Consider the following 55,441-nt stretch of genomic DNA (forward strand, 5'->3'; position numbering starts at 1 on the left):
TGCACAGCAGGGAGGCCGTGGTGAAGACCACCAGACCGGTCTGGAAGGTACGGCGGCGGCCCACGCGGTCGGCGGTCGAGCCGGAGAACATCAGCAGGCTCGCCAGCACCAGCGTGTAGGCGTCCACGGTCCATTGCAGCCCGGACACCGAGGTGTGCAGGTCGCGCTGGACGGAGGGCAGGGCGACGTTGAGGACGGTGTTGTCGAGGCTGGCGATCAGCAGGCTCATGCAGCAGACGGCGAGGACGAGCCAGGACCTTCGGCGGTCGGCGGCCGACTCGGCGGGGATGACCGGTGGGACGGGCATGCGCGGACTCCGGGGTGGTGGTCACAGCGAACTGGTCGCAGGGAACTGGTTGCGTCAACTGGTTGCGTTCACACAATCATTGTAAACACACAATCGTTGTGTTGACGCAAGCAATTCGAGTGACCGGTCACCGGTCCCGCGCGCCCGCGCCCGCTCAGCGCCCGCGCCCCTCCACCACGTCCACCACCTCCACCATCGGCGCCACCCCGTCGAGCAGGGCCCGGAGGCCGAGTTCGAAGATCTTGTCGAGGTCGAGGTCGTAGCCGTGCTCACCCAGGGCCGCGACCGCCCCGGTGAAGACCGGGAAGCGGCCGGACGCCGTCAGATCGCGCAGGGCGGGGGCGCGGCTGTCCATCCACTGGTCCTCCGTCTGTCCCGTGGCGGCCTGGGCGTGCGCCTCCCACTCCAGGTGCACCGCCAGGCCCTGGACATGTCCGTACACGAGGACATGGAGGTCGAACAGCGTGCCGGGATCGAGGCCGTGGCCGTCGAGCGCGGCGAGCGCCCATTCGCCGTGGACCATCAGATTGGGCAGGAGCAGCGGGCGGGTGAGCGCACCGAGCTGGGCCAGCCAGGGGTGCCTGCGGTAGAGGGTCCACAGGGTCCGGGCGCCCAGTTCGAGGCGGGCCCGCCAGCCCTCGGGCGGCTCGGCGGGATAGGTCTCCTCGCCGAACGCGGCGTCGGCCATGAGCAGGACGAGCTCGTCCTTGCCGGGGACGTGGCGGTAGGGCGACATCGCGGCGACGCCGAGCCGGGCCGCGACCCCGCGCATGGAGAGCGCGGCCAGTCCTTCCGCGTCGGCGATGTCGACGGCGGCGCGGACGATGCGGTCGAGGGTCAGTTCCCGGTCGGGGCCCGCGGTGTCCGGCGCGGACGCGGGCCTGCGCGACGGCGCGGCGGCGCCCACCCCAGCACCGGCACCGGCACCGGCCACGACCGTGCCGGCCCGGGGCCGGGCCTCGACCAGGCCCTCCAGCCGCAGGGTGGTCAGGGCCTTGGCGGCGGTGGCCAGCGCGACCCCCCACTGTTCGGCGATCCGCCGGGTCGAGGGGACGCGCTCCCCGGGGGCGAGTTCGCCGTCCGCGATACGGCGGCGGATCTCGGCGGCGATCCGCAGATAGGGCGGCTCGCCCGCGGCCGCTGTGAGGTTCGTCACGTACTCCTGCCCTTCTCTCCTGTACTAGCTCAGACGGTAGCAGCGGGGATGCGGAGCTGCGACCGACTGTCCTAGTACAGGTACCCGCTTCGACCAGTTGGAATGAGGTGTGCGTACATCGTACGTTCAGATGCATACAGCGTACGCACCACAAGGAGTTCTCCATGCAGACCGTGCTCATCTCCGGCGGTGGGACCGCCGGGCCCGTCCTCGCCCACTGGCTGCGCCGCCGCGGCTTCGCGCCCACCGTCGTGGAACGCGCCCCCGGGCCCCGCCCCGGCGGCCAGGCCGTCGACATCCGCGGGGTCGCACTCGACGTGGTCGAGCGGATGGGACTGCTGGAGCAGGTGAGGGACGTCCGCACCCGGATGCGGGGCATGTCGGTCCTCGCGCCCGACGGCCGGGAGCTGCACCGCTCCACCGAGTCGACCTTCAGCAGCGGCCGGCTGGACAACGACGACGTCGAGCTGCTGCGCGAGGACCTGGTGCGGATCGTGTACGAACACACCCGCGCGGACGTCGAGTACGTCTTCGGCGACAGCGTCACCGCGCTCGACGAGCACGGGGAGGGGGTGCGCGCCGACTTCGCGCACGGGCCGTCGCGCAGCTTCGACCTGGTGATCGGGGCCGACGGTCTGCACTCGGCCGTGCGGCGGCTGGTCTTCGGCCCCGAGGAGCGGTTCGCGCACCCGCTCGGCAGCGGCCTCGCGGTGTTCGGCGCGGACAACTTCCTGGGCCTCAGGGACTGGCAGCTGTGGCTGCGGGACGGCGAGGAGGGCTTCGGCATCCTGCCCGTACGCGGCAACACCGAGCTGCGGATCGCCTTCGGCTTCCGCTCGGCGCCCCGGCCCCCGGGCCACCGCGGCGACGGCTCCCTCCAGCGGTACGTCGCCGGGCGGCTGGCGTCGATGCGGTGGGAGGGGGCGCGCCTGTCCGAGGCCGCCCGGCGGGCAACCGACTTCTACGGCGACGCCATGGCCCAGATCCGCATGGAGCACTGGTCGCGCGGCCGGGTGGCCCTGCTCGGGGACGCCGGATACTGCCCCTCCCCCCTCTCCGGCCAGGGCACCAGCCTCGCGCTCACGGGCGCCTACGTCCTGGCCGACTGCCTCGCCCGTACCCCGGGCGACCACCGCACCGCGTACGCCCGCTACGAACAGCGCATGCGCCCCTACGTCGCCCTCAACCAGTCCCTGGCCACCGAGAACCCCACCGGCCCCGCCTCCGAGGAGTCCGTGGCCCGCGCCAAGAACGCCCTCACCCTGGACGGCTGACGCCACCGCCCCGGCGGGTCCTCCGCATGAACCGAATGAACCGAATGAACAAGGAGGGAGAACGGGACAGAAGGGGAGTTCGCGGAACGGGGAGAAAAAACTTTCGCCGCGGATGTCGAGATGCCGTGGCCCGCTCCGTCCCCGGGGTGGAGGCGGCCACAATGGGGCGCACCAGGACCGAGGAGAGACACGATGGCCAAGTACCTGCTGCTCAAGCACTACCGCGGCGCACCGGCCTGTGCGAACGACGTGCCGATGGACCGGTGGACGCAGGAGGAGATCTCGGCGCACATGAAGTACATGCACGACTTCGCGGCCCGGCTGGAGCAGACGGGGGAGTTCGTGGACGCGCAGGCGCTCGCGCCCGAGGGCACCTGGGTGCGGTACGACGGTGAGGGGCGGCCGCCGGTCACCGACGGCCCGTTCGCCGAGACCAAGGACCTCATCGCCGGCTGGATGGTGATCGACGTCGACAGCCACGAACGCGCGCTCGAACTGGCCGGGGAGCTGTCGGCCGCCCCCGGCAAGGACGGCGAGCCGCTCCACGAGTGGCTGGAGCTGCGCCCGTTCCTGTCCGCCCCGCCCACCGTCACGGAGTGACCCGGACGTGACCGCGCCGATGGACGAGGCCCTGCTGCGCGGGCTCACTCCCCATGTGCTCGGGATCCTCGTCCGCCGCGGAGCCGGCTTCGCCGCGGCCGAGGACGCCGTGCAGGACGCGCTGCTGGAGGCCCTGCGCGTCTGGCCGGACGAGCCGCCCCGGGATCCCAGGGGCTGGCTGGTCACGGTGGCCTGGCGGCGCTTCCTCGACGCGCGGCGGGCCGACACCGCCCGCCGCGCGCGGGAGGACCGCGTCGAGGAGGAACCGGCGGCCGGGCCCGTGCCCGACGCGGACGACACGCTCCGCCTGTACTTCCTGTGCGCCCACCCGTCGCTGACCCCGTCGTCGGCGGTCGCGCTCACCCTGCGCGCCGTCGGCGGCCTGACCACCCGGCAGATCGCGCGGGCGTACCTGGTGCCCGAGGCGACCATGGCGCAGCGCATCAGCCGGGCCAAGCGCACCGTCTCGACGGTGAAGTTCGACCGGCCCGGCGATGTCGCCACCGTGCTGCGCGTCCTCTATCTGGTCTTCAACGAGGGCTACTCGGGCGATGTCGACCTCGCCGCGGAGGCCATCCGGCTCACCCGGCAGCTCGCGGCGGCGATCGACCACCCCGAGGTGGCGGGGCTGCTCGCCCTGATGCTGCTCCACCATGCCCGGCGCGCCGCCCGGACCGCGCCCGACGGCTCGCTCGTGCCGCTCGCCGAGCAGGACCGCGGCCGGTGGGACACCAGGGCGATCACCGAGGGCGTGGCGATCCTCCAGGGGGCGCTCGCCCGCGACCAGTTGGGCGAGTACCAGGCGCAGGCCGCCGTCGCCGCGCTGCACGCCGACGCGCCCACCGCCCAGGAGACCGACTGGGTGCAGATCGTCGAGTGGTACGACGAGCTGGTGCGGCTGACCGGGAGCCCGGTCGTCCGGCTCAACCGGGCGGTCGCGGTCGGGGAGGCGGACGGGCCGCGCGCCGGTCTCGCCGCGCTCGCCGCGCTGGACGACTCGCTCCCCCGGCACACGGCGGCGGCCGCGTACCTCCACGAGCGCGACGGCGACCCGGCGACGGCGGCACGGCTGTACGCGGAGGCCGCGGGCAAGGCGTCCAGCCTGGCCGAACGCGATCACCTGACCCGCCAGGCCGCCCGGCTCAACTCCCGCGGGTGACAGGGGCATCGGGTCGGTGCCGGAGGAGTCAGTGCCGGAGGAGTCCGTCCGTGTCGGCGTCGGCCGTGGCCAGCAGACCTTCGGCGCCGCCTTCCAGCATGCGGGCGATCTCGGCCGAGCGCGGCAGCATCGTCTCCTCGTAGCGGCGTACGGCGTCGTCGACGGTGGCCGAACCGGCGAGTGCGAGGGCCAGTTCGGCGGCGTCGAGCATGGCGAGGTTGACGCCGACGCCGAGCGGCGGCATGAGGTGGGCGGCGTCGCCCAGCAGCGTCACGCCGGGGGTGTGCTCCCAGGTGTGCGGCACCGGGAGGGCGTACAGCGGACGGTCGACGTAGGGGCCGTCGTTGTCGGTGATCAGCCGCAGGAGCTGCGGTGACCAGGACGCGTACGTGTCCAGCAGATGGGCGCGGATGCCCTCGGTGTCCCGCGGACGCAGTCCGTTCGCCGTGATCCAGTCCGCCGGGACCCGCTGCATGACGTAGACGCGCAGATGGCCGCCGCTGCCGCGCTGAGCGAACAGCCCGCGCTCGCCGTCGGCGGCATGGGCGCTGCCCAGGCCGACCAGCGCGGCGATCTCGGGGTGGGCGCGCTCCACGTCGTCGAACCACGCCTCCAGGAAGCTGACCCCGGTGTAGCGGGGTGTCGCGGGCGACAGGGCGGCGCGGACGCGGGAGCGGGCGCCGTCCGCGCCGATCACCAGGTCCGCCTCGCAGGTGGTGCCGTCCGTGAAGGTCAGGGTGCGCGGTCCGGCGGCCGGGCCGTCCACCGAGGCGAGGGTGCGGCCCCACCGGACGGTCCCGGGGGCCAGTGAGCGCAGCAGGAGACCGCGCAGTTGCCCGCGGTCGATCTCGGGTGTGGCCGTCTCACCCTCCTGCGGCAGATGGTGGGCGATGAGACGTCCCGAAGGGTCAAGACCGCGCATCTCCTGGCTCTCGAAGCGGGCGAGCGCGAAGAACTCCTCCAGCAGGCCCGCCTCGCGCAGGGCGAGCTGGCCGTCGTCCTCGTGCAGGTCGAGCGAGCCGCCCTGGTCACGGGAGTCCGCGTCCCGGTCCCGGTCGTGGACCGTCACCTCGATGCCGTGCCGTTGCAGGACGCGCGCGCAGGTGAGGCCGCCCGGACCAGCGCCTATGACGCTGATCCGCGCCTGTGCGGGTGTCGGGTTCATGGGGGTTCCTCTCGTCTTCATGGGGTTCCTCTCGTCGGCGGAGCGGCGGCGGCACCCGGCGGTGCGCTCCGTGAACCACCAAAGCAGAAGTGGGTCAGAAACTGCAACTGTTCAAGTTTTTGCTTCGCTTCACTTACTGTCTCACTTCACTCTCGATGTCGATCCGGAATCTGCCCTGTTCCAGGCTTCGGGTAGAGTGCGGGCATGACCGACTCCCCGACCGTCGGCCGCCGCGAGCGCAAGAAGGCCGCGACCCGGCAGGCCATCGCCGACGCCGCCCTGGAGCTCTTCACGGAGCACGGCTTCGACCAGGTGAGCGTCCGCGACGTCGCGGACCGCGCCGATGTGTCGACGACGACCCTCTTCGCGCACTTCCCGAGCAAGGAGGCGCTGGTCTTCGACCGCGACGCGGACAACGAGGCGCGGCTCGCCGCCGCCGTCCGCGACCGGCCCGCGGGCCAGGACGTGGTCGAGGCGCTGCGGGCGCACGCGCTGGAGTCCTGGGTGGCGGTCTCCGCGGATCCACGGCACGAGCGGTTCACGGCGCTGGTGGAACAGACCCCCGCGCTGCGCGAGTACGCGGAACGCATGTGGATGCGGCACGCCGGTACCCTCGGTGCCGCGATCGCCGGGGAACTCGGCCGGGAGCCGGACGATCTCGCCTGCTCGGCGCTGGCCCGGTTCGTCCTGGAGGTCCCGGCCCTGACCGCGGGCAGGCACGACGCGCGCGCCACCGTGGAGACGGTGTTCGACCTGCTGGTCCACGGCTGGCGCTCACGGTACGGCGACGGCACCGGCGACGGGCACGGAACCCGCCTGAGCCCACCGGCGCCGCCCGCGCCACCGGCCCCGCCCCAGCGACCGGCCCCGCCCGAGCCACCGCTTCCGCCCGCGCCGCCGGTTCCGCCGAAGCCCACCGGATCTCCCTGAGCCGCCCCGCCCGGGTGATCCGGGTGATCCGGTCGTTCACGGCGTGCGGGCCGGACCCTGTGGGCCGCACGGCAGGGTGGTTCTCGGTACACCCCCGTGGGGGTGCTGGACCGTTGGTGGGCCGAACGGGCCGTCCATAGCGTGGTGTTCATGACGGATGACACGAACGAGGAACGAAAAGGCGCCACCCGGCGGGCGGCACTGTGTGGACTGGGACTCGCGGTGGGAGGCACGGCGCTGGCCGCCGGGCTCGGAACCTCGCCGGCCGCGGCGGCCACGCGTCGCGGGCCCGTGACGTACGTGCTGGTGCACGGTACCCACAGCGCGGGCGCGTTCTGGATGCCGATCGCGCGGGAACTGGTGCTGCGCGGCCACCGCGTCGTCATGGTGGACCAGCCGCGGCACGGCGCGGAGGCTTTCGTGGCGGAGTCGTACCAGCGGCAGGACCTCGCGGCGATGGCGGTCGAGCCCTCCCCGCTGAAGGGCCTCGGGCTGGACGACTACGAGGCGCGCGTCACGGGCATCGTGCGGCGGGCCGCACGGAACGGCCCGGTGGTGCTGGTCGGGCACAGTCTGGGCGGTGTGTCGGTCAGCCGGGTCGGCGAAGCCGTCCCGCATCTGCTGCACCACATCTGCTACATGGCGGCCTTCTGTCCCAGCCGCGTCATGCCCACGGCGGACGCCTGCACGGCGGCACCGGAGAACGCGAACGCCGTCAGCCCGGTGGAGCTGACGGTGGGTGACCCGGACCGGCTCGGGGTGCTGCGGCTGAACTTCCGTACCGGTGTCAGCGGTGAGCTGGCCCTCCTGAAGGAGATGATCTGCGCGGACTACCCCGACGCCGACTTCCGCCGGATCCTGGCGGGCATGCAGACCGACGAGCCCGTCGCCGCCTACGCGGGCCGGGCGGTCGGCCGGCCCGGCACCTGGGGACGCATTCCCCGCACATACCTGCGTTTCGGCAAGGACCGTACGATCGCCACCGCGCTCCAGGACAGAATGATCGCGGAGGCCGACGCGTCCACACCCGGCAACAGGTTCCGCGTGCACGACTTCCCCGGCGCGTCACACGTCGGCCCGCTGGACCCCACCCCGGTCGCGGACGCCCTGGACACACTCGCGGGACCGAGGGGCTGAGGTGTTTCCACCACTCTCGTGTCCCCGGCCGGAAAGGCGGACGATCACCTGGTTCCTCCCGCTTCGCCGGGCTTCACATCGCGGGCGTCTTCGCCAAGACCGGCCGGACAGGTCCTAGGCCGTGTCCGATGGGTCGTGTGAGCTGATCAAGGACGTGGCCTACTGTTCGCTGGAACGAAGGGGGCCGCAGGGCGCGCGATACAGCCGAAGCAGAGGTGGGGATGAAGGGGATCACGTTTCCGGCCTGGCACGGAAAGCACTACGTGACCCTGGCTGAGCTGCTGGTTCGCCTCGGCAGCTTCGGCCTGGACTTGACGTGGCGCGTCGAATTCGACGAGATCGTCGATCCTCGCTGCGTCGAGATGGAGAGACGGTCCGCCGACGGCGGCATGGACACGTTGACGCTGTTGTCGCTGACGACCCCCTTCCTCCAGCTGATCGATGCCGAAGCACGTGGGTTCGCCGGAGACGAGCTGGTGCTCGTCCTGACCGAATTCGACAGCTCCTTGTGGGACGTCAGGGCTGTCGACGAGCGCGTACTCAGCGAACTTCGCCACCACTACCCGGGTGCCAAGGACCTCTGAGCCGGGGCCCTTCACTCCGGACGGAGCCATGGGCGGATCGCCGCCACGGTAACCGTCCCGTGGAAGACGTACGCGCGCTTGTCGAAGCGCGTCGCGACGGCGCGGAAGTTCTTGAGCCGGTTTATGGTCCGCTCGACTTCGTTGCGACGCCGGTAGATCGTCTTGTCGAACCCTGTGGGTCGGCCGCCTTGGCTGCCGCGGCGCCGGCGGTTGGCCCGCTGATCTCTCGGCTCGGGGATCGTGTGCTTGATCTGGCGTCTGCGCAGGTGACGCCGGTTGCGGCGTGACGAATAGGCCTTATCGCCTCCGACGTGGTCGGGCCGGGTGCGCGGTCGTCCACCAGCCTGCCGGGGCACGCGGATCTCTTCCAGGACAGGAATCATCTGCGGTGCGCCCCCCCTGGCCGGGCGTGATGACAAACCCGAGCGGGCGGCACCCGCCTTCCCCGGCAAGGTGGATCTTGCTTGTGAGTCCGCCTCGCGAGCGTCCCAACGCCTCATCGGGACGGTGACGCGCCGGGCTCCTGCGCCGACCCGGGATCTTCGGGGCACGGGTGGAGGCGCCAGCCGCGTGCTGATGAGCGCGGCAGGTCGTGGAATCGACGCTGACCATGCTCCAGTCGATCCGGCCCTCGGCATCGGCATCGGCCTGGACGGCCCGCAGGATTCTCTCCCACGTGCCGTCCGCCGACCACCTTCGATGACGGTCGTAAACCGTCTTCCAACTACCGAAGTAGGGAGGCAGGTCCCGCCAGGGGAGACCGGTCCGCTGCCGGAACAGAATCCCGTTGATCACCCGACGGTGGCATTGCCAGCGTCCACCCCGCCCGCGATTCACCGGCAGGTGCGGCTCCAGTCGAGCCTACTCCTCATCCGAAAGATCTCCCCGCCCCATGTCCCACGGAACGACTTCCCAGCGGGCTCGTCACTCGACCCGTCGGACACGGCCTAGTCCGGCCCCGCCGCCGTCCTGGCTCCGGGCACGCCGAGGACGGCGAGCATCGCGCGGGTGGCCGGGCCGGGGTTGAACCGGCTCCAGGCCAGGCACTCGATCCGGCGCGGCCCGTCGGCCACCGGGACCAGCGCGAGGGCCGGGTCGGCGGCGGCCACCGGGCGGATGTACGCCGAGGGCAGCAGGCCGACGCCGAGCCCGCGCGCGATCAGCCCGGTGATCAGTTCGACGGCCCCGGCCTCGTAGGCGACCTCGCGGACCAGTCCGGCGGCGGCGAACGCCTGGTCGGACTGGGCCCGGCCGGGCGTCCCGGCCGCGAAGTCCACGAACGTCTCCCCGGCGAGGTCGCGCAGGGCGACCCGGGCCGCGTCCGCCAGCCGGTGCCCGGCGGGAACCACCAGCACATGCTCGTCGTGGTCGAGGACGATGCTCTCCACACCGGACGGCTCCTGTCCCTCCGGCAGCCCCAGGAAGGCGATGTCCAGGTCGCCGTCGCGGATCGCGGCCACCAGTTCGTCGCTGCGCCCGGACCGCAGGACGACCTGGACGTCCGGGTGCCGGGCGCGATAGCGCTGGAGCAGTTCGGGTACGTCCACGGCGGCCGTCGTCACGATCACGCCGACCGCCAGCCGCCCGCGCACCGCTCCGGTCGCGGCGGCGGCGTCGGCCACCGCGCGGTCGGCGGCGGCCAGGCACTCGCGCGCGGCGGCCAGGAAGGCCGCACCGGCGCCGGTCAGCTCGACCCGGCGGCTGGAACGGGCGAACAGCCGTACGCCCAGCTCCCGTTCCAGCCCGGCGATGCGGTGGCTCAGGGACGACTGCACCACCGAGCAGCGCTCGGCGGCCCGGGTGAAGTTGCGCGTCTCGGCCACGGCGACGACGTACCGCATCTGCTGGAGATCCACCCATCCATCGTCCTTGTTCATGGCTGTGATGACAACCATGCTTTGGAATCATGGCGGGGGACGGCCGAGACTCCCTCCATGCATGCCTCGCACCTCTCGCCCTCCCCGGCCGGGCGGTCCCCCGGTCCGTCACCCGCCTCCTCCGCGCGGCGGACGGCGACGACCCTCGCGCTGACCGCGCTGGCCCCCGCGTCCTGGGGCACGACGTACGCCGTGACCACGGAGCTGCTGCCGCCCGGACATCCGCTGTTCGCCGGGCTGATGCGCGCCCTGCCCGCCGGGCTGCTCGCGCTGGCGCTCACCCGGGTGCTGCCGCGCGGCGCCTGGTGGGGGAAGGCCGCCGTGCTCGGCGTGCTCAACATCGGCGCCTTCTTCCCGCTGCTGTTCCTGGCCGCCGAGCGGCTGCCCGGCGGGGTCGCCGCCACGCTCGGCGCCGCGCAGCCGCTGCTGGTCGCCGCGCTGGCCGCCGCAGTGCTCCGCGACCGCCCCACCGCCTGGCGGCTGGCCTGGGGGGTGATCGGCGTGATCGGGATCGGCCTCGTCGTGCTCGGCCCGCAGGCCGGTCTGGACACGGTCGGGGTGGTGGCCGGGCTCGGCGGCACGGCCACCATGGCGGCCGGAGTCGTCCTCACCAAGCGCTGGGGCCGCCCGGAAGGGGTCGGCCCGCTGGCCCTGGCGGGCTGGCAGCTGACGGCCGGCGGTCTGCTGCTGCTCCCGCTCACCCTCACGGTCGAGGGCGTACCCCGGCACCTCGACGCCGCGGCGGCCGGAGGCTACCTGTGGCTCGGCAGCATGGGCGGGCTGATCGCGTACACGCTGTGGTTCCGCGGGATAGGCCGGCTCCCGGTCGGCGCGTCCGCGCCGCTGGTGCTGCTGTCCCCGCTGGTCGCGGCCGTCGTCGGGCTGGCGCTCGGCGAGTCGCTGAGCCTGCTCCAGGTCCTCGGCTTCCTCCTCGCGCTGGCCGCCCTGCTTGCCGCGCAGCTCCGGCCCCCGGCCCGGCTCACCCCGCTCCCCCGCACCCGGCCGGCCGCACCCCGGTCGCCGGAGACCGCTCCGATCCCAGGAGGACGGACACGATGAGCGCGAACCGATCCCCTGTGACGCATTCCCGTACGAGGACGATCGCCGTGCTCGGCGGCACCGGCATGGTCGGCAGCCGGGTGGTCGCCGAGGCCGCCGCCCGCGGGCACCGGGTGCTCGCCCTGGTTCGGAAGCCCCCGCGCGAGGTTCCCGGTTCCACTCCCGTCACCGTGGACGCCACCGACGCCGACGCGCTGCGTACGGCCCTGTCCGGGGCCGCCGCACCCGGCGGTGTGGACGCCGTCGTCCTGAGCGTACGGACCGAACCGGCCGACGAGGAGTTCCTGGTCGGTGTCACCCGTACGGTGCTGGACGCCGCCGTACCGCTCGGCGCGCGCGTCCTGGTGGTCGGCGGCGCCGGTGCGCTGCGCAGTCCCGGGGCCCCGGGACTGCGGGTCGCGGACGACCCCGCCCACGTGCCCGCTGCCTTCCGGCCGGTCGCCGCCGCCGGGGTCGCCCAACTGCGGGCCTGCCGGGCGCACACCGGCGCCGACTGGGTCTATCTGAGCCCGCCCGCGACGCTGGAGCCCGGTGCGCGCACCGGACGCTACCGGCGCGGCACCGACACCCTGCTCACCGACGCGGGCGGCCGCTCCTGGATCAGCGCCGAGGACCTGGCCGTCGCCGTGCTCGACGAACTGGAGCACCCGGGGCCCGACCGCCACATCACCGCGGTCCATCGCGACCCCGGCACATGACATCATCACCGGCCGGGCCTCAGGGGTCCGGCCGGTACGAGGACGGCGGTCGGCCTCGTGGACGTGATCAGCGTGGTCGGCGTGATGGACGAGGTCGACGTGATGGACGTGATGGACGTGGTGGACGAGGTCGACGTAGTGGACGGCTGGGAGTGGGACGACACGCTGTTCGCGGGGTGCGCTCCTCATTACACGCGCGGCCGACTGCCCTACGCCCCCGGGCTCGGCGACACGCTCGCCGGGGCGCTGGGGCTCGACGGGCGGGCGCGTCTGATCGACGTGGGCTGCGGTCCCGGTACCGTCGCCCTGGCGCTGGCCCCCTGGTGCGGTGAGATCGTCGGGGTGGATCCGGACCGTGGGATGATCACCGAGGCCGAACGGGTGTGCGCCGAGCGGGCGTTGGAAGCGAAGGCGCGCTGGATCCGGGCGCGGGCCGAGGAACTGCCCGCCGGGCTCGGCGCGTTCGATGTGGCCGTCTTCGCCCAGTCCTTCCACTGGACGGACCGCGAGCTGGTGGCGGCGACCGTCAAGGGCATGCTGCGGACCGGCGGTTCACTGGTGCATGTCTCGGACCTGAAGCCGGAGGGCGCCCGGGTGGCCGCCGTCGAGGGCCTGCCGCATCCGGCGGTGCCCCACGCGGCGATCGGGGAGCTGGTCCGGGAGCGCCTCGGACCGGTCCGCCGGGCCGGGCGGGGCGTCCTGGCGCGGGGAACTCCCGGCGGTGAGGCGGAGATCCTGGCCCGCGCGGGCTTCCGCGGTCCGCGACGGCTCGTCGTCCCGGGCGCTCCGCCACTGGTCCGCACGGCGGACGACGTCGTCGCGGGGGTGTTCTCCATGTCCTTCTCGGCCCCGCACCTCTTCGGCCCGCACCTGGCCGCCTTCGAGGCGGACCTGCGCCGCCTGCTGCACCGGGCCTCTCCCGCGGACCGCTTCAGTGAACTCCCGCCGGACACCGAAGTGTTCGTCTGGGGAGCCTGAGCCGGTCGGCGACGCGGTCACGGCGCACCGCACGCGCACCGCACGCGGACAACCCAAGGACCACCCACGGAACACCCGCGGACCACCCGCGGACCACCCCGCCCGGAGGGTCAGCCCGCCTCCGCCCAGCGCTCGTTCCAGCGCGGGCGGTCGGCTCCGGCGGTGGCCAGACGGGTGTGCTCCAGGCGGGCCGTCTCCAGCAGCAGCCGCCAGGACGTCACCGTGGGCCGACGGCGGAGCAGGGCCCGCCGTTCACGCTCCGTCATGCCGCCCCAGACACCGTGTTCGATCCGGTTGTCGAGCGCGTGCGCCAGGCACTCGGTGCGCACGGGGCAGCCGGTGCACACCATCTTCGCTCTGTTCTGGGCGGCTCCCTCAACGAACAGCTCGTCCGGATCCGCGGTCCGGCACGCCGCCCGCTCGCCCCACTCCTCGTTGTCCCCAACCACCCCGGCGCCGTCCTCTCCCCATATGGCCAGCGGTTTTCCGCCCGGTTTGCGGGCAGGCACGTGACAGTACGGCAGTTGGGCATATGCCGTCAGTGCCTGCCGCCTCCGTTCCACACCTTCGGGTGACCCGGATTGCGGGCGTGTAAAGCCTGGGGGTATAGGGAAGTTCGGGACGGCGAACGTCTCGCGGGCGGGCGCCGGGACGACTGATCCTGCGGTGCCGACGGCTGACCCCGTGGTGTCAGCGGGCCATCAGGTCCCGGAGCGCCCGCGCGATGTCACCGGGTGCCTCCTCGGCCATGAAGTGCCCGCAGGAGACGGTGGAGTGGTGCAGGTCCGCCGCCCAGGCACCCCACAGGGCGGCGGCCTCGTAGCCGAGCGCGGCGCCCCAGTCCTGCTGGAGCACCGAGACCGGCATCGTGAGCCGGTTGCCCCGGGCGCGGTCCGCCGTGTCGTGCTCCACGTCGATCCCGGCCGAGGCCCGGTAGTCGGCCACGATGGAGGGCACGGCCTCGCGGCAGGCGGCCAGGTAGGCGGCGCGGACGTCGGCGGGCAGGGCGGCGGGGTCGTTCGCCCACAGGTCGAGGAAGTGGGCGAAGAACGCGTCGGGGCTCGCGCCGATCAGCGTCTCGGGCAGTCCGGGCGGCTGGGCCATCAGATACAGGTGGAAGCCCACGGCGGCCGTCGTGCCGCGCAGCGCCTCCCACATGTCCAGGGTCGGCAGGACGTCCAGGCAGGCGAGGTGGGTGACGGCGTCCGGGTGGTCGAGTCCGGCCCGGAAGGCCACCAGGGCGCCGCGGTCGTGGCCCGCCAGGGCGAAGCGCTCGTGTCCCAGGGCGCGTGCGAGCCGTACGGTGTCGCGGGCCATGGTCCGCTTGGCGTAGGTGTCCGGGCCGTCCTCGCGCGGCTTGTCGCTGGCGCCGTAGCCGCGCAGGTCGGGGCAGATCACCGTATGGTCGGCCGCCAGGTCGGCGGCGACGTGCCGCCACATCAGATGGGTCTGCGGGAAGCCGTGCAGCAGGACGACCGGCGCCCCGCTGCCGCCGACGGCGACGTTCAGCTCGACGTCCTCGTCGACGCGGATCCGCCGGAGTCCGAATCCCGGGATGGTAGGTGCCATGGCGCTGCTCCTCGTGGTGTGCGATGGGGTGTCTCGTGGTGTGTGGTGCGGTGGGCGACGCGGCGTGTGTCGTGCGGTGACCAGGGTGCGGGCCGTGGATCAGCAACGGATGAACGCTTGTAGGTTGGTCGGACCGGCGGGTGCGAAGGGACGGATGTGGAGATCGGGGTGCTGGGGGCCGTGGCCGCCTGGGACGAGGACGGCGGTCCGGTGGCGCTCAAGGGGCCGAGGCACCGCGCGGTCCTGGCCCGGCTGGTCGTCGCCCACCGGCGGGTGGTGCCGGTGGCCCGACTGGTCGAGGACCTGTGGGACGAGCCGCCCGCGGGCGCGGTGGGCTCCGTCCGCACCTTCGTCGGTGATCTGCGCCGGGCCCTCGAACCGGACCGGCCGCCCAGGACCCCGCCCCGGCTGCTGGTCACCGAGGGCCCCGGCTACGCGCTGCGGGCCGCGCCGGACGACGTGGACGCGTGGCGGTTCACCCGGGCGGTGGAGGCCCTGGCCGACGCGGGACCCGAGCGGGTGGCGGGCAGGCTCGCCGAGGCACTGGGCTGGTGGCGCGGTCCCGCCTACGCGGACTTCGGCGACGCCCGCTGGGCGCGTACGGAACGCACCCGGCTCACCGAACTGCGCCTGCACGCCGTGGAGCGCCGCGCCGAGGCCCGTATCGCCCTCGGGGAGGGCGCCGCGGCCGTGGCGGACCTGGACGCGCATGTCACCGAACACCCGTGGCGCGAGGACGCCTGGCGGCTGCTGGCCCTGGCGCTGTACCGGTCGGGGCGCCAGGGGGACGCGCTGTCGGTGCTGCGGCGGGCGCGCGCCCTGCTGCGCGAACGGCTCGGTGTCGATCCGGGCCCGCGGCTGCGCCGGCTGGAGGAGGACGTCCTGCGGCAGGCCGCCCACCTGGAAGGACCCGGCCCCGGCCCTGGCACCGGGTCCCGCGTCGACGACGTGTGGCACGAGGCGACCGCCGCGTACGAGAGCGTGCTGGCCGCGCGGGCGCGGACCCGGCTGGAGTCCACGGCGGGACTGATGCGGGACCTGGCGGTGACCGGCGGCGGTGGCCTGGAGGCGGCCCGGCGGCACCGGGTGGCGGCGGTGGCCGCGGCGGAGGGCCTCGGCGATCCGGAGCTGACGGCGCGGGTGATCGGCGTGTTCGACGTACCGGCCGTCTGGACGCGTTCCGACGATCCGGAGCAGGCCCGGTGGCTGGTGGGCGCGGCCGAGCGGACGCTCGCCCGGCTGCCCGCCGAGGGGCAGGACGCGACGCGCTGCCGGCTGCTGGCGACCGTCGCCGTGGAGTCCCGGGGCGCGCTGCCCGCCGACCCGGCGGCCGGGGCGGCGGCGCGTCCGCTGCGGGCCGCCCGGCAGGCGGAGGAGATCGCCCGCCGTCTCGGCGACGCCGCCCTGCTGTGCTTCGCGCTGAACGGCACCTTCATGCAGACGTTCCGGCGGGCGGGGCTCGCCGCCCGCCGGGACGCGATCGGCGCGGAGGTGGTCGCGCTGGCGGCGCGGCACGGTCTGGCCCGGTACGAGGTGCTCGGCCGTCTCGTCCGGATGCAGGCGCGGTGCGCCGTGGCGGACCTGGCCGGTGCCGACCGGCACGCGGCCGCCGCCGACACGCTGGCCGAGCGGCACGACCTGCCGCTGGTGCCGGTGTTCACCACCTGGTACCGGGCGCTGCGCACCGCCATGACCGGCCCGCCGGACGCGGCCCTGGCCGCCTACGAGGCCGCCGGTGCCCGGCTGCGCGATGCGGGCATGCCCGGCCTGACGGAGGGTCTGCTGCCGCTGGCGCTGCTGAGCGTACGGCTGCGGCACGGACTGCCGTACGCGGGCCCGCCCGTCGAGGACTGGGGGCCCTACGCACCGTGGGTGCGCCCTCTGCTCCTGCTGGGCGAGGGCCGTCCCGAGGAGGCGGCACGGGCGCTGACCGGGGTGCCGTCGCCGCCGCGCGACCTGATGTACGAGGCCATGTGGTGCCTGGTGGCGCGGGCCGCGGCGGCGGTGGGCGACCCGGACACGGCAGCACGGGCCCGGACCGCACTGACACCCGCCGCCCCCGAACAGGCGGGCGCGGGCAGCGGGTTGATCACGCTGGGAACGGTGACCGAGCACCTGGACCTGCTGGCCGTCGTGCCACCGAGGCGCTGGTGAGCCCTCCCCCGCTCCGGGGCGCGGTCGCCGCCGTCGAGTCCCCGGCCGGCGGTGACCGGGCGAGTGAGCCCGGCACGAACGGGCGCCGTCCGCCCACCCGGCCGCCGCCGCGGTGCCACCCGTGCCCGGCCGCCACCGCTGACCACCCGCGCCTGCCGCCGCCCACCACCCCCGTGCACGCGCCCGGCCACCAGGGCTCACTTGCTTCCCGCCGCGTCCTTCCGCGCACGGCACCTGGCGCCGCCGCCCGGCACCGTGCCGCGGCGTCCACGGGTCACGCCTCCCTCGGGTCCGTCAGGGTCGCGAGGGTGCGGGCCACGTCGAGGAGGGTGCTGTGGGGGTGCCAGACGGGCAGGCGGACGTGGCCGCGGTGGCTGTGGTGCGGGGAGAAGGCCGGGCCCGGGGTGAGCCGCAGGCCGTGTTCCAGGGCGCGGCCGGACAGCGCGACGGCGTCCTCGCCGGTGTCGATCCACAGGCCGGAGCCGCCTGCCGGGGGCCACCACCGCCAGCCGGGCAGGACGGCGCGCAGCACCTGCTCGGTGTCCGCGTACTGCCGCAGCAGGAACGCGCGCCGCTCCGCCCGCTGCGCGGCGGCCCGGGGCAGCAGGAGCAGCGCGGCGAGCTGGTCGGCGACGGGGCTGCCGAGGTCCACCGCGCGGCGCACCTCCACCAGCCGTCCGACGATCTCGCGCGGCCCGCGGACCCAGCCCACCCGGATGCCGCCCCAGAACAGCTTGGACAGGGTGCCCACGGTCAGCAGCCGGGCCGGGTCGGCGAGCCGGTCCAGGCCGGGCAGCGGCTCGGAGCGGTGCCAGGCGAGGTCGGCCTGCGACTGGTCGTCGACCACCAGCAGGCCGTGGCGCGCGGCGATCGCGGCGAGTTCCCGGCGGTGGGGCGCGGGGGTGTGCACGCCGGTCGGATTGTGCAGGGCGGTCTGCGCGTACAGCAGTCCGGCAGCGCCGGCCGCCGCGGCGGCGCCGTCGAGCAGCCCGAGGTCCGTCCCGGTGGGGGTGAACCGTACGCCCTGGACCCGGCCGCCCGCCCCGGCGAACGCCTCCAGCGCGCCCCGGTAGCTGGGGTCCTCCACCAGGGTGCGGGTGCCGGGCCCGGTGAGGGCCGTCGCGATCAGCCAGACGGCCTGCTGCGACCCGGCGGTGATCACGATCTCGTCGGGGCCGGTCGGCAGCCCCCGGCCGGTGAAGCTCGCGGCGAGCGCCTGCCGCAGCTCGGGCAGCCCGGCCGGGTGGTACCCCGAGTCGGGCAGGTGGCGGCGCAGCAGCCGGCCCACCTCGGGCATCACCTCGGCGACCAGTTCGGAGCCGGGCAGCGCGCCGGACGACAGGTCCGTCACGGGCCGCCCGTCGTCGAACGAGGTCAGCCGCCCCTCGCCCGGCCGGCCGCCGCCGCGCGCGCCCCGGACGTAGGTGCCCGAGCCGTGCCGCGCGGCCAGCCGGCCGTCCGCCGTGAGGTCCGCGTACGCCCGCGCGACGGTGCCTCGGGCCACGCCGAGCGCCCCGGCCAGGTCCCGCTGTCCCGGCATGCGGCGGCCGGACGGCAGGTGCCCGCCGTCGATCAGTTCGGCCAGCGCGTCGCGCAGCGCGGCGGCGGCCGGTGCGCCCGTCCGCCACGCGCCGAGCAGGCGTGCCACCCGTTCCGCCTCGCCCCGTCCGCGCATGCGCCGCTCCTCACCGGCTTGGTCCACTTGGCTCCAAGTGGACCACGGCGCGTGCGGGCGGTGCGGCCAGGATGGGGGTGTCGGCTCGAAGAGGAGCGGAGGTACGGGACATGGCGACAGTGGCGCTGATCGGCACCCTGGACACGAAGGGTGCCGAGTACGCGTGGCTCGCGCGGCGGCTGGAGCGGCACGGGGTGGCGGTCGTGACGGTGGACGTGGGTCCGCTGTCGGACGCCGCGGCGGACGTCACGGCGGCCGAGGTGGCGCGGGCGGCGGGCACGGATCTGGCAGCGCTGCGGGCGGCGGGCGACCGCGGGGCGGCGATGGAGACGATGGCGGCGGGCGCGGCCTCGGTGGTGCGGGAGCTGCACGCCGCCGGGCGGCTCGACGGCGTCCTCGCGGTGGGCGGGTCCGGCGGCACGTCGGTGGCCTCGCGCGCGGTGCAGGCGCTGCCGGTGGGCGTGCCGAAGCTGCTGGTGTCCACGATGGCCGCCGGGGACGTCGGCCCGTACGTGGGCGCGGTGGACGTGACCCTGATGTACGCGGTGGTGGACGTCGCCGGGATCAACTCCCTCTCCGCGCAGGTCTTCGGCAACGCGACCGCGGCGGTGGCCGCGATGGCGCGGGAGTACGCGGCGCGCCGGGCGGAGCCCGCCGCCGACGGGCACCGTCCGCTGGTGGGGCTCTCGATGTTCGGCCTGACCACGCCCGCGGTCGACGAGGCGCGGGCGGAACTGGACCGGCTCGGCTACGAGGCGCTGGTCTTCCACGCCACCGGCGCGGGCGGGCGCACCCTGGAGAAGCTGGCCGCCGACGGCCGGCTCGTCGGGGTGCTCGACCTGACGACGACGGAGCTGGCCGACGATCTGGTCGGCGGGGTGCTCAGCGCCGGACCGCACCGGCTGGAGGCGGCCGGTGCCGCCGGGATCCCGCAGGTCGTCTCGCTCGGCGCGCTCGACATGGTCAACTTCGGGCCGCGCGCGAGCGTTCCGGCGGCGTTCGACGGCCGTACGTTCGTGGTGCACAACCCGACCGTCACACTGATGCGGACCACGCCCGCCGAGAACGCCGAGCTGGGGCGCCGGATCGGCGCGAAGCTGGCCGCCGCGCGGGGGCCGGTGACGGTCTTCGTGCCGCTGCGGGGCGTGAGCGGCATCGACCGGGAGGGCGGTCCGTTCCGGGACGAGGAGGCGGACGCGGCGCTGTTCGCCGCGCTGCGCGAGGCCGTGGCCGGTACGTCCGTCGAACTCGTCGAGGCCGACGCGCACCTGAACGACCCGGGCTTCGCCCGGCGCGCGGCGCTGCGGCTGCACGAACTCGTCACCGCGGCGCGCTGAGCGCCGTACAGACATACCTGTTCATCTGCTTTATCGACTTTATCGACTTCATCAACTTTCTCGGCTTCACCCGCACGGCCGCGGGCGAAGGAAGGAGCGGCACCATGGACCGGCAGACGGCTCTGCGGCGGCTGAGGGCGACGGTGGCGTCCGGCCGGCCGGTGATCGGCGGCGGCGCCGGTACCGGCATCTCCGCCAAGTCCGCCGAGGCGGGCGGCATCGACCTGCTGATCATCTACAACTCGGGGCGCTACCGCATGGCCGGCCGGGGCTCCCTCGCGGGCCTGCTGGCGTACGGCGACGCGAACGCGATCGTGCTGGAGATGGCCGACGAGGTGCTGCCGGTGGTGCGGGACACCCCGGTGCTCGCGGGGGTCAACGGGACCGACCCGTTCCGGGTGATGGGGCGCTTCCTGGACCGGCTGAAGGAGACCGGGTTCGCCGGGGTGCAGAACTTCCCGACGGTGGGTCTGATCGACGGTGTCTTCCGGCAGAACCTGGAGGAGACCGGCATGGGCTTCGGCCTGGAGGTCGAGATGATCGCCGCCGCGCACGAGCGGGACCTGCTGACGGCGCCGTACGTCTTCGACCCGGACCAGGCGGTCGCCATGGCCGAGGCCGGTGCGGACGTCCTGGTGCCGCATCTGGGCCTGACCACCAAGGGCAGCATCGGCGCGGCCACCGCGCTCACCCTGGACGAGTGCGTCGAGCGGATCCAGGCGATGCGGGACGCGGCGGTCGCGGTCAATCCGGACGTCATGGTCCTGTGCCACGGCGGGCCGATCGCCGAACCCGGGGACGCGCAGTACGTGCTGTCGCGCACGCGGGGCGTCGTCGGGTTCTTCGGCGCCAGCTCCATCGAGCGGCTGCCCACGGAGACGGGCATCCGGCGGCAGACCGAGGCGTTCAAGGCGGTCACCCTGCCGGACGGCTCGCCCGGCGCCTGAGCGACGGCGCGGGGCGGGAGTCCGCCGCGGGCAGTTCGCGGGCGGCCGTCTTCCGCGGGGACCGCCGGGTGGACCGCGCCCCGGAGGCATACGGGCGTGCCGTGCGCGGCACTTCGCCGATCCGGTGCCCGGTCCGCCGGTCGCGCACATCAGCCCGTGCGTCTTCTGGACGGCCTGGACGACTTGGCCGACCTGGACGACCTGGACGGCCTGGACGGCCTGGACGTCCGCGCCGCGCGAGCGGCCCACCGTCGTGCGCACCGCCGTCCCCGCGCCGGGCGTCGACGCCGCACGACGGCGAGGCCGGGGCGGTCAGCCGTGCAGGGCGAGGTAGGGGGCCAGGGCCAGCAGGGTGAGGACGAGGGCGGTCTTCAGGTGGCGGGCGGGGAGGGCGCGGGCGATCCGCCAGCCCAGCAGGACCCCGGCCAGCTCGGGGACGCCGACCAGGGCGGCCAGGGGCCAGTCGACGGCGCCGTGGGCGACGTAGCCGAAGGTGCCGACCGTGGCGATGACGACCGACTGGGCCTGGGCGGCGGCCAGTGCCTCCAGGACGGGGGCGCCGAGGGCGACCAGCAGCGGGACGGTGAGCATGGGGCCGCCGATCCCCACCAGGCCGCTCGCGGCGGAGATCCCGAGGCCGAGGCCGGTGACGACCGCCGTGGACGGGTGGGCCGGGCCCGTCTCCGGGGGGCGCCGCCGGTCGCGGACCCGCACCAGTACGGCGGCCGTCGCCACGAGGACGGCCAGCACCAGGCCGAACGCCCGTGCGGAGACAGCGGTGTTGAGCAGCACCCCGACCGGCGTGCCGACCACGGCGGTGGCCGCCAGGAGCTTCTGCGCCCGCACCGGACCCTGACGTCCCCGGGCAGCGGGCGCACGCTGCGGATCCACTCCCTCGACCGGGCCGCGTACGACGCGACGGACACGGCGGACGGAACGAACACGGCGAACGCGGCGACCACGGCGAACGCGGCGGACACGGCGGGCTGAGAACCGCCGCGAGAACCCCCGCGAGGAGAGGCGTGGGGAGCGGCGCCGGGAGCGGCCGGGTCCCCGGAGGTACGCCGACGAGGGCCCCGCGCACGCGTGGCGCGGGGCCCTCCGGTCGGCCGGTGCCGGTCAGGACGAGCGGCGGCGACGGCGGGTGAGGATGAGCAGGCCCGTGCCGATGGCCGCCGCGACGGCCGCGGCGATCAGGTACGGGGCGACCTGGGCGCCGGTGTGGGCGAGGGAGCCGTCACCGCCGCCGCCGGTCGTCGCCGGGGGCGCGTCGCTCGGGGTGGGCGCCGGGTGGGCGGAGTCCGAGCCGGACGGCGTCGGGCCGGGCTGCTCGGGCTGCGACGGCGTGGCGCTCGGCGTGGCGGGGGTGGAGGCCGGGGGCGCCGGCTGGGAGGGCGTGCCGGACGCCGGGGTGCTGGGGGCGGGCGGGACCGGCTGGTCCGGGGTGGGCTTGCAGGTGAAGACCGTGGAGCCGGTCCACGGGTAGTTGTGGCTCTCGTTGCCCGTGCCGTGCGTGTGGATGTCCTTGCCGATGTAGACCCGGCCGTTGGTGCTGGCGGTGAGGTCGGCCGAGGCATGCGGGGCGAGCAGGGAGCCCATGAAGTTGCCGCCGCCGCCCAGCGTGACGGAGGGCGTCTTCTCGAAGTTGTAGAGCACCCGCGCGGCCACGTCGCCGAACACCGGGGAGCCGTAGTCGTCGGCGCGCTTGCCGTCGAAGGCGACGCTCAGCGGCGAGACGGCCACCGTGTGGTCGCCGGTGACGTTGACCACCACCGAGGACTTCTCGGGGATCGCCTGGAACACGAAGGAGGACGCGCCGTCGAGGTCCGCGGCATCGATGTCGAAGACCTGGAGGGAGCCCTGCCCGGTGCCGGTGCTCTTGAAGGTGACGGTGTCGCCCGACCGCACCGCCGTGCCGGTGGTCTTGAGCGCGCCGAGCGAGGACGACTCGTGGGCAAGGGTCGCGTCGAAGGTGTCGTACGGCGTGAGGGCGGCCTCGGCACCCAGTCCGGCGGAGCGGGCACCGCCGTTCGTCTCCAGGGTGCCCTTCTCGTCGATGGTGCCGCCGACCCGGACGGCGCCGCCGTAGCCGGGGCCCGCCGTCAGGCCGTGGCCGACGTCGACCGTGGTGCCCTTGGCCACGGTGAGGTCGCCGCCGACGGCGAGCATCACGGAGCCGGACGGGGGCAGGATGCCGGAACCGGCGCCCACGCGGCCGACGTTGAAGACACCCCCGGCGCTCTTGGCGAAGGTCGCCCTCCCCTTGACGACGAGGAGTCCCTCCGCCTCGGCCGAGGAGCCGTCGACGGTGTAGTCGCCGCCGGCGAAGAGGGCGACGTTGCTGTCCGTGAAGAGCGGTTCGTGGCCGATGCCGGGCACCTCGCCGGGGTTCGGGCATGCGGCCGAGGGGCCGTTCGCGGGCGCGGCCTGGGCGAGGGCGGCGCCGTTCAGGCCGAGAAGGAGACTCAGGGACAGGGCGCCGGTCGCGCGCGTTCCGATTCTCGCGGCTCTCTTCATCGCTGTGGTCCTTTCACAGATGGTGCTGTTGTGCGGGTGGCGCTGTGCTGCACGGGTGTCGTGCCGCGCGGGTGAGGTGTCGCGTAGGTGAGGTGTCGCGTGGGTGAGGTGTCGCTGTGTGCCGTTCCGGGAATTCCCGGGTCATTCCGTCTCTGCCGTGAGGACGGCACGTGTCAACGGGCCGTAGGCGCCGTTTTCCTGAGGGATGTTCCGGGCCTTCTGATAGCGCAGCAGGGCCGTTTCGAGGGAGGTGTCGAAATAGCCGTCGGCCGATCCCAGATAGAGCCCGAGCCGCTGGAGCCGCTGCTGGAGGTCCGCGACCAGCGGCCCGCTGCTGCCGACGGCGACGGTGTCCGGGAAGTGGTTCCCCTCGTGGTGGGAGTGCGGCGAGTGCCGGGCGGCGGGCGGCGGCGCCTGGGGCGGGCGGTGCTCCCGCGCCGGGGTGCCGGAGGCGGTGGCGGGGCGGCCGGCGGCCGGACCGGTGGCCGCCGTCGAGGTCCTGGCCGCCGGGGGGTGCGCGGGCGCGGAGGCGCTGGACGCCGCCGTCGTCGGCGGTGCCGCCGTCGTGGACGGGTGCGGGGCGCCGGACGGTTCGGCGGGCGGCTCGCTGGCGGGGAGCACCGGGGGGACCGGCGGCCGGTCGGCGCGCGGTTCCCCGGTCCGGCCGCCGATCAGATAGACGGTCAGCGCGGCGCTGAGGCCGACCATCAGGGTCAGGGCGAGGGTCAGGCTGTGCGAGGGGTCCTTCGCCCTGGCGGCCCGCGTACGCGCGCCGCCCGCGGTGGCCGAGCGGTGCCGGGCGCGGCCGGCGGCGTGCGCGGCCGGGCGGTGGCCGGGCGCGGATATTCTCGGCAGCTTCACCGTGGAGTCGAAGAGTTCTATGTCCTGTTCTCTCGGTCCCTGCCAGGACGTCGCGGGCGCGGATACCTTTCCGAAGACACCGTTTCCGGAAGTGGATTCCACTGGTTATCGGACTCCTTAGACATGATGCTCCGCAGAGAAATACCGGAAGGAGGAGCGGCCCGGAAAGGAGGTGGGGGGTCCGCGACGGCAAAAGCTTGACCGACACTCAAACCGGGCGTCAACTGGGGCAGTTCACCAGATAACGCCCATGCTGTGATCTTGCCCCTTAAGGGCTCTTAATCTGTGACCCAAGTCACTGCCGGCGGCCGCATATCCGGCCTGCCGGGCGCCCCCGCGCGGCGGGCACCGGCGGTCAGGCGAGCGCGGCGCGGATCGTGTCGCGCAGCCAGCGCTGGGCCGGGTCGGCGTCGAGGCGGGCGTGCCAGAGCAGCCGCACCTCCAGTTCCGGCAGCGGCGCGGGGACGGGGAACCAGCGCAGGCCGAGCGCGGTGGCGTACCGCTCGGCCAGGCGCCGCGGGACGAGTCCGACGTGCTCGCCGGAGGCGACCAGGAGGGCGGCGACGGCGAAGGTGGGCACGACGGCGGCGACATGGCGCCGCAGACCGGCCGCTTCGAGGGCGTCGTCGAGCGGTCCGCGGGCGCGTCCGCGCCGGGAGGCCGACACATGCGGGTAGCGGCACAGCTCGGCCAGTGCCGGGCGCCGGTGCCGGGCCAGCGGGCTGTTCGCGCCGACGATGCCGACCAGCCGTTCCCGGTAGAGCGGGGCGGTGCGGATGTCGGGTGCGTCGAGGTCGCCGACGCCGATGTCCAGGTCGACGGAGCCGTCGCGCAGGGCCTCGACGCTCTCGCTGCCCTCGGCGACGAAGCGCAGGGTCACACCGGGGGCCGCGGCGGCGACGGCCTCGACCGCCGTGGTCGCCAGGGTCGCGGCGACGCCGTCGTTGATACGGACGGTGAAGGTGCGCCGCAGGTCGGCGACGCTGATCTCACGGTCGGCGCTGATCAGGGCGGACGCCTCCTCCAGCAGCGACCGCACCCGGGGCGCGGTGCGCAGCGCGAACGGGGTCGGCGCCATGCCCCGGCCCGCGCGCACCAGGATCGGGTCGCCCATCGCCCGCCGCAGCCGGCCCAGCGCCCGGCTGGTCGCCGGGACGGACAGGTGCAGGCGCTCGGCGGCGGCCGTGACGCTGCTGTCCTGGAGGAGCGCGTCGAACACGCGCAGCAGGTTGAGGTCGAGAGGACCGGGTACGGGCGCCGTCATCCTTGCATTGTACGCAAGGGTGCCTTGCCGAAGTTGCGTGGCGCGATGGTCCACAGGATTCCTACCGTCGAGGGCATGCGATTCAACGCCCTGCTCCCCGCCCGTGCTCCCGCCTCCGTCCCCCGGCCGCCGGACCCGGTCCCGCGGCGCGGTCTGACGGCGGTCGTCTGCGCCTGCGTCGTGCTCGTCGTCGGGATGGTCGCCGCGATCAACCTCGCCGTGCCGCTGCTGGCCGCGAGCGCGCTGCACCCCTCCGCGCCGGTCCTGGTCTGGATCGTCGACACCTATGTGATCTTCTTCGCCTGCCTGGTGATCCCCGGGGGCGCCGCGGGCGACCGGCTCGGCCGCAAGGGCGTCCTGCTGAGCGGCCTGCTGCTGTTCGCGGCGGGCGCCCTGCTGTCGGCGGCCGCGCCGGACGTGCCGGTGCTGCTCGCGGGCCGGGCCCTCACCGGTGTCGGCGCCGCCGCCGTGCTCCCCAACACCCTGGCGGTGCTGCTGCACGCCGTGCCCGCCGAACGCCGGGGCGCGACCATCGCGACCTGGGCGTCGATGACGGGCATCGGCGGGGTCGTCGGCAACGTCGGCGGCGGCGCCGTCCTGTCGGGCGGCTCCTGGCGGTGGCTGTTCGTCGCCGCCGTGCCGGTCTGCCTGGTGCTGGCCGCGCTGGTGGCCCGGATCGCGCCGGTGACACCGCGCCACGACCGCCGTCTCGACCTGCCCGGCACGGTGCTGCTCGTCGCGGCGTCCGTGGCGCTGCTGATCGGCATCGTGCAGGGCCCGGAGACGGGCTGGGGCAGCCCGCTCGTCGTCGGCGGCTTCGCCGGTTCGGCCGTGCTCTTCGCCGCCTGGACGCTCGTCGAACTGAAGACGGCCCACCCGCTGCTCGACCCGCGGCTGTTCCGGCTGCCGGGCCTGCGCGGCGCCTGCCTCGGCATGACGGCGATCTTCTTCGGCATGTTCGCGCTGTTCTACGTCAACGCCTCGTTCCTCCAGTACGGCAAGGGCTTCGGCGTGGTCCTGACCGGCCTCGGGATCATCCCGCTGACCCTTCCGCTCATGTTCGGCGCCCGGCACGCCGGGAAGCTGTCGGCGCGCATCGGCCTCGACACCACCACCGCGCTGGCCTTCGCCTTCACCGGCTGCGGGCTGCTCGGCCTGTCCCTGACCGGCTCCGGCACGCCGTACGCCGCCTACGCGGCCTGGCTGATGGTGACCGGCGTCGGGGTGGCGCTGGCGCTGCCCACCCTCTCCGGAGCCATAGCGGGCTCGCTCCCGCCGGCCCAGGCGGGCGTCGGCGCCGGGCTCCAGGCCACCACCCGCGAGTTCGGCAGCGCGCTGGGCGTCGCGGTCATCGGTACGGTGCTGACCTCCCGGTTCGCCGCCGCGCTGCCCGCCGACATCCGCGCCGCCGGTGATCCGCACACCGTGGCGCAGGCGCTCGCCGCCGCCCCGGCCGCCCGTGCGCCCGAGGTGGTCGCCGCGTTCGTGTCGGGGGCGCAGACCGGGCTGCGGGTGATCGGCGCGGCCGTGCTCGTCCTCGGCGTCCTGGTCGTCGGGCAGTCGCTGCTGTCGCGCCGGAGGTCCGCGTAATCGGTTGGCGCGGACGCCCGGCCGGACCGTAGCCTGCGCGCCATGGCAAAGGCACCCGTGCTCACTCCCCGGGCGGACGACTTCCCCCGCTGGTACCAGGACCTGGTCGGCAAGGCCGAGCTGGCGGACAACGGACCGGTGCGCGGCACCATGGTCGTCCGACCGTACGGGTACGGGCTGTGGGAGCGGATGCAGCAGGAGATGGACGCCCGCATCAAGGAGGCGGGCGCCGCCAACGCCTACTTCCCGCTCTTCATCCCCCAGTCGTACCTGACGAAGGAGGCCGAGCACGTCGAGGGCTTCGCGCCCGAGCTGGCCGTCGTCACGCACGCGGGCGGCAAGGAGCTGGAGGAGCCCGTCGTCGTCCGCCCCACCTCGGAGACGATCGTCAACGACTACTTCGCCAAGTGGGTGCAGAGCTACCGCGATCTGCCCCTGCTCATCAACCAGTGGGCGAACGTGGTGCGTTGGGAGCTGCGGCCGCGTGTGTTCCTGCGCACGACGGAGTTCCTGTGGCAGGAGGGGCACACCGCCCACGCCACCTACGAGGACGCCCGCGCCTATGCCGCGCGCATCCACCGCGAGGTGTACGTCGACTTCATGGAGAACGTCCTCGCCATGGACACCGTACCGGGGCGCAAGACGGCCCGGGAGCGGTTCGCCGGAGCGGTCAACACGCTGACCCTGGAAGGCATGATGGGCGACGGCAAGGCCCTCCAGCTGGCCACCAGCCATGAACTGGGCCAGAACTTCGCCAAGGCGTTCCACACCCGGTACCTGTCGAAGGACGGCACCCAGGAGTACGTCTGGCAGACGTCGTGGGGCTCCACGACCCGGATGGTCGGCGCGCTGGTGATGACGCACGGGGACGACGACGGGCTGCGCGTACCGCCCCGCCTCGCCCCGGTGCAGGCGGTGGTCCTCGCCGTCAAGGACGACGAGGCGGTGCTCGCCGAGGTGCGCGCCATCGGCGAACGGCTCCGGGCGGCCGGGGTGCGCGTGCACGTGGACGAGCGCGTGGACACCCCGTTCGGCCGCCGTGCCGTCGACTGGGAGCTGAAGGGGGTGCCGGTGCGCATCGAGGTCGGTCCGCGCGACCTGGCCCAGGGCAGTGCCGTACTGGTGCGGCGTATCGCGGGCGGCAAGGAGCCGGTCGCCATCGGGGCGCTGGCGGAACTGGTGCCCCGGGCGCTCACCGAGGACCAGGCGCTGCTGCTGGCCGAGTCCCGCGAGCGGCGGGCCCGGCGCACCGCCGAGGTGACGACGGTCGCGGAGGCCGTGGAGGCGGCGGCCACCGGCTGGGCGCGCATCCCCTGGGACGTGCTGGGTCCGGAGGGCGAGGCCCGGCTCGCCGAACAGGGCGTGACCGTGCGCTGCCTGGTCGGCGCGGACGGCTCGGTCCCCGAGCGCGACGACCAGCCGGGGAACGTGGCGGTCGTGGCACGCGCCTACTGACGGCCCGCCCGCGCCGTACGGCACCACCGCCGTACGGCGCGGCCCTGCCCCCGTGTGCCGTCCCTCCGGACGCCGAGTTAGCATCCCTGCTCGAACATCTGAACAACGCGGGGGAGTTCGGCATGCGACGTCGCTGGGTGAAAGTCCTGGTGATCACGGTGGTGGTGCTGGCCGGCCTGTTCACGGCCGCCGACCGGATCGCCGTGCACTACGCGGAGAAGGAGGTCGCGGACCTCGCGCGGAGCAAGTACGCCTACGGGAACAGCACCGACGCCCACCTGGACGTGTCGATCGGCGGGTTCCCGTTCCTCACCCAGGCGGCGGCCCGCGACTTCGGCCATGTCACCCTGGACGCCCGCGGGTTCACCGTGGACACCACCGACAACGCCCAGGGCGGCTATCTGTCCGTCGACCGGCTCCACCTCGACATGCGCCATGTCGAGTTCACCTCGCTGACCGCGCGCGGCGCCGAGGCGAACCTGGTCACCGGCACCCTCACCCTGTCGTACGAGCAGTTGTCCGCCGCGCTGAGCCGGCTGACCCGCGGGGGCGGGCAGCTGCGGCTCGCGCAGGCGCCGGGGTCGGACGGCCAGGCGGCCCGCGTCAAGGTCACCGGCACGGCCGGCGGGTCGCCCGTGGACACCACGGGGACCCTGCTGGCCCAGGGCACGGAGTTCAGCCTGAGCGTCCCCGGCACCCCGCGGGCCACCGCCTCCTGGCGCGTCGGGCTGCCCGAGAACGTCGGTTTCACCGCGGCGCGTTCCACCGCCGGCGGCGTGGAGATCAGCCTCGTCGGCCACCTGGTGAACCTGGGATCGTCGCGCTTCGGCCGGTGAGCCGGGGCGGCGCCGCCCTCAGCCAATGGTGACGACCCGCGCCCAGGGCGGCGGGGTGTCGGGTACGTAGTCGGGGTCCCGCTCGTTCACGGCGCGGCCGGAGCGGGGGAAGAGCCCGACGACGGTGCGGCAGGGCGGCTGCGCCGAGGGCCACGGCGTCTGACCGTCCGTCAGGGCGACGATCACGTCCGGGGACGGACGCGCGCGCAGCGCCCGCTCGAATCCGGAACGCAGGTCGGTGCCCCCGCCGCCGATCAGTTCCATGCTCTCGGCGCGGCACAGCGGGACGGCGATCCCGGCCGCCGCGTCGCAGGACACCACCGACACCAGGTCGCGCCGTCCGCCCACGGCCCGCGCGATGGCGGCCACCTCCAGTAGCGCGCCGCCCAGTTCGGCGTCGCTCACCGAACCGGAGGTGTCGATCACGACGCAGACCCGCGGCGGTGTGCGGCGCAGGCTCGGCAGCACCACGTCGGGCAGCCCCGCCGAACGCCGCGACGGGCGCCGGTAGCTGTGGTTCTCCCCCGCGCCCGGCGCGCCCGCCGCCGAGCGGACCGCCGCGCCCAGCAACTGCCGCCAGGGCTGCGGCGGATGGAACGCCTCGTCCGCCCACCGCTGCCAGCCCTCCGGGGCGTCACCCGGGCATCCCTTGATGCCCTCCGCGACCCGGAAGCGCACGGCGTCGCGCTGCTGCCTGCTCAGCCCGTGCGCCCCGTCCGGGCCCAGCTCCCACGGCCGTTCGTGCCCGTCGGCACCGCTGCCGCAGTCCAGCCAGGCCAGGTCGGCGCGGAGCCCGGACAGGGACGCCGACCGCAGATACTCCTCCATCAGCAGCCCGTCGGGCAGTTGGAGCAGGGACGGCACGGCCGCCCCGGCGGGCAGCGGCAGACCGTCGCCGTAGATGTCGTCGTTGATCTCGAAGTCGGCGGCGATGTTGCGGCGCAGCCGCTCGCCCGGCCCGAACTCCTCGTGCTCGCGCGCATGACGCTCACCCCGTCCGTGGTGGTCCCGGAGCAGATGGGACACCTCGTGCACCCAGACGCCCGCCAGCTCCTCGACGGGCATGAGCGCCACGAAGGCCGGGGAGACGTAGCAGCGCCAGTACGCGTCCACCGCCATGGTCGGCACGGCCGGGTCCGCCACCACATGCAGCGCGAAGAGCGCGGTGGCCAGATACGGCCGCGCCTTCACGGCGTGCAGCCGGGCGGCGAGCAACTTGTCCATGTCGAGGGGTGGTTGTCGGTCCTTGCTGGTGGGGGTGGGGGTGGGGACGGCGGTACGAGTGCGGGTGCGGGTGGAGGCGACGGTGGTTGCGGTGGTGCCCGTGGTGGTGTCCGGTGGGGCGGGCGTGGTGGCGCGCAACGGACGCGGCAGGGGGCGCGGAACCGGGCGGGAGGCCGGGTCCGGGTCCAGCGGACGCGGAGCAGGGCGCAGACCCGGGCGGGACACCTGGCCCGGCTGCGGGCGCAGGACCGGGCCCGGAACCGGCCTCGCCTGCGGGCCGGGCGCGGAACTCGCCTGTGAGCCCGGGGCCGGACGCGCATCCGGGGCCTGGCGCGGACCCAGGCGGGGAGCCGGGCCCGGCTGCGGGCGCGCGGACGAAGAGGGCGTCGGCCCTGGCTGCGGGCCCAGAGTTGGGATCGGAACCGGGCTCGACTGCGGGCCTGGCGCCGGGCTCGGCTGTGGGCCGGGCGCCGAGCTCGACTGCGGGCCGGGCGCCGAGTTCGGCTGCGGGCGCGGAGTCGGAGGCGGCGCCGGGGCGGGTGCCGGGCCCGGCTGCGGGGGTGGAGTCGCCGGACGCGAAGCCGGGCGCGGGGGCTCGCTCGGGTGTCCGGGTGCTGCGGGGCGCTGCGCGGGGGCCGTCATCGGGCCGCCCCCGCGATGTGTCCGGCGCCGGCCGCGGCCGCCCGCCGGACCGAGCGGTCGGCGCGGCGGGCGAGGCCGATCACCCCGGCCAGCCGGTCCACCGTGTCCGGCACCTCCCAGTCGTCGCGCCGCAGCGCGGCCAGCGCCGTCGCCGGGGCGACCAGCAGGTCGGGGGCCCCGGTCTCCAGCGCCCTGACCAGCACCGCCCAGGCCGCCTCCCAGCGCGCGCATTCCGGACGCGCTCCGACAGCGGCCACCACCGCCTCCAGTGTCGCCTGCCGCAGATCGCCCCGCTCGGGCAGTTGGGCGCGGGACGGATCGGCCAGCAGGGCCTCCGGATCGGGCAGGTCCATACGGTCGAGATGGGCGAGGAGTTCGAGCCCCGGACCGTCGCCGACCGCGCCCCGCACCAGCAGGGCCAGCACCTCGCGGGAGACATCGGCGGCCGTGCCGAAGGCGAGCAGCGTCAGCGCGGCCTCCCAGCTCCGGGGCGAGGGCCACGCACCGCCGCGCCGTGTCTCGGTGCTGGGCAGCCGGTGGATCAGCGTCGGCCGGGCCGCCAGGAACCCGCAGACCGCGCGCCGGGCGAAGCCCACCGCCTCCGGCAGCCGCCGCGGGTCGAGCCGGGGCAGCTCCGCCCGGGGCCAGACCCCGCCGAGGCCGCGCACCACCACGTCCCGGTCGTGCACCCAGTACAGATGCACGAACCGGTTGGCCAGCGGCGGGCTCAGCTCCCAGCCGTCCGCCGCCGAGGCACGCGGATTCGCGGCGGCCACGATCCTTACCCCGGGCGGCAGTTGGAGCGCGCCGACCCTGCGCTCCAGGACGACCCGCAGCAGCGCGGCCTGCACCGCCGGGGTGGCGGTGGAGAGTTCGTCCAGGAACAGCAGGCCCCGCCCGGCCCGTACCAGTTCGACGGCCCACTGGGGCGGGGCCATCGGCACGCCCTGGACCGCCGGGTCGTCGCCCACGATGGGCAGTCCGGAGAAGTCGGACGGCTCGTGCACGCTGGCGATCACCGTCGTCAGCGGCAGGCCGAGCGAGTCGGCGAGCTGGGTCAGGGCGGCCGTCTTGCCGATGCCCGGCTCACCCCACAGCAGTACGGGCAGATCGGCCGCGACCGCCAGGGTCAGCGCCTCCAACTGCTCGTCGGGACGCGGTTCGGTGGTGGTCGTGCGCAGGAGGGACAACAGGTCGGCGGCGACGGTGAGTCGGGACAGTTCGGACATGGGCATCACCTGAAGGGAAGGAGGAGGGAAGAGGGAAGAAGAGGGAAGCGGACCGGGGGCGGGCATGGCGCAGCCAGGTCCGGGCCGCGTGAAGGCCGAAGTGCGCCGGGCCGGTCAGGCGAACATGCCGGCCCGGGGCCTGTTCCGGCTGCCGCGCTTGCGGTGCAGTTCGGGTGGTGTGTGACGGTCGGCCCGCGGGCTGCGCGACGGCCTGGGGCGCGCCGTCTCCGGGCCGTCCCGGTCCGCCTCCGCGCGGACGGCGAGGTGCCGGGAGACCAGACCGGCCCGGAACAGGCCGTGGTCGACCCGGCGGGCCGCGGCCGACTCCAGCGCGTCCCGCAGCGGCCCGTCGCGCAGTACCGCGGCCGGACCGAGCAGCGCCTCGACCACCGCCAGCGCCCCGGCCACGTCCCCGTGCCCGAGCCGCTCCCGTACGGCGGGCAGCGCCTCCGGGTCGCGGTGCACCGCGTCGATCGCCCGCAGACACGGCAGCCCCGGCCCGCCGAGCGCCATCAGCAGGTTTTCGCGGCGCAGTTGCTCCGGATCGTGGTCGACCGCGGTCAGCACACCGTCCCGCAGCGCGATCCGGTGCACCTGCCCGCGACACTCCACCCGGTGCGGGTCACCGGTCCCGGCGAGGGCACCGGACCCAGCACCGGACACATGGGCCGGTGGCGGTGGCGGGGCGAGGCAGCCGGGTGCCCGTGCCAGGGCCGCCGCGACCAGCGGGTGCAGCCGGTCGGGCGTGATCAGTCCGGCCCGCAGCAGCTCAAGGTCGGGTAGGACCCGGGCCGCCGCCTCCGGCAGTACCGGAAGCGCGGCGGCCTCCTGCGGCGGCAAGGTCTCCCGCAGCGGCCGGAACACCGGGGCGTGGCTGTCGTCGGGGGCGACGAGTTCGAGGACGGCACGGCGGTGCGCTCCGAGCCGTACGGCGAAGCTCCCGCGCGGGCGACGCTCGGCCCGCAGCAGCAGCTCCGCCTCGGCGGCCCAGCGCGCCACCGCCCACGGGGAGCCGGGCCCGGCGGCGCTGCCGGGCAGGACCGCGGGGGGTGGCGGGTACGGCGGCCGGCCGGCACCGCTCCGCCGGGCCAGCTCACCGCTGTGTGCCGCGTCCCAGAGGTGCCGGTGCAGATCGAGCCGGAACCGCCGGTCCGGGTGCGGATGCGGGTGCGGATGCCGGAGCAGGTACGGGTCGCCGGTCGCCGAACCCTCCCACAGCGCGAGGGAGACACGCTGTCCGGCGTCCGCGCGGGCAGGCGGGGTCCGCACCACCAACTGCGGTGGCGCGGCGCCGGGACCGGAGCCGGAGCCGGGGTAGCGGGCCAGGGCGAGGGTGAGGCCGGGCCGCAGACGTCCGTCCGGGGCGATCCGGGGCAGGTGCCAGCGCAGCAGGTCCGGCGCCAGGCGCCGCAGGTCGGCCCGGAGGCGGGTGGCGGTTTCGGTGCCGTGGCGGTGGCGCACGGCGCGCAGATCGAGGTCGACGTCGATCCGGGCGGCGGCACAGGCCCCCGCCCAGTCGCCCGCCGCACGGCGTGCGGTCGCGGTCTCGATCATGGACGGTGGCACGGCGTACTCGCGTACGCGCCGCCACATCGACAGGTGGGGAGGAATCCCGTCCGTGAGGTGGAGTGCCATCAGCACTCACCTTGCACGAACGATTCCCCCAATCCGTACGAGGAGAAGTTCATCATCATCGGCATCCTAACCACGCCGGTGACAACCTGTCACTCCCGATCGCCGACCGGTCCACCCGGTCCGCCATCCTTCCGCCAGGACGGTCCGCCGCCCGCCCGCAGCGCTACGGCTGCGCGGCCACCGCCCTCAGCTCGGCCAGCGCCTCGCGCAGCAGCGGCGGCATCGCGCGCTCCTCGCCGGGGCCGATCCAGCGTTCGAAGCCGACCTTGAAGACGGCGACGCCCGCCTCGGCGGCCAGGCTCGCGGCGGGCTCCGGGACACCGCGCCCGCGCAGGGTGCGGGCGAGCGCGGCCGCGATGGCGGCGAGCTTGACCAGCTCGCGCTCGCGCAGCTCCGCGTTGGCCATGATCACGGCCTGGCGGGCGCGCGCGAAGTCGCGCCGTCCGGCGAAGGACGCGCCGACCGCTTCGAGCCCCGCACCCACCGCGTCGAGCGGCGCGGCGGACTCCGGGGCACCGGCGACCGCCCGCGCGAACAGGTCCTCCAGCTCGCCGGAACCGGCGAACAGCACCTCGCGCTTGTCGCCGTAGTGCCGGAAGAAGGTCCGCTCGGTCAGCCCGGCCCGTCCGGCGATCTCCGCCACGGTGGTCTGCTCGTACCCGCGCTCGCCGTACAGCTCCAGCGCCGCCTCGGCCAGGCGCTCCCGCGTGTTCGGCTCCCATCTGCCCATGCCCCGGATCCTACGCGATGGCAGTCACTGACATCAGGTGCTACCGTCGATGACAGTCACTGACATCAACAACCGACACCGACATCGACAGGGTCTGAGGTCTTTCCCATGCGCATCTTCGTCACCGGCGCCTCCGGCTGGATCGGTTCCGCCGTCGTCCCCGAACTCCTCGACGCGGGCCACCGGGTGACCGGGCTCGCGCGCTCCGACGCGTCCGCCGCCGCGCTCACCGCGGCCGGTGCGGAGGTCGTCCGCGGCACCGTCGACGACCTCGGCGTATTGCGGGACGCGGCGGCCGCGGCGGACGGCGTGATCCATCTCGCCTTCAAGCACGACATCGCCTTCTCCGGCGACTTCAAGGGCGCCGCCGAGGCCGACCGGCGCGCCGTGGACGTGTTCGGCGAGGTGCTCGCCGGGACCGGCCGCCCCTTCGTCCTCGCCTCCGGTCTGGCCGGTCTCTCGCTCGGCCGGACGGCGACCGAGCGGGACCGGCCCGTCACCGACGGCTCGCCGCTCTCGATGCGGGCGGTCACCGCCGAGGCGGTCCTCGCCCTGGCCGACCGAGGGGTGCGCGCGTCCGTGGTGCGGCTCTCGCCGACCTGCCACGGCGCCGGGGACCACGGGTTCGTCGCGGCCCTGACGGCGACCGCCCGCACCCGGGGCGTGTCCGGCTACGTCGGCGACGGCGGCAACCGCTGGCCGGCCGTGCACCGGCTGGACGCCGCCCGGCTGTTCCGGCTGGCCGTCGAAGGGGCCCCCGCCGGTTCGGTGCTGCACGGCGCCGCCGAGGAGGGCGTCGCGCTCCGCGACGTCGCCGAGGTGATCGGCCGCCATCTCGGCGTGCCGGTGGCCTCCGTGGCGCCCGAGGACGCGGGCGGGCACTTCGGCTGGCTGGCCGGGATGCTGGCCCAGGACATCCCGGCCTCCAGCGGGCTGACCCGCGAGCTGCTGGGCTGGGAGCCGGTACGGCCGGGCCTGCTCGCCGACCTGGAGGAGGGCCACTACTTCACCGCCCGGGCCACCCCGGTCACATCGGTCTGAGCACACGCGAAGGGCGCCCCGCGCGAGGTGGTGACCCACCCCCGCGCGAGGCGCCCCGGGCGTCGGGGACGGCTCAGCCGCGCCGTCCCTGTGAGTCCTCCGCGGCCCGGTCCGGCTCGTGGCCGGGCCCGGAACCCGTACCGCCACCGCCGGTCCCGGCCGCGTGCGGGCCCGGGAGCGGGGAACCGCCGGCCGGGGCCACCGCCCGGTCGCCGTGGCCCGGCCACCACGCCGCGTGGCCGATCAGCGCGGTGAGGCTCGGGGTGAAGAACATCGCCATGACGAAGGCGGCGATCACGATGCCGAAGGAGACGGCGAAGCCCATCTCCGTGAGCAGGGAGTTGCCCGCGAGCATCATGGTGGCGAAGGTCGCCGCCAGGATGAATCCGGCCGCCGCCACGGTCGGCCCGGCGTACCGCAGGGCCATCCCGGCCGCCTCGCGCGGGTCGCGGCCTTCCCGGGCCTCCTCGCGGAGCCGGGCGATCATGAGGATGTTGTAGTCGGTGCCGATGGCGACCACGAACAGATACATGATCACCGGGAGCATGAACATCAGCCCCGGATGGCCCTGCCCGCCCTGGAAGATCCAGACGGTGGCGCCGAGGGTGGCGCCGAAGCCGAGCCCCACCGAGGCCATCAGGTACCAGGGCGCGACCAGGCTGCGCAGCAGCAGGCCCAGGATGATCATGATCAGTACGGCGGCCACCGGGAAGACCGTGCGGTAGTCGTGGTTCACCGCGGTGTTGATGTCCTTGAAGATCGAGGACATGCCGCCGACGAGTGCCTCGGTGCCGTCCGGGGCGTCCGCGTGCGCGACGTCGCGGACCTCGCCCACGGCGTCGATCGCCTGCTCCGTGGACGCCTCGTACTTCAGGGTGACGGTGAAGTCGGCGGTGGTGCCGTCCTTGCTCACCTGGTTCAGCCGGGCCTCGGCGACACCGTCCACGGCCCCGAGCTGCTTCGCGTACGCGCCGAAGGCGGCCTTGTCCAGGGGCTCGCCGCGGGTGCTGGAGAGGTAGACGTCGGTGGGCGCGGCGGCGCCCGCCGAGTACGCCTTCTGCAACTCGTCCTGGACGACCATGGACTCCTTGGTCTTGGGCATCGAGCCCGACGCCAGGTCGAAGGTGGCCTTGAAGCCGAGCGCGCCCAGCGACAGCGCGACCAGGACGAGGCCGGAGACGGCGGCGGTCAGGGCCGGACGGCGCCGCACACCTCGGCCGAGGGCGGCGAAGCGCGCGTTGTCCGGCTCGCGCTGCCAGGACTTGGACGGCCAGAACACCTTCGGGCCGATGAGCGAGACCACCGCGGGTATCAGGGTGAGGCCCGCGACCAGGGTGACGGCGACCGCGATGGCCAGCGCCGGGCCCATCTGCTTGAGGAAGCCCAGCGTGGACAGCACCAGGGCGAGGAAGGCGATGATGACCGCCCCGGCGGCCGAGGCGATGGCCTCGCCGACCCGGTCGACCGCGTTGATCATGGCCTGTTTGGGTTCGTCACCGGCGCGCAGGCGTTCGCGGTAGCGGAACATCAGGAACAGGAAGTAGTCCGTGCCCACGCCGAAGAGCACGACGATCAGGATCGACGAGATGGAGCTGTTGGCCTGGAGGCCGAACAGCTTGGTGGCGTAGGCGATCAGGCCGTTGGCGATGGCGGACACCAGGCCGATGAGGACAAGGGGCAGGACGGCCAGGATCGGTGCCCGGAAGATGATCAGCAAGGTCACCAGGATGATCGCGAAGGTGCCTATGCCGATCAGCGCCTGCCCGCGTTTGGACGAGTCCTCCTGGTCGAGCGCCTGTGCGGCGGAGCCGCCGAGTTTGGCGTCCAGGTGGGTGCCCCGGGTCAGTTGTTTGACCTTCTCGCGCAACTTCTTGGCGGCGGCGGTCTGTTCGGGCTGACCGGCCTTCTTGCTGTCCATCTGGACCAGCGTCATGGTGTACTTGCCGTCCTTGGAGGGCGAGCCGGGCACCACCTTCTGCACCTGGTCGATGTGCTGCTTGCCCAGTTCGGACGTGATCCGGTCGACGTCCTTGCGGTCGGCGGCGGTCAGCGTGCCGCCGTCGGAGCGCTGGTACAGCGCGATGGCGGACGGGGTGAAGGCGCTGGGGAACGCCCTCTCCTGGAGGTCCGCCGCCTTGATCGACTCATAACTCTTGGGCAGAAAGCTGCTCTCGTCACTGTTCGAGGGCAGGCCGGGAGCGGTGGCGACGATGGCCACCGCGGCGAACAGCCACGCCACGATCGTCCAGACGGGATGTCGGACGACCATGTTCCCAATGCGTCGGAACATGCGGGAGGTCCTCCTGGGTAGGAAGATCACCGCAGCCCGGGGAGCGGTCCCTGGCATCGGCGACCCCGACCGGCACTCGCCGTGGCGCTCCGGTCGAACTGTTGTCTTGAGCCCGATGGTAGTGACCGCCCGTCGAAGCCGCCGAAGCAGGCCCGTTTGGGACAGGACCGCGTCAACTCCGATCACGGAAGCAGCCGTTGTCGCGGTCCGGTCGTCAGTGTCGATCGATTTCCCTCGCGGGGCCGGTCAGGCGGCCGTCAGGCTCCGGCGTCGTACGCCGAGGTGACGACGTGGGCGGGTTCGCCGGGGAAGGGCCGTTCACCGGTGAGGTAGGGCTGCCGGTCGGTGCGGCCGCGCATATACCGTTCGAAGAAGGCGGTGACCCGGTCGGCCGCGATCCGCCGCTGCCGCTCCTCCGCCAGGCGCGGCTGGTCGCGCTGCGGCTGCGCCGGGTCGTCGTACTGGGACAGGCAGGTGCCCGGAGCGCTGCCCGGCAGCGCGTCGTCCCGGGACGCCACCTGGCCGCTGCTCGGCGACCACTGCCGGTTGTAGAAGGCGTGATTGCCGCCGGTGAGCGTGTACTTGTAGATCGGCGCCCGGTTGGCGGCGCTGTTCTGCTCGAAGAAGGAACCGGTGTTGACCTGGTCGCAGGTGCCCCACATCACGGCGAAGGGCGTACGGGTCACCGGGTCGCCGTCCCAGGTGGCGGTGGGCGCCAGGGTGAACGCCGCCTTGACGGTGACACCGGACGGCCAGTGCGCGCGGGAGGAGTCGGCGATCTCCTGCATGACCCCGCCGCCGCCCATCGAGTGCCCGAGCAGACCGACGTCGCCGAGGTCGACCCGGCCGCGGAAGTCGGCCGTCACCGGGGCCTCGGTGCGCGGGTCGGTCAGCGCGCCGCGCAGCGGGCCGTCGCCCGAGCGGGCCAGCCGCTGCCACATCAGCAGATGCCGCTCGATGAGCGCGGCGCGTGCCTGGTAGACGGTGTCGGCCTGCCCGGCGGCCGTGGCGTTGATGCCGTTGGCGCCGACCGACACGACCACGAAGCCGCGCGCGGCCAGCGCCCGCGCCAGGTAGTCGTATCCGCCGCTGCTGAGGATGGGGGCGGTGCCCGGTGCGCAGGGCCAGGCCCACAGCCGGGCCGACGCCCGGTCCACGATGGCCTGCTGGCGGGCGGCCTCGGCGGTGTCGCCCGCCTGCTCGGCCCGGTCGCGGGCCTGCTGCGCCGCGCTGGACTCGGCCTGCGCGCCCGCGTCGGCGCAGGTCTCCCAGGAGCCGTGCTGCATGAGGACCAGCGGATGCCGTCCGGTGCCCAGGTGCGCCGGGTAGTAGACGTCGGCCGCGAGTTCGGCGCGGCCCTGGTAGCCGAGCGCGGCGGGGGGCGTGAAGGCTTGGTCGCCGAGGTCGTAGCGGGCCTGGAGGACGGCGGGTGCCCCGGCGGACGGCGGGTGCGCGGCCGCGGCGGAGGCGGTGGCCGCGGGCACGGTGAGCGCGCCGACGGAGAGGGTGGAGAGGGCGGAGACGACAAGGGCGCGAGTGGTGCGGGAACGGGCGCGGGCGCGGGACATCGGGGTACGGGCGGGTCGCTTCATGGTGCCTTCTTCGGTACGGGGTTCAGCGGGGGCTGGGGGCCGCGACGTCCGGCGAACGGGGGACGGCGGAGGGGGCCGCGGGCGGCGGGGCGGGAGGCCGCGGGCCGGTGACGGAAGGGGGCCCGGCGGGCGGGGCGGGCGTGGTCTGGTGGCGGTGGTCCAGCCAGAGCACGGCACCCGCCACCGCCGCGGCGAGGGCGACCAGGACCGCGGCCCCGCGCCGGAGCCGCAGCCGTGCGGCGGCCGGGGCCGCGGGCGGTGCCGGGGGCCGCAGCCTGCCCGGCCCGACCAGGCGGGCCCGCGCGTCCAGGGCGGCCCGCAGGCGTTCTTCGGTGCGGCCGTGCCGGGCGGCGGCGGTCATCGGGGCCCCTCCAGGTTCCTGCTCAGCGCGTCCAGGGCGCGGCTGGCGGTGGACTTGACCGTGCCCCGGGACAGGCCGAGGGTCTCGGCGATCTGCGCCTCGGTGAGGTGGGACCAGTAGCGCAGCACCAGGACCTCGCGCTGACGGCCGGTCAGCCGCGTCAGGGCGCGCAGCACCTCGCGGTGCTCCTCGTGCAGCAGGACGTACTCCTCGGGCGGCGGGGCGGGGCGCTCCCGTTCGAGGACGGCGCGGCGGACGGTCCGGCGCCGCCGGAGCACCGAGCGGGCGGCGTTGACCACGCATGTCCTCAGATACGCCTCCGGGTCGTCCAGCCGCTCCAGACGGGGCCCGTGGCGGCGCAGCAGCGCCGTGAACGCGTCCTGCACCACGTCCTCGGCGGTGGGCAGGTCGTCGACCAGCAGTACGGCCAGACGCACCAGCGCGAGCCGGCGGTGGTGGTAGAGCCGGTCGAAGTCGGCGGCCCGGTCCGGTTCGCCGCCCCGGTCGGTGCCGCTGCCCGCGGCGGACGCCGTGGTGGGCGCGGCGGGGGGTGCCGCGGCGCGTGGCGGGACGGGTGCCGGGGCGGCCACGGGCCGTTCGGGGGCGGACCGTTCGGGAGCGCGCCGGAACAACCGTCCCCAGGTACGCCGGAGTGCGCCGGCGGACGCGACCGGCGAACCCGTGGCCGTCACCGCTCCCCCGAAGCCGCCGCCCCTGCCTTCCCCGCCTCCCCGGCCTTCTCCGCCTCCCGCGCCTCGCGCGACACCGGCCGTCCTCGCCGGTGGGGGCGCGTACGCGGGCCCGCGCGGGGCGGCATGACATGCGGACATGACGATCCTTCACTCGGGGAACGGAGCCGGGGAGTCCGGGCCTCCATGGGCTTCAGACGTGCGGCGGGGGCCGGGGTTGCGGGTGGGGCGGGACGAACCGCGCGCATTTCCGGTGATGTGGATCACAGCCGGACGGGCAGGGCCGGGGGAAACCGGCGTGCGGAGGCGCAGGCCGGTGCGTTACCGTGCGGCGCATGTCGAGCCCCGAGTCAGCCGAGGTGGGGGCCGCCGGTCACGCCGTCGGCCCCCTGCACCCCTGACGCAGCACCCCTGAAGCACCGGACCACCGGACCACCGGGCAACTGGCCGACCGGGCCACCTGCCGACCGGTCCACCGCTTCACGGCCCCGGACCGCACCGGTCCGCCGTCAGCCGTGCCCCCGGGGGCCGACCGCGGTGACGAGACGTCGTCCTCTCGTACCTCTCCTCACCTCGGGGTCACTCGATGCCTCTCGCCCTGTATCCGCTCGCCCTGGCGGTCTTCGCCATGGGCACCTCCGAATTCATGCTCGCCGGGCTGCTGCCCGGCATCGCCGCCGGCCTCGATGTGGGGACCGGCACCGCGGGCGCGCTCACGTCGGCCTTCGCGGCCGGGATGGCCGTGGGCGCCCCGCTGATGGCCGCCCTCGCCCGCAACCGGCCGGGACGGTCCGGACTGCTCGTGTTCGTGCTGGTGTTCGCGGCGGCTCATGTCGTGGGCGCCCTCACCCCGAGCTTCGCGGTCCTGTGCGCCACCCGGGTCGTCGCGGCGTTCGCGAACGCCGGGTTCCTCGCCGTGGCGGTGACGACGGCGGCCGCGCTGGCCGGGCCCGACCGCAGGGGCCGCGCGCTGGCGGTGCTGCTGTCCGGGACGACGGTGGCCACGGTCGCCGGGGTCCCCGGCGGGGCGCTGCTGGGCACGCTGCTCGGCTGGCGGGCCGTCTTCTGGGCGGTCGCGGCCCTCTGCCTGCCCGCGGCCCTGGGCATCCTCAAGGGGGTGCCCGCCGGGGCCGGGGCGGACGCGGGCGGCGGGCCCGGCCTGCGCGCGGAGCTGGCGCGGCTGCGCGACCCGCGCCTGCTCGCGACGCTGCTCCCGGCCGCACTGGTGAACGCGGCGACGTTCGCGAGCTTCACCTTCCTCGCGCCCGTCGTCACCGGCACCGCCGGGCTCGGTGCGCGGTGGGTCCCGGTGGTGCTGGTGCTCTTCGGCGCCGGGTCCTTCGCGGGGGTCACCGCCGCCGGGCGGCTGTCCGACCGGCGGCCCGGTCCGGTCCTCGCGGTGGGCGGCCCGGCCCTGGCCTTCGGCTGGCCGGTGCTCGCCCTGTCGGCGGGCGAGCCGGCCGCCCTGCTCGTCCTCGTCCCCGCCCTGGGCGCGCTGTCGTTCGCGGTGGGCAGCACGCTGATCACCCGGGTCCTCTACGCGGCCTCGGGGGCGCCCACCATGGCCGGGGCGTACGCGACGGCGGCGCTCAACACCGGCGCCGCCACCGGCCCCCTCCTCGCCGCCCCCGCCCTCACCGGCCCGGCCGCCGATCTCGGACCGCTCTGGACGAGCGGCCTCCTCATGGCGGCCGCCCTGCTCGTCGCCTACCCGCTGCGCAGGAGCATCGTGGGCACCCGGCCCGGAGGCACGGACCGGTCGTGCTGAGCCAGCCGGATCGGCCGACTCAGCAGGGCTTCATGGAGCTGCCCTTGTCATTGATCCAGGAAGGCAGGCTCGCCCAGTGCTCCCTGGGGCCCATCTGCATCACAGCGCCGCCGTAGCCCTCCTTCTCGTAGAGGCAGTAGTTCCGGTCGGTGTTGTTGACGAAGGACAAGATCTTGTTGTCCATGACGGGGAATCCTTCCTTCAGGATGTCCGGCACGCTGAAGCTGGGGCCCACCAGGGCGACGCCGTACCCCTTGTAGTTGTTGTCCACCCAGAAACACACATTGGCGGCGATCTTCTTGCTGCACGAGCCGTCCCCTTCACCGACCCACTGGTACTGGACGTCCGCGAACGACGATCCCGCGAGCCCGAAACCCAGGGCCGCCGCGGCGGCTCCGACGACTCCGATGCGTGCGATGCCTCGGGAAAACTTGGCCATGTCAACCTCCATACGCCGATGCGATACGCACACCCGCCGCCGTGCGGTACCGATCGGGAACCGCACCGGCCTCCGACCGCCCGCGGCGGGTGAACCTTACGACTCTCCAACGGCGTTGAGGATGACGAAGGTTCAGCGGTCCGTGCCCGTGCCCGGGTCCGTGCGGCTGAGGAGGCGTTCGTGGCGCTGGCGGGCGGCCTGGGGGGTGGCCAGGCCGAGGCCGAAGGCGATCTCCGGCCAGGTCATGCCGCGTCCGCGGGCCATCGTGAGGAGTCCGGCCTCCAGTTCGTCCATCTCGGCGCGGGCGAGCGGCACGAGGCTCAGCGCGGCGGTGATGTCGGCGCGGTCGACCTCCGCCTCCCCGTCCTCGGGCAGCGCCGCGCCGCTGAGCAGGAACGACACCAGCCGGATCGCCTCGTGCGGGGCGAGCACCTGAGGGTGGGTCTGCCGGCGGCGCTGCCCGTCCGTGGCGGCATGGCGTTCGGCGATACGGAAGAGGGAGGCGTACGTGCGACGGGCCCGCGCCTCCTCCGCGCTCGGGGGCTCGAAGGCGTCGGCGGGCTCGGTGGGCGCGTCGGGGCGCTGCGGGGTCGCGGGCATGTCGCCCATCATGGCGAGCAAACAGATTGTTGTCAATGATGTGTTGTCAACCGTGGGTGGGTGCGGGCTGGGGCACCCATGGCGTGCGCGGGGCGCCGCCCCTACCGTGTGCGGATGGCCTTCCCGTCCTCCGAGACCGAGCGCGCCGCCTTCGCCGAGCGCATCCGTGGCGCGCTGGAGGGGTGCTGCCCGGACTCCCGGGCGGAGCTCGCCGGTTCGCTGGGGGCGGGCACGGCGGACGCCTTCAGCGACCTCGACATCCTCTGGGTGGCGCCGGACGGGCGGTTCCCGGACTGCCTGGAGCAGGCGGTGGCGGCGCTGGCGGCCGTGCAGCCGGTCGGGAGCGTACGCCACGACCCCGACTTCCACCGCTCCGACCGGCGGCGGCTGCTGTTCGTCCGCTTCACCGGGGTGCCGTTGTTCTGGCGGCTCGACCTGGACGTCCGTACGGCCTCGGTGGCCGGTGACCCGTCCTACGACACCGGCAACCCGGCGGCGCGCGCCCGGGAGGGCGAGTGGTCACGGCCCGCCAGCGCGCTCGCCAACGCCCTCGGCGCGGTCAAAGCCGTCGCGCGCGGCCGGGACGAGGCGGCCCGCGGGCTGCTGGACCGCGGGTTCGCGCGGATCGGCGAGCCGGACCGGGCCACCGGCGCGTGGGTGGCGGACGTGGACCGGCTGGCGCGGGCCGCCGTACGGCACGAGCCGGACCTGGCGGACCTGGCCGCGCAGATCACCGCGCTGGCGGCCCGGCAGCTCGGCGGTGCCTGACCGGAGGCGCGCCGGTCAGCCGGACAACGGGGCGAGCGGGGCGCACAGCGCCGCCGGGAAGGCGGGCTCCACGCGGTGCACGGCCGCGCAGCCCCCGGCCCTGCCGTGGGCGACCGGCTGCCAGCCGGACTCCTGGGCCCGGAAGAACCAGCGGTCGCCCAGGTGGGCGTCGCAGCCCGGTTCGGAGGAGCCCGCGCACGCCGGTCCCGTACGCCAGGTGAAGTCCAGGACCAGCCATCTGCCGTCGCAGTGCTCCGCGTTCCGGTACGTGTGCCGGGGCGCGTCCGCCGCGCGCAGCGCCTGTTCGTAGGAGGCGGCGGTGCAGCCGGTGGCCGGGGGGCGGCAGCCCGCTTCCCCGCAGAGCCGCAGCGCGGGCGGCCCGGCGCCGTCGGCGGTGAACTGCACACCGTTGTCGACGACCAGGGTCCGGCGGCCCAGCGGTTCGGGCAGCCGGACCCTGGTGGTGGCCGGGCTCTCCTCGGTGCAGCCGGAGGCCCGGTCCATGGACGGCGAGGAGAAGGTGATCTGCACCCGGACGGTGCGCGGCGCCGACTCGGTGACCTTCGCCTCCAGGTCGCGCACGCACGCCCGTCCGCCGCCGCTGGGCACGCGGGTGTCGAGGACCAGGGTGCGGCCGTCGTCGGTGAGGCGGGCGCCGGTGACACCGGACGGCTGCATGGTGCCCCAGCCGAGGGACGCGGTGGCCGCCGCCCCGGGTCCCTGGGACGCCTGTGCCGCCGTCCGTGTCGCCGTCTCGGTTCCGCACGCGCCGAGCAGCAGCACGGCGGCGGCGCACCACCGGAGCGCGAGCGCGGCCGTCCGCCGTGGCCCCGGGCGCGGCGGAGCCGGGGAAGCGGGAGGTGCTGGTGACAGTGAGCGCAAGAGTCCCCGACTCCCCCCTTACGACGACGACTTCACGTCCGGCCGGGTCCCTTCCGCCCGTCTCCGGGTCCGGCCGCCGGGGTCAGTCAACACCGTGCGGCGGCCGGGCGCTCAGGTGGGGTCGAGCGGGGTGACGCCGGTGGCCGCGTACAGGGCGGGGTCCAGGGACAGCAGGGTCACGGGCTCGCCCGCCCGGACCGCCTGCCGGACGACGGCCGCGGCGTGGGCCACCGGCTCGGCCACGTCCGGCCAGTCCATCGCGTCGGTGGCGTGCGCGACGCCGAAAGGCACCTGCTCGGCGAACCGGAGCGAGGCGGCGTGCCGTCCGGCGCCCGGGGTGCGGCGCTCGGCGGCGAGGACCGCGAGGGAGGGGACGAGGACACGGCCGGTGCCGCGCGACGCCTCGATGTACAGGCCGGTGAGGAACGGGTCGGCCCGGTACAGCGCGGCCAGGGCCGTGTGGTCCAGCACGGCTGTCAGGTTCACGCGGCGGTGCCGGAGCCGCCCTGGTGGGCGCGGATCCTGGCCCAGGCGTCCTGCCCGGCCCGCTCCACCTGCTCGGTGTACTCGACGCCCAGCTCACGGGCCGCCTCCAGCGCGCGCCGGCGCCGCTCGGCCTCCGTCAGCTCGCGGGCCGCGAGGTCTTCGAGCAGTTCGGTGATGGTGGTGCCGCGCTCCTCGGCGAGGGTGCGCAGCCGGTCGCGCACCTTCTCGCTGGTCTTGATGCTTGTCGGCTTGCTCGTACGGCTCATACGGGGATTCTACCGCCGGTAGAACCGCCCGGACCAGGGATGGCCGAACATGATCGAACACTTGCGCGGCACGCCCACGGGACGGTGAGCGGGGCGTTCGCGGGCCCGGTGAGGACCTAGGATCGCCGCCATGCGGATCATCGTGATCGGGGCCACGGGAACCATCGGAGCGGCTGTCGCGGACGAGCTGTCGGCGCGGCACGACGTCGTACGCGCGGCGCGGCGCGGTGACGTACGGGTGGACATGGACGATCCCGCGTCGCTCGACGCGCTCTTCGACCGGGTGCCGGACGTGGACGCCGTCGTCTGCTGCGCGGCGAGCGGCCGGCTGACGCCGCTGGGCGACCCGTCCGAGGCGGAGTTCCTGCACGGTCTCCAGGGCAAGCTGCTGGGCCAGGTGCGGCTGGTGCGGGCCGCGCTGGGGCGGCTGCGCGAGCGCGGTTCGATCACGCTCACCAGCGGGTCCTTCCGGGTGTCCGGGCCCGGTATGGCGTTCGGGGCGCTGATCAACGCCGGGCTGGCGGGCTTCGTCGGCGCCGCCGCGCTGGAGACGCCGCGCGGGATCCGGCTGAACGGCGTGAGCCCGGGATGGGTCGCGGAGACCCTGGAGAAGATGGGCGCGGACGGCACGGGCGGTGTCCGGGTCGCCGAGCTGGCCCGCATCTACGCGGACCTCGTCGAGGGCGACGCGCACGGGCTGGTGGTCGAGCCCGACGGCAGGCCCGCGCTGTAGGCCCCGGTGGGCACCGGCCCGCGGCGCGGCCGGGGCGGGACACGCGTTCCGGGCGGGGCGGAGGGCACGGGGGGAGGCGGTCCCCCGCACACCGCCCGGAACGCGGGCACGGTGGGGCGGCGGGCCGTCAGCCGGTGACGCCCGCCACCCGGGCCGACCACTTGTCGAGCACCGCCTGGGAGTCGGCGTGGGTCGCGCCCTCGGCCCAGATGCGGGTGACGGCCTGCGCGGCGTCGGGCACGACGAGCGCCCAGCTGCCGTCGGGCTCGACGATGCGCAGCCCGTCGAGCGTGGTGTCCAGGACGTGGTCGCCCTTGCTCTCGGCCATGGTGCGCATGACGGCGCCCTTCACCGACCAGGGTGTGGCGATCTCCCGTTGCAGGACGTGGTCCTGCGGTATTTCCGCGTCCAGTTCGCTGAGCCGGTGCGGCGACCGCGCGAGGTGGGCGACGAGGTGCACGAAGGCGGCCGGGGCGTCCAGCGGCGCGGCGCCGCCGGGCACGATGTAGCCGCCGTGCCCGTCCCCGGCCAGGATCGTGTCGGGGGCGGCGGCCGCCTCGGCCAGCGCGGCCGGTGAGGTGCCCACCCGGTGGACGCGGGCGCCGTGGCGCGCGGCCAGCGTCTCGGCCGTACGGGAGACCGTGACGGGCAGCACGATCCGGCCTCTTCCGTGGTGCCGGGCCGCCAGGGAGGCGTGGATGAGGACGGCGCGGCCGTCGTCGACCGGCTCGCCCAGGTCGTCGACGAGGACGAGGCGTTCGCCGACCGGGTCGAGGCGCACCCCGAGGTCGGCGCCCGCGGCGCGCACCGTCGCGCCGAGCCGGGCCAGCGCGTCCGCGCGTTCGCCGTCGGTCTCGGTGGGCCGCGTCTCGTCCGGTCCGGCGTCGGTGAGCAGCGCGTCCAGGGAGAGCCGTCCGATGAGTTCGGTCAGGACGCGGCCGGTGGTGCCGTGCGCGGCGTCCACGACGACCCGCAGCCCCGAGGCGGCGATACGCCGCCGGTCCAGATGCTCGGTGAGCGAGTCGGCGTAGGTGTCGAGCACCCCGGCGGGGTGGGTGACGGTGCCGATCTCGCCGGGGAAGGCCCGGCGGTACTCCTGGCGCGCGTAGACGCGGTCGAGCCTGCGTTTGGCGGCCTCGGTGAGGTCGGCGCCGTGCTGGTCGAGGAAGAGGATCTCGACCGAGTCGGGTTCGCCGGGCACGGTGCGCACGTAGATGCCGCCGACCGCCGCGAGCCGGGTCTGCTGGCGCAGTACGGGCAGGGGCGCGGTCTCCAGGTCGCGTACGTGGACGGCGGCGGCCTGGAGCGCGGCGGCCACACCGTGGGCCAGGGCGCGGGCCCCGCGGGAGTGGTCGGCGGCCAGGGCGACGACGTCGCCCTTCTTGATGGTGGTGGCGTACGCGGCGGCGAGGCGCACCGCGAGTTCCGGGGTGATGTCGACGTTGAGGATGCCCTCGACGCCGCGGCGGCCGAACAGCTGGGCCTGGCCGCGGGTCTCCCGGACGACGGAGGTGTTGACGCAGGCGGCGTCCTCGACGGTCTTGGACGGATAGATCCGGACACCGGAGGCGATGATCGCGTGCTCCCCGATGGTGCAGTCGTCGCCGACGACCACGCCGGGTTCGAGGCGGGCGCCGCGCATGATGTCGCTGCCCCGGCCGACGACGGCGGCGTGCAGGGCGGCGCCGGGGCCGACGTAGACGTTGTCGTGGAGCACGGCCGCGTCCAGGAGGCTGTGGGCGCCGACGACCGCGCCGCGGCCGACGACCGAGTGGCCGCGGATCTCGGCCTTCTCGCCGATACGGGCGTAGGCGCCGATGTGCAGGGGCGGGGTGAGGACGGCGTCCGGGTGGATCTCGGCGCCCTCGCCCACCCGGATGCCGGGGGCGAGTTCGAAGCCGGCCGGGTCGGTGCGCACGGTGCCGTCCAGGACGTCGGTCTGCGCCTTGAGGTAGCTGTCGTGGCTGCCGATGTCCTCCCAGTAGCCGTCGGCGACGTACCCGTACAGCGGCAGGCCCTCGGCGAGCAGGCGGGGGAAGACGTCGCCGGACCAGTCGACGGCGGTGTCCGGGGCGACGTGGTCGAGGATGTCGGGCCGCATGATGTAGATGCCGGTGTTGACGGTGTCCGTGAACACCTGGCCCCAGGTGGGCTTCTCCAGGAACCGTTCGACGCGCCCCTGTTCGTCCAGGACGGTGATGCCGAACTCCAGCGGGTCGGGGACGCGGGTGAGGACGACGGTGACCAGCGCGTCGTTGTCCTGGTGGCTGCGGATGGCGGCGCCGAGGTCGATGTCGGTCAGGGCGTCGCCGGAGATGACGACGAAGGGCTCGCCCGCCAGCGCGTCGGCGGCGTTCCTGACGCTGCCGGCCGTGCCGAGCGGCTGGTCCTCGTGGGCGTAGGTGATCCGCATGCCGAGGTCGGTGCCGTCGCCGAAGTGGTTCTCGACGAGGGTGGCGAGGAACTGGACGGTGACGACGACATCGTCGATGCCGTGCCGGCCGAGCAGGCGCAGGACGTGTTCCATGACGGGGCGGTCGGCCACGGGCAGGAGGGGTTTCGGCAGGCTGGAGGTGAGGGGACGCAGGCGAGTGCCTTCACCTCCGGCCATCACGACGGCTTTCACGGCGCTGGCTCCTTCTTCAGCGTGTTCCGCGGCGAGGGGCGGAGGGACGACGGTCGGGCTCGGGGGGGGCGGGCTGTGGGGCGGGTGGCGCCACGGCTCCGCGCGGCGGGCGCGGAGCCGTGGCGGGCCGCGGTCTCAGCGGGGCTCGGGACCGATGACCCAGTTCTCGCGGACCGGGACGGTGTGCAGGTACTGCTCGTTGACGAAGTTCTTGTAGTCGGCCTCGACATCGGCCTGTTCGGCGGAGAGCAGCGCGTCGGCCATGGCCTCGGCGCTGTCGAACCAGATGTGGTAGGCGGCGTCGAAGGGCGGCTCGCTGATGCCGTACCAGGAGTCGCGGGTGAAGGACTGGTGGTAGCGGGTCACACCCGGGACGCGGGTGACCAGCGGGGCGTGGGTCTCGCGGCTGTGGCGGCGGAACGCGTCGCGGCCCAGGCCCTCGCGGCGCTTGGCCAGCAGCAGCAGCTTCACGCCCGGCTGGACGGAGGCGGCGCCGGTGCCCGGGACGACGACCTCGGTGTCGGTGTCGAGCACGACGGTGCGCCAGAACGCGGCCCAGCGGGGCTCGTCCAGCCGGGCGCCCTCCAGGAACTCGGGGGTCTGGAGGGAGGCCAGCTGCTCCTCCTCGTTCTCCAGCCAGATCTCGGCGACGCCGTCCCACAGCGGCGGCCGTCCGCCGGGGTGCGGCACGGTGGTGTCCACCGCGTACTTCCTGATCTGCGGGATCTTCGCGGCGTACCGTACGGCGTGCTCCTGCACCCAGTAGCGGTGGAACTCCTCGGTGCTCATGCCGGGCCGGGGGGCGGCGAAGATCAGTTGGTGGATCACGGCTGTTCCTCTCGTGTCGGGGGACCGCGGGGCGGCGGCGCCCGCGGGCGGGTCAGACCTTGTAGCGGGACTTCACATCGTCGGCGAACCCGAGGTAGTCCCGCAGCGGCCACACCTGCTCGAACTCCAGGTACTCGCGCATGGGGAGCCGGCCCAGGGCGGTGCGGTCGAGTTCCTCGGCGTCGGGCGAGTCGATGATGGCGATCACCCGTTTCTGGGCCGCCACCTTCCAGATGCCGACGCAGAAGCCGGAGTCGACGGTCTCCTGGGCGTGTTCGGCCTCCTCCTGCTCGATCTCCCAGAGTTCGTCGAGGGTGATGCGGCCTTCGTGCTTCCACTTCATCTGGACGTAGAAGAGCATGTTTCTCCTCCGGTTCCGCGGCGCGTGCTCAGGCGCGGGCGGCCAGTTCGCCGGTGAGGGCGTGGCCGGCGCCGAACACGTCGGTGGCGATGTCGAGGGGTGTCTTGCCGTCGTGGCCGGTCAGGTCGGTGCGGGCACCGGCGGCGAGCAGTACGCGCGCGCACTCCTCGTAGCCGTGCCACAGGGCGTCGTGCAGGGGGGTGTAGCCGTTGGTGGCGCCCTGGAAGTCCAGGTCGGTGCCGGGGGTGCCGACGAGGACGCGGGTGATGTCGGCGTGGCCGTTGTAGACGGCCTTGTGCAGGGGCACGGCGCCGAAGGTGGGCTCGACGGCGTTGACGTCGGCACCGGCGTCCAGCAGGGCCCGGACGATCTCGGTGTGCCCGTCGCGGGCGGCCACCAGGAGGGCCGTGTGGGCGTCGTTGAAGCCGTTGACGACCGGGTAGCGCTGCTCGGTGTCGGCGCCCTCGTCGAGCAGGGCCCGGACCGCGACCGTGTCGCCCTCGGTGGTGGCCGCGATCAGCCGGTGCGCCGCCCTGCCGTCCTCGTCGTCCTTGAGGCGCTCCTTGATGAGCCGGTCGGCGGCGAGCATCTTGTCCTTGCCGCGCGTGTTGACGTTCAGCTCGTACTCGAAGTGCTCGCGCAGCGAGAACCCGTAGTGCGTGGAGAGGTTGAGCCCGGCGTTGTGCTCCAGCAGGTAGCGCACGACGTCCGGCCACTTGTACCAGAGGGCGTCCATCAGCGGGGTGTGGCCGGTCGTCGGGGCGACGGCGTCGACGAAGGCACCGGCCTCGACGAGGGTGCGCACGGTGGCGAGGTCGCCGTTCTGGACGGCCTTGTGCAGGGCGGTGCCGCCGGCCCGGCTGTCGGCGGAGTACACGTCGCCGCCCGCCTCCAGCAGCACGGCGACGGTCTTCGCGTCGCCGAGCCCGGCCGCCGTCTGAAGTACCGTCAGACCGCTCTCGGCGTCGCGGTGGTTGGCGTCGGCGCCGTCCCGCAGCAGGGTGCGGACCGCGTCGGTCTCCCGGCCGCGGACGGCGGCCAGCAGCCGGTCGCCGATGTCGGAGCGGAACATGGCCACTTCGGCGGAGGCGTCGAAGAACGCCTTCCAGTGGTGGACGAGTCCGTCGTCGCCGACGGTGAGCAGCATGGAGAACTCGAAGGACACCTCGAATTCCGTGGCCCGGTGCCGGATGCGCTGGAAGTTGACGACGAACGCCCGGTCGTCCTCCACGAGGATCTCGCGGTTCTCGAACTCGGTGACGTCGGCGAAGGCACCGCGCAGCCGGAACGCCTCGGCGACCTCGTCCTTGCCGCGCCACACCCCGAGGTTGGGGATGGCCGAGGTGAACTCGTTGGCGGGCAGGTCGAAGACGATGTCGGGTGCGATGGCGTCCATCACCCCCTGGACGTTGCCGCTCGCGACATCGGCGAACAGGCGGGTGACGACGGCACGTGTGCGTGCGGAACGGGACACGGGAAGCCTCCGTGGATGGCGGTTCGGGACGGTGGTGCGGGAAGAGCACCGGACGGCCGTGCGGTCCGGGCGTGTGTCTCCAGCGTCATACGTTTCTCCCGTCGGCGCCCAGAGCCGGGGGCCGGGCCGGGGAGTTCTGGGTAAGTCGACGGAGTGTCCGCGGCGCCGGAACCGGCGGTGCCCGGCGAGTGCACGGCCGGTGCGCGGCCGGGCGCGGGGACGGCTCAGGCCGTCCGGGACACGGGCCGGGTGCCCAGCAGGTCGAAGAGATACGCGGCCGACACCATCGTCATGTGGTGGTGCCAGCCGCGGAAGGAGCGGCCCTCGAAGTCGCGCAGGCCGAAGTCCTCCTCCAGGACGCGGAGATCGGCCTGGCTGCGGCGGTGCAGCCGGAGCCGGTCCATGACGTCGGCGATGCTCCGGTCGGTCAGGTTGGTCAGCCAGAACCGCACGGGGATCCCGCGCGGGGACAGTCCGCTCAGCAGCCGTACCGGCTCCGCCGCCGGGTCGTCCCCGGCCAGGCGCACCGAGGAGGACACCACGTTCAGCCGGCGGCCCGTCTCCTCCTCGGCGCCGCGGCCCCCGTGCAGCACGCGGAAGTGCTCGACCGCGGTGGCCAGGCACTCCCGGGCGCGGCTGCCCGCCGAGCTGGTGCGCACACTGACGCCGTCGAGCACGTTCAGCGAGCCGTCCACCTCCAGCGCGTACGGCATGCCCCGCCCGGTCAGGGCGCAGATGAGGTGGGCCGCGTCCTCGACGTGCCGCAGGTCGCCGACGACGGGGGCGGGGGTCGCCCCCCAGCCGGCCGTCATCTGGGTGAGCATCGCCAGCAGTTCGCGCCCCTCGGGGTCGGCCCGCGCACCGGGCGGCAGGTACGCGGACTGGCGCAGCTCCGGGTCCTCCAGCCAGCGCGGGGGCAGCAGCAGCCGCCAGTTCACCGGGATGCTGCCGGCGTCGGTGGCCAGCGAGACCGTGGCCCCGATCTGGCAGTTGACCATCCGGCCCGCCTCGGGCAGGAACCTGCGGGCCACCCCGACCGACCGCTCGCCGCGCTTGGGGATCGCGGTCCGGCCGAGCACCCAGGCCCCCGGCGTGCCCAGCGACTCGGCGTACCGGACCAGCCGGGCGCGGACCGGGTCCCAGTCCCAGGGGCTCTGGTTGATGAACTGCTGGAGCGACTGGTGGGCGGGGAGGTAGAGGATGTCCTCGGAGATCCGGCGGATCGACTTCTTCCCCTCCACCAGCAGCAGGCCCCGCAGATAGACCTCGGCCCAGCGGCGCTGGTCGACGCGGGGCATGGAGGCGAAGACCTCACCGGCGAACTGTGCGATGGCATCCCTGGTGACGACGGTTGATGACACGGACATCTGGACCCCCGTTGAGGCGTGTGGAACCAGGTAGAGGTGCGGGACGGGCCGCCGGGCGCGTGCCTACCGCGCGGTCATGGGCACATGGGCGTCGTCGGCGACGCCGCGGCGGGTCGTGGTGCGCCGGTCCTCGATGTCGGACCAGTTCGTGCCGTACATGTCCCGTACGGTGACGGGATCGCGCAGCAGGTCGTGCGGGTAGCCGAGGTCGATGCGGCTGAGCCGGTCGAGCCGGTCGAGGTGGTCGGCGCTCAGGGTGACGTCGGTGCAGCCGAGGGTGTCCTTGATCTGGTGCTCCTTGGTGGCGCCGAGAATGGGGATCACCACGCCGGGCCGGCTGCGCAGCCAGGCCAGGGCGACCTGGGCCGGGCTCCAGCCGCCCTCGGCGGCGACGGCGACGACCTCCTTGACGAGGGTGTCGGTGCCGGGCGCGCTGTTGTGGTCGCGCGGCGCCACGGTGAGCCGTCCGCCGCCGCCGGTGAGGTACTTGCCGGTGAGCAGTCCCTCGGACAGCGCGCCCCAGGCCAGCACCGGCAGGTCGAACTGGCGGGCCATGGGCAGCAGATCGCGCTCGGGGCCGCGTTCGAGCAGGTTGTAGCGGATCTGGAGGGCGGCGAAGGGCGACCAGCCGCGCAGCTCGGCCAGGGTGTTGGCCTGGGCGACCTCCCAGGCGGGCCAGTTGGCGATGCCCACGTAGTGGATCTTCCCGGCGCGCACCTGGTCGTCCAGGGTGCGCATGATCTCCGGTACGGGGGTGAGCGTGTCGTGGGCGTGCACCCACAGCAGGTCGATGTAGTCGGTCTGCAAGCGGCGCAGGCTGGCCTCGATGGAGGAGACCAGGTTCTTGCGGTGGTTGCCCGCGGAGTTGATGTCGGTGGGGTCGGTCTGGAGGGTGTACTTGGTGGTCAGCACGTACCGGTCGCGGCGGCCGCGCAGCAGTTCGCCGAGGAACTTCTCGGAGGTGCCGCCGGTGTAGTGGTCGGCGGTGTCGATCAGGTTGCCGCCGGCCTCCTCGTACAGGCCGAGGATGCGGGCGCTGGTCTCCTTGGGGGCGCCCCAGCCCCACTCCTCTCCGAACGTGACGGTGCCCAGGGCCAGTTCGGACACGCGCAGGCCGGTCCTGCCGAGCACGGTGTATCGCATGGGTCCTCCGTATCGAGGTGTCTTCGGGTGTCTTCGGGGCTGCGGGGTGCCTTCGAGGCTTCGGGGTGCCTTCGAGGTGTCGCGCGGTCGCGCCGCGGCACGCGGCCCGGTGGGCTAGCCGGCCGCCGCCTGTTCCGCGGGCTGCCGGGAGACGACCGGGCTGAGCTGGTCGTACAGCTCGATGAGTTCGCCGGCCGGTCCCTTGACGAAGGCGACGCGGACCTCGACCTCCGGTTCGCCGTTGAGGACGACGGTGACGGGGTCGCCCGGCCACTCGTCGAGCGGGAACGCCTGCCCGCCCGCGGTGAGGCAGCGGCGGTACGCCTCGTCCACGTCGGGGACGACGAGGGCGATGTGCTGGAGCGGGCCGCCGGAGGAGTCGGTGCCGGGGGTGCCGCCGGGGAACAGCTCGATGTACGTGGAGCCGTCGAGTTCGATGTAGACGCCGCGCCCGGAGTAGATGGCCTGGCAGGGGCAGCCCGCCTTGGCGGACCGGGTCCACTCGTAGGTGCGGGCGAAGCCGAGGCCGTCGCGGTAGAAGCGCAGCGAGGCGTCGATGTCGGGGCAGACGAGCGCCACGTGCATGAGGGTGGCCGCGCCGGGCGGCCGGGAGTAGCGGGTTGTCATGGTGTGTGTCTCCCTGGAGGGCGTGCGGGTGTGGGTGTCAGCCGAGTACGGGCCAGTCGTGGCGCAGCCAGTCGGCGAGCCGGGCGGGCAGCCCGGCGGCGTCGGCGGCGGAGGCGGTGAGCGCGATGTGCCCGTCGGGGCGGACCAGCACGGCGTGCGGCAGGCCCTCGGCGGTGGCGACGGCCAGCGGGGTGGGCGACGCGGCGGCGGCCCGCTCGGCGGCGGCGGTGTCCGTGCCGGCCGGCAGCACCAGCGACCAGCCCAGGCCCGGGGCCATACCGGGCCGCGGGGGCATGCGTTCGCCCGCGGCCGGCTTGGGGCCCTGGGGGCTGCCGTAGACGATGGAGAGCTGGGCGAGCCGCTGCGCCAGCCAGGCGCGGGCCTCGGGGATCTTGCCGACCGCGGACAGTACGTCGTTGCGCAGCCGCATGCTGTCGGGGTTGTCCATGGTGGAGATGTCGTGCAGCTGGTTGGCGAAGGCGAGCAGGCCCTGCGCCATGGGGCGCCGCTC

The 55,441-nt window shown here is 74.4% G+C and carries 52 protein-coding genes (2 of these 52 cut by a window edge); 19 read left to right on the forward strand and 33 right to left on the reverse strand.

Annotated elements, in window-relative coordinates:
• A protein-coding gene (locus B086_RS0105220) for an MFS transporter (RefSeq protein WP_018565349.1) crosses the window boundary here: on the reverse strand, positions 1-307 show its 5' portion. Its footprint begins 1,175 nt before the window's first position; 307 of the gene's 1,482 nt are visible here — the first part of the coding sequence; the start codon lies at positions 305-307; the stop codon falls past the left edge of the window.
• 154 nt (positions 308-461) lie between these two features.
• Positions 462-1,463 carry a TetR/AcrR family transcriptional regulator C-terminal domain-containing protein gene (locus B086_RS0105225; RefSeq protein ID WP_018565350.1) on the reverse strand — a complete coding sequence of 334 codons (1,002 nt, stop codon included), beginning with the start codon at positions 1,461-1,463 and terminating at the stop codon, positions 462-464.
• Positions 1,464-1,627: 164 nt separating this feature from the next.
• On the opposite strand from B086_RS0105225, the gene B086_RS0105230 reads away from it, so the two are divergent.
• From B086_RS0105230 to B086_RS0105240, 3 genes are all read left to right on the forward strand, one after another.
• Positions 1,628-2,737, forward strand: coding sequence for an FAD-dependent monooxygenase (locus tag B086_RS0105230; RefSeq protein ID WP_018565351.1), 1,110 nt, complete (start codon positions 1,628-1,630; stop codon positions 2,735-2,737).
• A gap of 192 nt (positions 2,738-2,929) precedes the next feature.
• Positions 2,930-3,337: a YciI family protein gene (locus tag B086_RS0105235; RefSeq protein ID WP_018565352.1), complete on the forward strand. Its 408-nt coding sequence runs from the start codon at positions 2,930-2,932 to the stop codon at positions 3,335-3,337.
• Positions 3,338-3,356: 19 nt separating this feature from the next.
• Complete coding sequence (locus B086_RS0105240; protein WP_037872887.1) at positions 3,357-4,496, forward strand: RNA polymerase sigma factor; 1,140 nt, start codon at positions 3,357-3,359, stop codon at positions 4,494-4,496.
• 28 nt (positions 4,497-4,524) lie between these two features.
• On the opposite strand, the gene B086_RS0105245 is transcribed toward B086_RS0105240, so the two are convergent.
• A complete protein-coding gene (locus tag B086_RS0105245; protein WP_018565354.1) occupies positions 4,525-5,661 on the reverse strand; it encodes an FAD-dependent oxidoreductase in 1,137 nt (378 codons plus the stop codon).
• 204 nt (positions 5,662-5,865) lie between these two features.
• Here B086_RS0105245 and B086_RS39205 point away from each other — a divergent pair, with 204 nt between their 5' ends.
• From B086_RS39205 to B086_RS0105260, 3 genes are all read left to right on the forward strand, one after another.
• The gene (locus tag B086_RS39205) at positions 5,866-6,591 is read left to right on the forward strand and encodes a TetR family transcriptional regulator (RefSeq protein ID WP_018565355.1); all 726 of its coding nucleotides are present in this window, start codon (positions 5,866-5,868) and stop codon (positions 6,589-6,591) included.
• A gap of 144 nt (positions 6,592-6,735) precedes the next feature.
• On the forward strand, positions 6,736-7,728 hold the full coding sequence (locus B086_RS0105255; RefSeq protein WP_037872825.1) for an alpha/beta hydrolase: 993 nt from the start codon (positions 6,736-6,738) through the stop codon (positions 7,726-7,728).
• 263 nt (positions 7,729-7,991) lie between these two features.
• Positions 7,992-8,312, forward strand: a complete 321-nt coding sequence (locus B086_RS0105260) for a hypothetical protein (RefSeq protein WP_234029252.1) — start codon at positions 7,992-7,994, stop codon at positions 8,310-8,312.
• Between the two features lie 11 nt (positions 8,313-8,323).
• Here B086_RS0105260 and B086_RS42580 read toward each other — a convergent pair.
• Both B086_RS42580 and B086_RS0105265 read right to left on the reverse strand, forming a co-directional pair.
• A protein-coding gene (locus tag B086_RS42580; RefSeq protein ID WP_234029258.1) for an IS5 family transposase occupies positions 8,324-9,167 on the reverse strand; the annotation gives its coding sequence in 2 pieces (ribosomal slippage) (positions 8,324-8,711 and positions 8,710-9,167; 846 coding nt in all).
• A gap of 92 nt (positions 9,168-9,259) precedes the next feature.
• Entirely contained in the window at positions 9,260-10,207 is a 948-nt protein-coding gene (locus B086_RS0105265; protein ID WP_234029254.1) for a LysR family transcriptional regulator, read from the reverse strand.
• A 39-nt stretch (positions 10,208-10,246) separates the two neighbouring features.
• On the opposite strand from B086_RS0105265, the gene B086_RS0105270 reads away from it, so the two are divergent.
• From B086_RS0105270 to B086_RS0105280, 3 genes are all read left to right on the forward strand, one after another.
• Complete coding sequence (locus B086_RS0105270) at positions 10,247-11,248, forward strand: EamA family transporter (RefSeq protein ID WP_018565359.1); 1,002 nt, start codon at positions 10,247-10,249, stop codon at positions 11,246-11,248.
• Entirely contained in the window at positions 11,245-11,946 is a 702-nt protein-coding gene (locus B086_RS0105275) for an NAD(P)-dependent oxidoreductase (protein ID WP_051115763.1), read from the forward strand. The genes B086_RS0105270 and B086_RS0105275 overlap by 4 nt, the downstream gene beginning before the upstream one ends.
• 111 nt (positions 11,947-12,057) lie before the next feature.
• Positions 12,058-12,924 carry a class I SAM-dependent methyltransferase gene (locus tag B086_RS0105280; RefSeq protein WP_037872892.1) on the forward strand — a complete coding sequence of 289 codons (867 nt, stop codon included), beginning with the start codon at positions 12,058-12,060 and terminating at the stop codon, positions 12,922-12,924.
• Positions 12,925-13,034: 110 nt separating this feature from the next.
• On the opposite strand, the gene B086_RS39210 is transcribed toward B086_RS0105280, so the two are convergent.
• Together B086_RS39210 and B086_RS0105290 are read right to left on the reverse strand one after the other, a co-directional pair.
• Positions 13,035-13,403, reverse strand: a complete 369-nt coding sequence (locus tag B086_RS39210; protein ID WP_078530993.1) for a WhiB family transcriptional regulator — start codon at positions 13,401-13,403, stop codon at positions 13,035-13,037.
• A gap of 211 nt (positions 13,404-13,614) precedes the next feature.
• Positions 13,615-14,493: an alpha/beta fold hydrolase gene (locus B086_RS0105290; protein WP_018565363.1), complete on the reverse strand. Its 879-nt coding sequence runs from the start codon at positions 14,491-14,493 to the stop codon at positions 13,615-13,617.
• Positions 14,494-14,649: 156 nt separating this feature from the next.
• Here B086_RS0105290 and B086_RS0105295 point away from each other — a divergent pair, with 156 nt between their 5' ends.
• Positions 14,650-16,647, forward strand: a complete 1,998-nt coding sequence (locus B086_RS0105295) for an AfsR/SARP family transcriptional regulator (protein ID WP_018565364.1) — start codon at positions 14,650-14,652, stop codon at positions 16,645-16,647.
• Between the two features lie 274 nt (positions 16,648-16,921).
• Here the strand turns inward: B086_RS0105295 and B086_RS0105300 are convergent, their stop codons facing one another.
• Positions 16,922-18,322, reverse strand: coding sequence for a PLP-dependent aminotransferase family protein (locus tag B086_RS0105300; RefSeq protein WP_018565365.1), 1,401 nt, complete (start codon positions 18,320-18,322; stop codon positions 16,922-16,924).
• Between the two features lie 110 nt (positions 18,323-18,432).
• On the opposite strand from B086_RS0105300, the gene B086_RS0105305 reads away from it, so the two are divergent.
• Entirely contained in the window at positions 18,433-19,659 is a 1,227-nt protein-coding gene (locus B086_RS0105305; RefSeq protein ID WP_018565366.1) for a Tm-1-like ATP-binding domain-containing protein, read from the forward strand.
• A 104-nt stretch (positions 19,660-19,763) separates the two neighbouring features.
• Positions 19,764-20,606 carry a phosphoenolpyruvate hydrolase family protein gene (locus B086_RS0105310; protein WP_018565367.1) on the forward strand — a complete coding sequence of 281 codons (843 nt, stop codon included), beginning with the start codon at positions 19,764-19,766 and terminating at the stop codon, positions 20,604-20,606.
• Positions 20,607-20,918: 312 nt separating this feature from the next.
• Here the strand turns inward: B086_RS0105310 and B086_RS39215 are convergent, their stop codons facing one another.
• From B086_RS39215 to B086_RS0105330, 4 genes are all read right to left on the reverse strand, one after another.
• Entirely contained in the window at positions 20,919-21,452 is a 534-nt protein-coding gene (locus B086_RS39215) for a sulfite exporter TauE/SafE family protein (protein ID WP_018565368.1), read from the reverse strand.
• Positions 21,453-21,725: 273 nt separating this feature from the next.
• The gene (locus tag B086_RS0105320) at positions 21,726-23,123 is read right to left on the reverse strand and encodes a choice-of-anchor A family protein (RefSeq protein WP_051115764.1); all 1,398 of its coding nucleotides are present in this window, start codon (positions 23,121-23,123) and stop codon (positions 21,726-21,728) included.
• A gap of 141 nt (positions 23,124-23,264) precedes the next feature.
• Positions 23,265-24,086 (reverse strand): peptidoglycan-binding domain-containing protein, encoded by an 822-nt coding sequence (locus B086_RS41840; RefSeq protein ID WP_158690364.1) that lies wholly within the window; start codon positions 24,084-24,086, stop codon positions 23,265-23,267.
• Between the two features lie 253 nt (positions 24,087-24,339).
• The gene (locus B086_RS0105330) at positions 24,340-25,248 is read right to left on the reverse strand and encodes a LysR family transcriptional regulator (protein ID WP_018565370.1); all 909 of its coding nucleotides are present in this window, start codon (positions 25,246-25,248) and stop codon (positions 24,340-24,342) included.
• Between the two features lie 75 nt (positions 25,249-25,323).
• On the opposite strand from B086_RS0105330, the gene B086_RS0105335 reads away from it, so the two are divergent.
• The 3 genes from B086_RS0105335 to B086_RS0105345 all read left to right on the forward strand — a co-directional run bounded on the left by B086_RS0105335 (position 25,324) and on the right by B086_RS0105345 (position 29,129).
• On the forward strand, positions 25,324-26,838 hold the full coding sequence (locus B086_RS0105335) for an MFS transporter (RefSeq protein WP_018565371.1): 1,515 nt from the start codon (positions 25,324-25,326) through the stop codon (positions 26,836-26,838).
• Positions 26,839-26,880: 42 nt separating this feature from the next.
• Entirely contained in the window at positions 26,881-28,293 is a 1,413-nt protein-coding gene (proS, locus tag B086_RS0105340; protein WP_026252126.1) for a proline--tRNA ligase, read from the forward strand.
• Positions 28,294-28,415: 122 nt separating this feature from the next.
• Positions 28,416-29,129 carry a DUF2993 domain-containing protein gene (locus B086_RS0105345; protein WP_037872828.1) on the forward strand — a complete coding sequence of 238 codons (714 nt, stop codon included), beginning with the start codon at positions 28,416-28,418 and terminating at the stop codon, positions 29,127-29,129.
• Between the two features lie 18 nt (positions 29,130-29,147).
• On the opposite strand, the gene B086_RS0105350 is transcribed toward B086_RS0105345, so the two are convergent.
• The 4 genes from B086_RS0105350 to B086_RS0105365 form a co-directional block, all read right to left on the reverse strand.
• Positions 29,148-30,353, reverse strand: coding sequence for a DUF2201 family putative metallopeptidase (locus B086_RS0105350; protein WP_018565374.1), 1,206 nt, complete (start codon positions 30,351-30,353; stop codon positions 29,148-29,150).
• 638 nt (positions 30,354-30,991) lie between these two features.
• Positions 30,992-32,230, reverse strand: a complete 1,239-nt coding sequence (locus B086_RS0105355; protein ID WP_078530983.1) for an AAA family ATPase — start codon at positions 32,228-32,230, stop codon at positions 30,992-30,994.
• Positions 32,231-32,338: 108 nt separating this feature from the next.
• A complete protein-coding gene (locus B086_RS0105360) occupies positions 32,339-33,859 on the reverse strand; it encodes a hypothetical protein (RefSeq protein WP_018565376.1) in 1,521 nt (506 codons plus the stop codon).
• Positions 33,860-34,022: 163 nt separating this feature from the next.
• Positions 34,023-34,589 carry a TetR/AcrR family transcriptional regulator gene (locus B086_RS0105365; RefSeq protein ID WP_018565377.1) on the reverse strand — a complete coding sequence of 189 codons (567 nt, stop codon included), beginning with the start codon at positions 34,587-34,589 and terminating at the stop codon, positions 34,023-34,025.
• 108 nt (positions 34,590-34,697) lie between these two features.
• Between B086_RS0105365 and B086_RS0105370 the strand changes: the two genes are divergently transcribed.
• On the forward strand, positions 34,698-35,630 hold the full coding sequence (locus tag B086_RS0105370; protein ID WP_018565378.1) for an SDR family oxidoreductase: 933 nt from the start codon (positions 34,698-34,700) through the stop codon (positions 35,628-35,630).
• Between the two features lie 73 nt (positions 35,631-35,703).
• Here B086_RS0105370 and B086_RS0105375 read toward each other — a convergent pair whose 3' ends face one another.
• From B086_RS0105375 to B086_RS0105390, 4 genes are all read right to left on the reverse strand, one after another.
• Positions 35,704-37,920 (reverse strand): MMPL family transporter, encoded by a 2,217-nt coding sequence (locus B086_RS0105375; protein ID WP_026252127.1) that lies wholly within the window; start codon positions 37,918-37,920, stop codon positions 35,704-35,706.
• 257 nt (positions 37,921-38,177) lie between these two features.
• Positions 38,178-39,512, reverse strand: coding sequence for an alpha/beta hydrolase (locus B086_RS39225; RefSeq protein WP_158690365.1), 1,335 nt, complete (start codon positions 39,510-39,512; stop codon positions 38,178-38,180).
• A 22-nt stretch (positions 39,513-39,534) separates the two neighbouring features.
• Positions 39,535-39,873: a hypothetical protein gene (locus B086_RS44515; protein ID WP_018565381.1), complete on the reverse strand. Its 339-nt coding sequence runs from the start codon at positions 39,871-39,873 to the stop codon at positions 39,535-39,537.
• Positions 39,870-40,505, reverse strand: coding sequence for a SigE family RNA polymerase sigma factor (locus tag B086_RS0105390; protein WP_078530994.1), 636 nt, complete (start codon positions 40,503-40,505; stop codon positions 39,870-39,872). Before B086_RS0105390 ends, B086_RS44515 begins: the two co-directional genes overlap by 4 nt.
• Positions 40,506-41,148: 643 nt before the next feature.
• Here B086_RS0105390 and B086_RS0105395 point away from each other — a divergent pair.
• Positions 41,149-42,330: a Cmx/CmrA family chloramphenicol efflux MFS transporter gene (locus B086_RS0105395; protein ID WP_018565383.1), complete on the forward strand. Its 1,182-nt coding sequence runs from the start codon at positions 41,149-41,151 to the stop codon at positions 42,328-42,330.
• Between the two features lie 19 nt (positions 42,331-42,349).
• Here the strand turns inward: B086_RS0105395 and B086_RS0105400 are convergent, their stop codons facing one another.
• Positions 42,350-42,769: a peptidase inhibitor family I36 protein gene (locus B086_RS0105400; RefSeq protein WP_018565384.1), complete on the reverse strand. Its 420-nt coding sequence runs from the start codon at positions 42,767-42,769 to the stop codon at positions 42,350-42,352.
• A 132-nt stretch (positions 42,770-42,901) separates the two neighbouring features.
• Positions 42,902-43,369, reverse strand: coding sequence for a hypothetical protein (locus tag B086_RS0105405; protein WP_026252128.1), 468 nt, complete (start codon positions 43,367-43,369; stop codon positions 42,902-42,904).
• 114 nt (positions 43,370-43,483) lie between these two features.
• On the opposite strand from B086_RS0105405, the gene B086_RS0105410 reads away from it, so the two are divergent.
• Positions 43,484-44,137: a hypothetical protein gene (locus B086_RS0105410; protein ID WP_018565386.1), complete on the forward strand. Its 654-nt coding sequence runs from the start codon at positions 43,484-43,486 to the stop codon at positions 44,135-44,137.
• A gap of 15 nt (positions 44,138-44,152) precedes the next feature.
• Here the strand turns inward: B086_RS0105410 and B086_RS0105415 are convergent, their stop codons facing one another.
• The 3 genes from B086_RS0105415 to B086_RS0105425 all read right to left on the reverse strand — a co-directional run bounded on the left by B086_RS0105415 (position 44,153) and on the right by B086_RS0105425 (position 45,771).
• Positions 44,153-44,920: a hypothetical protein gene (locus tag B086_RS0105415; RefSeq protein ID WP_018565387.1), complete on the reverse strand. Its 768-nt coding sequence runs from the start codon at positions 44,918-44,920 to the stop codon at positions 44,153-44,155.
• A gap of 210 nt (positions 44,921-45,130) precedes the next feature.
• Positions 45,131-45,490, reverse strand: a complete 360-nt coding sequence (locus tag B086_RS0105420; protein ID WP_234029255.1) for a PIN domain-containing protein — start codon at positions 45,488-45,490, stop codon at positions 45,131-45,133.
• Positions 45,491-45,501: 11 nt separating this feature from the next.
• Positions 45,502-45,771, reverse strand: a complete 270-nt coding sequence (locus B086_RS0105425) for a hypothetical protein (RefSeq protein ID WP_018565389.1) — start codon at positions 45,769-45,771, stop codon at positions 45,502-45,504.
• Positions 45,772-45,901: 130 nt separating this feature from the next.
• On the opposite strand from B086_RS0105425, the gene B086_RS0105430 reads away from it, so the two are divergent.
• Positions 45,902-46,504: a short chain dehydrogenase gene (locus B086_RS0105430; RefSeq protein ID WP_018565390.1), complete on the forward strand. Its 603-nt coding sequence runs from the start codon at positions 45,902-45,904 to the stop codon at positions 46,502-46,504.
• Between the two features lie 127 nt (positions 46,505-46,631).
• On the opposite strand, the gene B086_RS45870 is transcribed toward B086_RS0105430, so the two are convergent.
• From B086_RS45870 to B086_RS39230, 8 genes are all read right to left on the reverse strand, one after another.
• Positions 46,632-49,130 carry a sugar phosphate nucleotidyltransferase gene (locus tag B086_RS45870; protein ID WP_018565391.1) on the reverse strand — a complete coding sequence of 833 codons (2,499 nt, stop codon included), beginning with the start codon at positions 49,128-49,130 and terminating at the stop codon, positions 46,632-46,634.
• Positions 49,131-49,265: 135 nt separating this feature from the next.
• Positions 49,266-49,958 (reverse strand): EthD family reductase, encoded by a 693-nt coding sequence (locus B086_RS0105440; RefSeq protein WP_018565392.1) that lies wholly within the window; start codon positions 49,956-49,958, stop codon positions 49,266-49,268.
• A gap of 52 nt (positions 49,959-50,010) precedes the next feature.
• Positions 50,011-50,319 (reverse strand): muconolactone Delta-isomerase family protein, encoded by a 309-nt coding sequence (locus tag B086_RS0105445; RefSeq protein WP_018565393.1) that lies wholly within the window; start codon positions 50,317-50,319, stop codon positions 50,011-50,013.
• A gap of 28 nt (positions 50,320-50,347) precedes the next feature.
• Complete coding sequence (locus tag B086_RS0105450) at positions 50,348-51,793, reverse strand: ankyrin repeat domain-containing protein (protein WP_018565394.1); 1,446 nt, start codon at positions 51,791-51,793, stop codon at positions 50,348-50,350.
• 224 nt (positions 51,794-52,017) lie between these two features.
• The gene (locus B086_RS0105455) at positions 52,018-53,160 is read right to left on the reverse strand and encodes a transposase (protein WP_026252129.1); all 1,143 of its coding nucleotides are present in this window, start codon (positions 53,158-53,160) and stop codon (positions 52,018-52,020) included.
• Between the two features lie 63 nt (positions 53,161-53,223).
• Positions 53,224-54,303, reverse strand: coding sequence for an aldo/keto reductase (locus tag B086_RS0105460; RefSeq protein WP_018565396.1), 1,080 nt, complete (start codon positions 54,301-54,303; stop codon positions 53,224-53,226).
• Positions 54,304-54,417: 114 nt separating this feature from the next.
• On the reverse strand, positions 54,418-54,930 hold the full coding sequence (locus B086_RS0105465; RefSeq protein ID WP_018565397.1) for a VOC family protein: 513 nt from the start codon (positions 54,928-54,930) through the stop codon (positions 54,418-54,420).
• A 37-nt stretch (positions 54,931-54,967) separates the two neighbouring features.
• Positions 54,968-55,441: the 3' end of an FAD-dependent monooxygenase gene (locus tag B086_RS39230; RefSeq protein WP_018565398.1), read on the reverse strand. 1,014 nt of this gene lie beyond the right edge of the window; 474 of the gene's 1,488 nt are visible here — the last part of the coding sequence; the start codon falls outside the window, past its right edge; it ends in the stop codon at positions 54,968-54,970.

The sequence above is a fragment of the Streptomyces sp. PsTaAH-124 genome (genome assembly GCF_000373685.1).
GTDB classification, from domain to species: domain Bacteria; phylum Actinomycetota; class Actinomycetes; order Streptomycetales; family Streptomycetaceae; genus Streptomyces; species Streptomyces andamanensis.

What these genes read in the sequence shown, in the direction of transcription:
- B086_RS0105230 (WP_018565351.1), top strand. Translation starts at nt 1,628, where the DNA reads ATGCAGACCGTGCTCATCTCCGGCGGTGGGACCGCCGGGCCCGTCCTC.
- B086_RS0105235 (WP_018565352.1), top strand. Translation starts at nt 2,930, where the DNA reads ATGGCCAAGTACCTGCTGCTCAAGCACTACCGCGGCGCACCGGCCTGT.
- B086_RS0105240 (WP_037872887.1), top strand. Translation starts at nt 3,357, where the DNA reads ATGGACGAGGCCCTGCTGCGCGGGCTCACTCCCCATGTGCTCGGGATC.
- B086_RS0105245 (WP_018565354.1), bottom strand. Translation starts at nt 5,661, where the DNA reads ATGAACCCGACACCCGCACAGGCGCGGATCAGCGTCATAGGCGCTGGT.
- B086_RS39205 (WP_018565355.1), top strand. Translation starts at nt 5,866, where the DNA reads ATGACCGACTCCCCGACCGTCGGCCGCCGCGAGCGCAAGAAGGCCGCG.
- B086_RS0105265 (WP_234029254.1), bottom strand. Translation starts at nt 10,207, where the DNA reads ATGGTTGTCATCACAGCCATGAACAAGGACGATGGATGGGTGGATCTC.
- B086_RS0105270 (WP_018565359.1), top strand. Translation starts at nt 10,247, where the DNA reads ATGCATGCCTCGCACCTCTCGCCCTCCCCGGCCGGGCGGTCCCCCGGT.
- B086_RS0105275 (WP_051115763.1), top strand. Translation starts at nt 11,245, where the DNA reads ATGAGCGCGAACCGATCCCCTGTGACGCATTCCCGTACGAGGACGATC.
- B086_RS0105280 (WP_037872892.1), top strand. Translation starts at nt 12,058, where the DNA reads ATGGACGTGGTGGACGAGGTCGACGTAGTGGACGGCTGGGAGTGGGAC.
- B086_RS0105290 (WP_018565363.1), bottom strand. Translation starts at nt 14,493, where the DNA reads ATGGCACCTACCATCCCGGGATTCGGACTCCGGCGGATCCGCGTCGAC.
- B086_RS0105300 (WP_018565365.1), bottom strand. Translation starts at nt 18,322, where the DNA reads ATGCGCGGACGGGGCGAGGCGGAACGGGTGGCACGCCTGCTCGGCGCG.
- B086_RS0105305 (WP_018565366.1), top strand. Translation starts at nt 18,433, where the DNA reads ATGGCGACAGTGGCGCTGATCGGCACCCTGGACACGAAGGGTGCCGAG.
- B086_RS0105310 (WP_018565367.1), top strand. Translation starts at nt 19,764, where the DNA reads ATGGACCGGCAGACGGCTCTGCGGCGGCTGAGGGCGACGGTGGCGTCC.
- B086_RS0105320 (WP_051115764.1), bottom strand. Translation starts at nt 23,123, where the DNA reads ATGAAGAGAGCCGCGAGAATCGGAACGCGCGCGACCGGCGCCCTGTCC.
- B086_RS0105330 (WP_018565370.1), bottom strand. Translation starts at nt 25,248, where the DNA reads ATGACGGCGCCCGTACCCGGTCCTCTCGACCTCAACCTGCTGCGCGTG.
- B086_RS0105335 (WP_018565371.1), top strand. Translation starts at nt 25,324, where the DNA reads ATGCGATTCAACGCCCTGCTCCCCGCCCGTGCTCCCGCCTCCGTCCCC.
- proS (WP_026252126.1), top strand. Translation starts at nt 26,881, where the DNA reads ATGGCAAAGGCACCCGTGCTCACTCCCCGGGCGGACGACTTCCCCCGC.
- B086_RS0105345 (WP_037872828.1), top strand. Translation starts at nt 28,416, where the DNA reads ATGCGACGTCGCTGGGTGAAAGTCCTGGTGATCACGGTGGTGGTGCTG.
- B086_RS0105350 (WP_018565374.1), bottom strand. Translation starts at nt 30,353, where the DNA reads ATGGACAAGTTGCTCGCCGCCCGGCTGCACGCCGTGAAGGCGCGGCCG.
- B086_RS0105355 (WP_078530983.1), bottom strand. Translation starts at nt 32,230, where the DNA reads ATGCCCATGTCCGAACTGTCCCGACTCACCGTCGCCGCCGACCTGTTG.
- B086_RS0105360 (WP_018565376.1), bottom strand. Translation starts at nt 33,859, where the DNA reads ATGGCACTCCACCTCACGGACGGGATTCCTCCCCACCTGTCGATGTGG.
- B086_RS0105365 (WP_018565377.1), bottom strand. Translation starts at nt 34,589, where the DNA reads ATGGGCAGATGGGAGCCGAACACGCGGGAGCGCCTGGCCGAGGCGGCG.
- B086_RS0105370 (WP_018565378.1), top strand. Translation starts at nt 34,698, where the DNA reads ATGCGCATCTTCGTCACCGGCGCCTCCGGCTGGATCGGTTCCGCCGTC.
- B086_RS0105375 (WP_026252127.1), bottom strand. Translation starts at nt 37,920, where the DNA reads ATGTTCCGACGCATTGGGAACATGGTCGTCCGACATCCCGTCTGGACG.
- B086_RS39225 (WP_158690365.1), bottom strand. Translation starts at nt 39,512, where the DNA reads ATGAAGCGACCCGCCCGTACCCCGATGTCCCGCGCCCGCGCCCGTTCC.
- B086_RS44515 (WP_018565381.1), bottom strand. Translation starts at nt 39,873, where the DNA reads ATGACCGCCGCCGCCCGGCACGGCCGCACCGAAGAACGCCTGCGGGCC.
- B086_RS0105395 (WP_018565383.1), top strand. Translation starts at nt 41,149, where the DNA reads ATGCCTCTCGCCCTGTATCCGCTCGCCCTGGCGGTCTTCGCCATGGGC.
- B086_RS0105400 (WP_018565384.1), bottom strand. Translation starts at nt 42,769, where the DNA reads ATGGCCAAGTTTTCCCGAGGCATCGCACGCATCGGAGTCGTCGGAGCC.
- B086_RS0105405 (WP_026252128.1), bottom strand. Translation starts at nt 43,369, where the DNA reads ATGCCCGCGACCCCGCAGCGCCCCGACGCGCCCACCGAGCCCGCCGAC.
- B086_RS0105410 (WP_018565386.1), top strand. Translation starts at nt 43,484, where the DNA reads ATGGCCTTCCCGTCCTCCGAGACCGAGCGCGCCGCCTTCGCCGAGCGC.
- B086_RS0105425 (WP_018565389.1), bottom strand. Translation starts at nt 45,771, where the DNA reads ATGAGCCGTACGAGCAAGCCGACAAGCATCAAGACCAGCGAGAAGGTG.
- B086_RS0105430 (WP_018565390.1), top strand. Translation starts at nt 45,902, where the DNA reads ATGCGGATCATCGTGATCGGGGCCACGGGAACCATCGGAGCGGCTGTC.
- B086_RS0105445 (WP_018565393.1), bottom strand. Translation starts at nt 50,319, where the DNA reads ATGCTCTTCTACGTCCAGATGAAGTGGAAGCACGAAGGCCGCATCACC.
- B086_RS0105455 (WP_026252129.1), bottom strand. Translation starts at nt 53,160, where the DNA reads ATGTCCGTGTCATCAACCGTCGTCACCAGGGATGCCATCGCACAGTTC.
- B086_RS0105460 (WP_018565396.1), bottom strand. Translation starts at nt 54,303, where the DNA reads ATGCGATACACCGTGCTCGGCAGGACCGGCCTGCGCGTGTCCGAACTG.
- B086_RS0105465 (WP_018565397.1), bottom strand. Translation starts at nt 54,930, where the DNA reads ATGACAACCCGCTACTCCCGGCCGCCCGGCGCGGCCACCCTCATGCAC.